Below are 52756 nucleotides of genomic sequence, written 5' to 3'. Positions count from 1 at the left end.
CCGGGTTTCCGCCAATTGCCGGTCGATGTCCTCCAACAGAGCCGTAAACAGCTCGGCGAAGGCGTTTTGCAAGGCTCGAAACAAATCAAGTTCGATCTCTTTCCATGACAACGAATTTGTGGTAAGATGTTGTTGAATATTCATGGGACTCTCTCCTCCTGTTTGATGGTTTGGCAATGATCATCTTACCAGGGAGAGAGTCCTTTTTTCATGTTTCCTGCTTGGGATCCTACCGCGCTTCGCTTGGTGGCCCCGATGAGGGGGGATTGCGAACCTACGTTCCCAACCCCCTCATCGGGGAACTTCTAAGAATTTTTCCCACAAACATTTTACTCACACTAAAAAAGCTCGGCCATTTACTGCCGAGCGTGGTCTTTTTGCCGATATCCAAGTCTTTTCGATATTTGTCTGCCAATGGACTGAATGCGTTCCTGCAGTTTTTCTATCCGTTCGTCCGTCATGCGAATCGTCGGACCGGAAATGCTGACCGCGGCGACGACGCTGCCGGTATAATCGAAAATCGGGACAGCGATACAGCGAATTCCGTACTCGTTTTCTTCCAAATCAAGCGCGTATCCTTTTTGTTTTACTTTCTCTAATTCTTTTAAAAATACATCGCGGTCTGTAATCGTAAAATCCGTATGCTTTGGCAATCCTTTTCGCTCGATGATCTCCAGCGTCACATTGACAGGCAAATGGGCAAGAATGGCCTTCCCGACCGCCGTACAATGCATTGGCGCCCGTTTTCCTACTTTCGAATGCATGCGCAACGTTTCTGTTCCTTCCAACTTTTCGATATAAATGACTTCCCCTTGGTCGTAAACGACAAGATGAATGACTTCGTTCGTTTCTTTCTCTAACTGCCGCAAATACGGCTTCGCTTCTTTTCGCAAATCAATCGATTCGAGCAATTTAGAACTCATTTCCAAAAATTTATAACCAAGTTTATATCGTTCCGTTTCCTTATCTTGCTCGACATATCCGTGTTGCACAAGCGTCGACAAAATGCGATAAACAGAACTTTTGTTGATATCCATTTGTTTTGCGATTTCTGTTACGCCTAATCCATCTTTTTTGGAACTGACAATATCAATAATATGTAATGCCCGGCTTACTGATTTCACTAAATTTTCTCTTTCCATTTTATTCACCTCGAAACATTCCTTCGTCCATTGACATTATACACTTATTGCCGGGCATTTCCCATACCATTGCCACACACATCCATTCGTAGCGCAGCGCCTTTAACATGTTTTCGCCCGCTCTTTGGCCGCCACGAACGTATTTCGCAACGTTCCGATTTCAGCGATTTCACATTCAATCACATCGCCGGCTCCTACCAGCTCAGCGCCGACCGGACTTCCTGTCAAAATCACGTCTCCCGGCTTCAATGTCATCACATTCGTCAAATAAGAAATCATCTTGCTGATTGGGATAATCATCAATTCCGTCGGACTGTTTTGCTTTTCGATTCCGTTTAGTCTAGCTTTCACGTAAACGGAAGACGGGTCAAGCTCCGTTTCGATCACAGGACCTAACGGAGTAAACGTATCGAACGATTTTCCAATCGTCCAATGTCCGTCCGGATGGAAAAATTGCGGTGCCGTCACATCGTTCGCAACCGTATAGCCAAAGACGTATTGCCATACATCCGATTCCGGCACGTTTTTTGCTTCTTTTCCGATAATAACAGCTAATTCCGATTCAAATTTTACTTTGTCAACTCCTGCCGGTATGACGATTTCTTCTTCCGGCCCAATGACCGACGAAGTTGGTTTAAAGAAAAAGACCGGAATTTCCGGTAACTCATTTGGCAATTGTTCCCGTTTCGCCACATAGTTGGCGCCGATGCCGATGATCTCGTTCGGAATAAGCGGTGCAAGCAAAGTAACTTCTTTTATGTGAAAAGTATTTCCTGTATATTCCCAATTGGTGAATAAGTCGCCGGTAATCTCACGAATGATATCGTCTGCTACAACTCCCGTATGCGTTTTCCCGCCTGCAGCAAATCTAGCAAATTTCATCGCACTACCCCTTTCAAATGATGTTTTCCTTCTCTTTTGCAACAGTTGTTCTGGCGACTCCCGTTCGTATCGCCGCGCGCGCAACCGCGTCTGCCACCGCTTCGACAACACGCCTATCAAACGGATTCGGGATGACGTAATCGTTCGTTAATTCCTCCGGGCTGATCAAATTGGCAATCGCGTTGACAGCAGCGAATTTCATTTCTTCATTAATGTCAGACGCCCTCACTCGCAACGCTCCTTTAAAAACGCCCGGGAAGGCGAGGACGTTGTTCACTTGGTTTGGAAGGTCGGATCTTCCCGTTGCCACAACTGCAGCTCCAGCAGCTTTCGCGTCGTCCGGCATAATTTCCGGAACAGGGTTAGCAAGCGCAAAAACGATGGCATTGTCGTTCATGGAACGAACCATTTCCGGCGTTAACGCTCCGGCAACTGAAACGCCAATAAATATATCAGCTCCTTTAATCACGTCTTTTAAAGCACCTTGCACGCGGTTTCGGTTCGTTAATTTTGCCAACGATTCTTTTATGTCATTCATTCCGTACGGGCGGCCTTCATAAATCGCCCCTTTTGAATCGCATAAAATGAGATCGCCTACTCCCATGTAAAGAAGCAGCTTCGTAATGGCGATTCCGGCAGCGCCGGCCCCGTTGACAACTACTTTGCAATCTCTTAAGTTCTTTTTCACGACCTTTAATGCATTCATCAATCCGGCGGCGGTGACAATCGCTGTACCGTGCTGATCATCATGAAATACCGGTATCGATAGTTCTTGCTTTAGTCGTTCCTCGATCAAAAAACAGTTTGGCGCAGCGATGTCTTCCAAATTAATTCCGCCAAACGTCGGCTCCAACCATTTCACCGTTTGAATAATTTGTTCCGGATCGTTTGTATTAATGCAAAGTGGCACTGCATCAATGCCGGCAAACGCTTTAAATAAGGCGGCTTTTCCTTCCATGACAGGCATGGATGCGCTTGCTCCAATATTCCCCAATCCCAGCACCGCAGACCCATCGGAAACAACCGCCACAAAGTTTCCTTTCATCGTATAATCATAAATCGATTCCGGATTTGCATAAATCGCTTTGCATGGTTCCGCCACTCCCGGAGAATAGATGATGCTTAAATCTTCTGCGTTTTGCACCGGAACTTTTACGTCTACACGCAATTTTCCTTTTGCATGCTGATGAACAAACAGCGATTTTTCCCGAAGGTTCCGCATCTTGACCACCTAGCTACTCACCTTTTTCATCGATTTCGCCGCCTTGCTGCTGCTTTTCGTTCGGCAACGCTTGTGTAGTAACTAGGATTCGCACCTCCTTTATTTCTAATATTCAGAAAATATAGACACTATTGTGAACAAGGGCATCCATCTAGAATGCCCTTGTTCAATCGGTTTTTTATCGTTGCACGGCTGCATATTTTGCTTTCGCTTCTAAGCGGCGGCGGTGCAAAATCGGTTCAGTGTAGCCATTCGGCTGTTCATAACCTTTAAAGATTAAGTCGCACGCTGCTTGGAACGCAACCGAATTATCATAGTCAGGAGCCATTGGGCGATAGTTCGGATCGCCAGCATTTTGTTCGTCAACAACTTTCGCCATCCGTTTTAACGTTTCCATTACTTGTTCTTTCGTACAAATGCCGTGATGGAGCCAGTTTGCAATATGCTGGCTGGAGATCCGCAATGTTGCGCGGTCTTCCATTAGACCGATATTATTAATATCCGGCACTTTCGAGCATCCGATTCCTTGATCGATCCAGCGAACGACGTAACCGAGTATGCCTTGGCAGTTGTTATCAAGCTCTTCTTGAATTTCTTCCGGCGTCCATTGCGGGTTCACGGCAACTGGTATTTGTAAAATTTCATCGCGGTAATCTTTCCGTTCTTTTCGCAATTCCTCTTGCACTTCAGCGACGTTAATTTGATGGTAATGAAGCGCGTGAAGCGTCGCGGCTGTCGGCGAAGGCACCCATGCTGTGTTTGCGCCTGCTTTTAGCTGGCCGCCTTTTTGTTTGAGCATTTCCGCCATCATATCCGGCATCGCCCACATTCCTTTGCCGATTTGGGCGCGTCCTTGGAATCCAGCAGCCAAGCCAACGCTGACGTTCGACTTTTCATAACCTTGCAGCCATGTCGACGTTTTCATATCATTTTTGCGAATCATCGGCCCAGCTTCCATGGACGTATGGATTTCATCGCCAGTCCGATCCAAAAAGCCTGTATTAATGAAGACAATGCGATCTTTTACTTGATAAATGCAGTTTTTCAAGTTCAATGTCGTGCGACGTTCTTCGTCCATTACACCGATTTTAATCGTGTTGCGTTTCAACCCAAGCATATCTTCGACGCGGTCGAACAGTTCATTGGCGAAAGCGACTTCTTCAGAACCATGCATTTTCGGTTTTACGATATAAATCGAACCTTTGCGCGAATTTGTGTAACGAGTGTTGCCAAGAAGCGAATGTTTCATAATTAAGCTTGTCACGACCGCATCCATGATTCCTTCGTATACTTCTTCGCCGTTCGCATCTAAAATCGCGTTGTTTGTCATCAAATGGCCAACGTTGCGGACAAACATCAGCGAACGGCCTGGCAGTGTAAGTTCTTTTCCATCCGGTGTTTGATAAACGCGATCCGGTTTCAGCTTGCGCGTAATCATTTTTCCGCCTTTTTCAAACGTTGACGTCAAATCTCCTTTGACAAGGCCGAGCAAATTACGGTATACGAGCACTTTATCTTCCGCGTCTACCGCTGCTACCGAGTCTTCGCAGTCCATGATCGTCGTAACCGCCGCTTCTAAATATACATCTTTGACGCCCGCTTTATCCGTTTTTCCAACAGGATGGTTGCGGTCGATTTGAATTTCAATGTGAAGGCCGTTATTTTTTAGCAAAATCGCTGTTGGATTTTCCGGGCTTCCTTGGAAACCGACAAATTTTTCTTCCTCTTTTAACGTTGTCGTATTGCCGCCTTCAACGGATACTACCAGTCTTCCGTCAACTACCGCATATTGAACGGCGTCTTTGTGCGAATATTCTTTCAACGGCACCGCTTGATCGAGAAACTCGCGCGCGTAAGCGATTACTTTCGCCCCACGAACTGGGTTGTAAGAATCGCCTCGTTCCGCCCCGCCTTCTTCGCTGATCGCGTCCGTTCCATATAAGGCGTCATAAAGGCTTCCCCAGCGGGCGTTCGCCGCGTTTAGCGCATAACGGGCGTTCGTGACCGGCACGACTAATTGCGGACCAGCTTGAATGGCAACTTCATCGTCTACTCCTTCTGTAGTAATCTCAAAATCTTCCACCTCTGGCTCTAAATAACCGATATCCGTTAAAAACGCTTTATATTCTTCCATGTCAAAATTGCCGCGATGCTCTCTATGCCATTGATTTAATTTTTCTTGAATTTCATCACGGCGCGCAAGAAGCGCTTTGTTTTTCGGCGTTAAATCAGCAATCAATGTTTCAAAGTCTTTCCAAAACTTTTCTTTGTTCACTTCACTTCCCGGAAGCACTTCATCGTTCATAAACTCATAAAACAGTTTTGCGACTTGGAGATTTCCTACTTTTACGTATTCTCCCATTTTCCTCTCCTCCATTGTTTTTTGTTTCTTATTGCGAAACGATGTTTTGTAATTGTTTAAAAAAATCATAGCATGGAGTGAAATATATTTCAACCATTTTCTTTATAACGATTGTCTTTGTTTTTTCTCACGTTTTACCTCAACGCAGCGCCCCGGCGTCGGGAATAGCTTTCCTGCGTTCAACAAGTTTTTTGGATTAAACACATCACGAATGTCGATTTGCGCGGCGATCTCTTCATCGCTGAAAATAAAGCGCATTTCTTCTTTTTTCTCAATGCCAACCCCGTGTTCTCCTGTAATCGATCCACCGACAGCTGCGCACGCTTGCAAACATTCACTTCCCGCGGCAAGCGCTTTCTCGGTTTCACCCGGTTTACTCGCGTCAAATAAAACGAGCGGATGAAGATTTCCATCGCCAGCGTGGAAAATGTTTGCGATGCGGAGCCCGTACTTTTTGCTAATTTGTTGAATATTTTTTAGCACTTCCGGCAGTTTGCTGCGCGGAATGACTCCGTCTTGCACTAAATAATCAGGTGAGATCGCGCCCATCGCGCCAAACCCAGTTTTTCGGTTCGCCCACCAGCGCGCCCGTTCTTCTTCTGTTTGCGCCACTTTCACTTCCCGGACGTTCCGGTTTCGGCAAATGCGCAAAATCTCTTCGATTTGCTCGGAAATCCCCGCGGAAATGCCATCCACTTCGATCAAAAGAAGCGCCTCAATGTCCTTCGGATGCCCGACCGGAAAAGCGGCAGCTTCGACTCCTTCAATCGCCGTTTGATCCATCATCTCCAGCGCCGCCGGAACCATCCCCTCAGAGATGATATCGGAAACGGCTTGGCTTGCATCTTCCACGCGGTCAAAATAGGCGAGCACCGTCTGTTTCGCTTCTGGATTTTTTAAAATGCGCACCGTAATTTTTGTGACAATCCCCAACGTTCCTTCTGAACCTGTCAACAATCCGATCAAATCGTATCCCGGCGGGTCAGGGATGCCGTTTTTGCCGATTTCGATAATTTCCCCGTTTGGAAGCACGACTTCAAGCCCTAAAATATGATTCGTCGTGACGCCATATTTCAGACAATGCGCGCCGCCGGCGTTTTCCGCGACATTTCCGCCAATCGTGCAACAATATTGACTCGATGGGTCAGGAGCGTAATAATACCCTCTGTCAGAAATGGAGTTCGTCAGCTTTAAGTTGACAAACCCCGGCTCGACAACCGCGCGGCGGTTTTCTAAATCGACGCTAATGAGCCGTTTCATCCGGACTAAACTGATGATCACTTCGCCGTTTAACGGAATCGCACCGCCGCTTAATCCCGTCCCCGCCCCGCGGGCAAGAAACGGCAAATCATGCTCATGACAATATTTCACAATCGCAGCGACTTCTTCCGTATTTTTCGGAAACACTACCGCTTTCGGCAAATGGCGGTGAACGGTAAAGCCGTCGCAGTCATAAGCGATCAAATCTTCTTTTTTATACAAAATCGATTTTTCGCCGCCGACAATGCGAGCTAGCGCTTGAATATGCGGGTCGTTTGTTTGTATGCCTTTTTTTCTCATACGCGTACCTCCTTTCCGTCTTCTTTTTGATACGCCCAGTCTAGCAGCTGTACAGTATGGACGACTTTTTGATTTCGGCCGTATTTCAAAACGCCCATCGCCATTTGCAGCATGCAGCCAGGGTTTCCCATTGAAATAAGCTCCACATCTTCCGGAACATTTTGCATTTTGCTTTCCAATACTTTGTTTGCCATTTCCGGATGGGTCAGGTTATAAATCCCGGCGCTTCCGCAGCAACGGTCGGCGTTTGGCATCGAAACCATCTCCACTCCCGGAATGCTCGATAAAATCGCGCGCGGTTCTTGGCGGATTCCTTGGCCGTGCGCCAAATGGCAAGCGTCATGATACGTAATGCGCACGTTTAATTCCGCTTTCGGTTTTTCATAGCCTGTATCGTGCAAATATTTCGAAATATCTTCGACTTTTTGCGAAAATCGTTCTGCCTTCTCGCGCCATTCCGGATCATCGCGGAACAATTCTGGATATTCCTTTAGCATGCAGCCGCAGCCCGCGGCGTTTACGATAACACGGTCGACATGTTGAAACGCTTCGATATTTTGTTTGGCTAGCATCCGTCCCGTTTCGCGGTCTCCCGCATGCACATGAAGCGCGCCGCAGCACGTTTGATTTTGTGGAATGACGACATCGTTTCCGTTGCGTGTCAACACGCGAATTGTCGCTTCATTAATATCGCTGAACACGACGTCCATGACGCATCCTGTCAAAAGCGCAACTGTATGTTTCGTTTCCCCTTTTGCTTTAATGACGTTCATATGTTTGTATTTTTTCCGCACCGGCACGCCCACTTCCGGCAAAATCGCTTCCATTTCCACGAGATGTTCTGGCATGATGTGAAGCAGTTTCGTTTTGCGCGCGATCGTCCGCAGACCGCTTTTTTGATATAATTTCAGCAAGCTTCCGAGCAGGTGAAGACGGGATGGATGCGGAAATATTCCTTTTAAGAAGAAATCGTTTACAAAAGCTTTCCATCCTGTCAGCGGGATCGCCTGCCGGATTTGTCCTCGTACTTCTTCAATCAATCCGCCGACGTCCACATCAGCAGGGCACGCCGTCGTGCACGCCCGGCAGTCTAAACACATAAAAATCGGATCGATCAAATCTTCCGTAATCTCCAGCTTTCCTTCTCCCACCGATTTCATCAAATGCACACGCCCGCGCGGCGAGTGTTGTTCTTGACCGGTTTGTTCGTATGTCGGGCACGATTCCAAACACATGCCGCAATGAACACAGTCAGCCCATTTACTTGGATCAGGCGGATCGCTAAAGCGATAGTTGCCAAGACTAATCGTTGTACATGCAGGTCCGCTTTTTATTTCACTTTCTCGCAAACTCATCTTATATCCCTCCGATAAACCGTTGGTTGTTCAATATGCGATTTGGATCGATTTTTCGCTTAATTCCATCGAGCAGGAAAAAATACGATGGGTTTTCTCCCCATACATCGATGCGCTTCCGTAATGAAAACGGCAAATGCTTCACAACGGCATATCCGCCCAAGCCTGACGCCGCCGTTCGCAGCCGTTCAATCGCTGTAGCGACCGACTCGCTTTCTCCTTTGATATATACTTGGCACAAACCGTGCCCTAATCCGCCATGCGCCTCGATATGAACATGGCAGCTCTCTTGCAGCAAATCGCTTTCACGAACGATATGAAGAACATCGAGATTCACGACGCCGATTTTCACCGCCGCTTCGATTTCCTGTCCTAATGGATCAGGAGCTGCTCCGTTCGGGCCGATCGTATAAAACGTTTGCCAAAACGATTTTGCTTCTTCTTGTGGCAAAATGCGGATTGTCGTATTAGGCGGTTGCAAGCGCTTTACAAATTCCTCTTGGTAATGCACGGCGCTTTCGACATCTTCAAATCCTATCGCTAGCGTATAAGCGCGCTGGCCGATGAGCCGTTCCGACAATGATGGGCTCAACAATTCGAAGCAGACCGGCTCCATCATCGAATCAAGAAATTGGACAGCAAACGAACGAACTTCTTCTAAATTCCCTGACGGAAATGATAGCAATACGAGACTTTCATATTTCGGAAGCGGGCGAAGTTTCAACGTTATTTCCGATATCACGCCAAGCGTTCCCATCGCCCCGATAAACAGCTTGTTCATATCATAGCCCGCAACATTTTTCACGACCTTCCCTCCGGAACGGATGACCGTCCCATCCGGGTATACGATGCGCAAGCCAATGACGCTATCGCGCGCTGAACCGTATCCAAGGCGCTTCGGACCGCTATCATTAGCGGAAATCACTCCACCGATTGTCGCATATTGCGGCCACACAGGGTCAAGCGCAACCTTTTGGCGATACTCCGCCAAATAATCTTGCAATTGTTGAAACACCGTCCCGGACTTCACCGTTACCGTCATATCCGCGGCCGCATGTTCGACAATGCCGCTATAGTTCGCCAAAGATAGCAAAATATCGGCACATTCCAGCTGCCCGCCAAACCCTCGCTTCGTCCCCCCGCCAACGATGCACACTCTTTTTCCATGGGTGTTCGCATAGCGCAAAATGTTCGAAATTTCTTCTTCCGATTGCGGATACACGGTCACATGGCCGCTGTTGCCGAGCGGATGCGATCCATGCTCTTCTATTTGTACTTGCTTTTCTGATAAAATCGCTGTTAACTCGTCTTTCCATTCCAAAGACAGCACGCGTTGCACCTCCTGTTGTTTTGTAATAAGAAACGTTGTTTCTTTTAATAAGTAAAAATAAACGCACAAAATGATGGATAACGAATAAAAAGTTTGTGCGCGTTTCTATTATTTTCATTAATTATTAAACCATCTATTTTCGAATTTTTCAACGAATTTTTCTAATTTAGAATTTATTCATAATTATGCGTCTGTTTCTTTCTTTTTTACTATCACATTGCATCGTTTTTCTAACGGCTGGATAACCGCGGACATATCCAAATCCGCTAACCCTTGTTTCATCGCGTCCGCAAACGTCTCTTCAGCAATTTGTCCTAAAAATTGTTTCACCCCCATTTCGTCCATCAACCGATTCGCCAAACGAACATCTTTATGTACATACTTGACCGCTCCGCCTGGTTCAAACTTGCGCGGAAAAACGTATTGCTCCATATGCCTGCGAAGCATGCGGCTGTCTCCGTAACTCGCTTTCAAAATTCGGTAAAGCTGCTTGGCATCCAGCCCAAGCGCCACCCCAGCGACCATTGCTTCTGCGGCAGCAACAGAATGTACTGCGACAAGATATTGATTGATTAGTTTTGCCGCGCTTCCCGAGCCGCTCGGACCCAAATACTCCACCGTTTCGCCAAGGACGTTCAGTAACGGCAACACCCTCTCCCATGCTGATTTCACTCCGCCGACCATTATCGTTAACGTGCCTTGTTCCGCTCCTTCCGGCCCACCGCTTACCGGAGCGTCCAAAAAATCAATTTTTTTCTCTTCCGCTTTCTTCGCGACGGCTCTGCTCGTATCCGGCCCCACTGTCGTAAAATCAAGGCAAATCGTACCAGGCTTCGCGCTTTCGATCACACCGTCTTTCCGCAAATAAACGTCGATAACATCGTCCGGCATCGATAAACAAGTACAAATGACATGCGAATGACGGGCTAGCTCCGCGATCGTGCCGGTTCTGTTTGCCCCCAGCCGCACTAACGGTTCTGTTTTTTCGAGCGAACGATTGTATACGATAACGTGATAGCCTGCAGCAAGCAGCCGTTTAGCCATTCTTGCTCCCATCACGCCTGTGCCAATAAATCCGATATTCATTTGTTTGCGCTTCGCCATCTGGATATGGCGAAGCTTCCTCCTTTCTATTTTATTCTAAATATTCTAAAATCGATGATCGATGAATAACTTGCGCCAATGAAAGCTATGTTCGCTTTTTCCCGCCGGAACGTATTCCAATCCGATGAACCCTTTGTAACCGCACTGCTGCAATCGTTGAAAAATGTACTCATAACGAATTTCTCCTGTTCCCGGCTCATGTCTTCCCGGAACGTCCGCAATTTGTACATGTTTAATCCAATCAAAATACGTTTCAAATGTCGTCATTAAATTTCCATTCATTCGTTGCATATGGTAAAAATCGTATTGAAGCTTGATGTTTGTCAATCCAATTTCTTTAATCATCGAAACAGCTTCATGAATGTTTGTCAAAAAATAGTTAGGCATATCAAAAGGATTAATCGGCTCGATTAAAAGCGTTAACGAGTGATTCGCCATTTGCTTTGCCGCGTCATAAAGATGGCGCATGTACGTTTCTTTCGCTTTTTGCCGGTCTAAATCAGCTGGAAGCACTCCCGCCATACAATGAATATACGGAACGTTCAATTCGGTCGCATACCGAATTCCTTCTTCTACGGAACGCTGAAACTCGTCCGTTCGATTTGGAAAAATCGCTATCCCTCGATCCCCTTTTTCCCAATTTCCTGGCGGCAAATTAATTAGCACAAGGGATAATTGATGTTGATGAAGCTCGTCGCGAATACGTTCGACAGGATATTTGTACGGAAACTGGCATTCCACGAGCGAAAAGCCGCACTCTCTTGCTTTTTGAAATCGCTCTAGAAACGGCACTTCCGTAAAAATAGTCGATACGTTAACAGCAAACTGATTCATTCTTTTTCTTCCCCCTTTTCTTTGTGTTGAGGACAAACAGCCTATGTAGCGGCCATTCTCACCATTTCGAAGCGCAATTCAGCAGTGTGACCGTTTACATTTGTTTGTAATGAAAGAAAGACTGTTCCCTAAACTGCAAGGGAAACAGCCCTTTTTTGAATGGACGTGTTCGATCAATCTTCATCGCTAGCAAAAAAGCGCAAAATGTAAATAAACAAATTAATAAAGTCAAGATAAATGTTGACGACAATCATCGGAATGTCCGCTTCCGTAAAACCATAACGGGCGAGACGATTCATATCATAAATGGTAAAGCCGAGAAAAATAAGAATTCCTAATGCGGAAACCCCCATTTGCCCGACGCTAGAAAACGGAATAAACCATTGGATAATCAAAAGACCGAGCAGCGCAAATGCGCCTAATGTCAAAAAGCCGCCAAGAAACGAAAAATCTTCTTTCGTTTTCGCCGCATAAATGGCCACGCCGGAGAACGAAACGACCGCCAGCGCAAACGCCTTGAACACAGCTTCGGCACCAATAACCGCAATGTAGTGGCCGATAAGCGGATATAGCGTAGCGCCGGATACGAGCATAAAGCTGTACATCAGCGGATAGCTGACCGCTTTTTTGCTGCGGGCAAAGATCATCACGAGCAACAAAACAATCTCCAGCACGGCAAGCGGCAAATGCATCGCGATCGGAATCCACTGTCCGATATAAAATCCTCCCGTCGCTACCGCCAGCGCTGCCAAAAATGCGGCCGCCAATTTAGAAATGGGGCTAGATGAATACGTTGTCGAGTAATTCAACATGCATTCCTCCTTTTTTTCTTAGTTTATCATAATAGACCGTATCCGGTCATTAGCCGAATGGCATTTTCGCATAAAAAATGTCAAAAATTTGTGATTATGATGAATATGTTCCATTTTCATGGAACAGTGTCAAACGATCAATAAAATAAAAGGCTCGCCTGAGCGAGCCTTTCGTTATTCCGCAAATAAATCGGACGATAAATACCGTTCTCCCGAGTCCGGCGCCATGCAAAGAACACGCGCGCCTTTTGGAAGCTGTTTTGCAACTTCGATCGCATAATAGGCGCTGGCAGCAGAAGAAGCGCCGACAAGAATGCCTTCTTCTGCGGCAAGGCGGCGCGCCATCATTTGCGCGTCTTCATCTTTAATCAGAAAAATATCGTCGTAAATATGACGGTTTAAAATTTTCGGGATAAATCCCGGACCTGTACCCGGGATTTTATGCGGTCCTGGCTTCCCTCCCGACAATACAGGGGAGCCATATGGCTCTACGACATAAATGCGCAAATTCGGGATATGTTTTTTCAATTCTTCTCCAGTGCCGGTCACCGTTCCGCCAGTACCAGCAGTTAACACAAACGCATCGAGTTTGCCGTCGAACGCTTCTAAAATTTCGCGGGCCGTGCTATGGCGATGCGCATCCGGATTCGCCGGATTTTCAAACTGCATCGGGATAAAGCTGTCTGGAATTTGCGCGGCGAGCCGGTTCGCCTCATCAATCGCTCCTTGCATCCGTTTTTCTGCCGGTGTTAAATGCACTTGTGCACCGTACGCTTTCAAAATTTTTACGCGTTCGACCGTCGCGTTATCCGGCATCGTGATAATGCAGCGATAACCTTTGGCCGCACAAACCATCGCCAAGCCGATACCGGTATTTCCGGAAGTCGGTTCAATAATCGTGCTTTTCCCCGGAACAATCTTTCCTTCTTGTTCCGCACGCCGAATCATTTCAAACGCGGCCCGGTCTTTTACGCTTCCACCCGGGTTAAACGATTCTAATTTCATATATACGTCCGCGCCATGCGGATCAGGAATCCGGTTTAATTTGACAATTGGTGTGTTGCCGATTAAGTCTAAAACCGAGTTGTATAGTTTCATCGCAAGTCCCCAACCTTTATGAAAATTATTCTTATCTGATTATAAGACTTTTTTTATCTTCTTTCAATGATTACTACTCAGGGTATATCGGAAGCTGAATGACCACTTCCATTCCTTTTCCTTCTTCGCTAAAAAATGAAATCGTGCCATCGTGCAGGGAAATAATTTGTTTGACAATCGCCAAACCTAATCCCGTACCGCCTTCTTTTCTCGTCCGTGCCTGATCCGCACGGAAAAATCGCTGCCCAAGAAACGCCAGCTTTTCTTTTGGAACTCCTTTTCCTGAATCACGAATGATAAGCTGACAATTCGCGGCATCTACTTTTCTTAATTGTATCTTGATCTTTCCAGCAGTTGGCGTATAACGAACAGCATTATCTAAAAGGTTTTGCACGACTTGTTCAAGCCGGTCAGCATCCCCTTCCAAAATAATATCGTGATCTAATTTCACGTCAAGTGTAATTTGTTTTTTTCGTAAAAACGGTTCGTATTTTGCGACCGTATCTTCAATCACTTGCGCAAATGCAAGCGGGACTTTTTGCAGCGGCACACTATTTCCTTCTAATTGGGCTAAATCAAGCAAATCACGGACGAGCCGCTCCATTCGGCCCGCTTCCCGATGAATCAGCTGCACATGCTTTCTTTGTTCTTCTTTCGTCTTCACCAACCCTTGCAATATCGCTTCGCTATACCCCTTCACATAGCTCAATGGCGTCCGCAATTCGTGGGAAACGTTTGCTAAAAACTCGCGCTTTCGCATATCTTCTTCAGCAACTGCCTTCGCCATGACATTGAACGCTTTGGCCAGCTTGCCGATTTCATCGTTCGTCCGTACTGGAATTTGCGCTTCATAGTTTCCTTGCGACATATGATAAGCAACTTTCTCCATCTCCTTTAGCGGACCGGTGATATGGCGAACGAGCTGCTTTCCAGCAAAGAGAAGAACAAAGACAAACAGCGCCGCAAGCGGAAGCCAAATCATTGCGACATCTTTCGTTAACTCTTGAATGCTTGCGAGCGGAATGTAAAGGTAGATCACCCCTTGCAGGCGATGGCCATCCAATAGCGGGATGATCACTCCCATAATTTTGCGGTGAAATCGCTTTTCGTAGCCGATTTTCGTCACTGTTTCGCCGTTAAGCAGCTTCGCGCGATCCTTACCGCTAATTAACGATTGATAGTGAATGTCAAACGGCAGGCAAGCGCTTAGTTCACGCGGGTTATTCACTAACATTACTTCTGCTGTTGATTTTTTATCATACCATTCAATTTGCTTGCGGAACGTCTCGCTAACCGCACCGCCGTGATAATCGGATGCCAGCGCTTTTCCCTCTTGGCGCAGCGTCTGTTCTACTTTATCTACATACAATTTTTGGTAGAAATAGTCTAACAAAAAAGAGGAAAACGATACGGTCAAAATAACACCGAAGCTAATCATCAACCATATTTTTTGCTCTAATGTCAACGTATTTCGCCGCATTCACGACACCTCAAATTTATATCCAATTCCCCACACTGTATGAATGAACGCGCTCGCCTGCTTTAGCTTCATGCGCAACGTTTTAATATGGGTATCGACCGTTCGCGCATTTCCTGTATAATCATATCCCCATACTTTTGCGAGCAGCTCTTCGCGACTAAACACTTGCCCGCGATGTTTTGCCAAAAATAAAAGCAAATCGAATTCCTTTAAAGTGAGAATGACCGGCTCCCCGTTTACCGTTACTTTTCTTCCTCTCTCATCAATTATAAGCGAGCCAAACGAAAGGCCGCGATTGCCGGCGTGATAAGCGCGGCGCATCACCGCTTCAATGCGGGCGGTCAATTCGCCCGGACTAAACGGCTTCACAATATAGTCGTCGCCACCAAGCTTCAAGCCTCTTACTTTATCCCATTCTTCTCCCCTTGCTGTTAAAAACAAAATCGGAACGTCCGATTGTTCGCGAATTCGCTCACACAAGGTAAAGCCATCCATCTTCGGCATCATAATGTCAATTAAAACGGCATCTACTTTCGCGTCTGCGAAAACTTTCAGCGCTCTGTCGCCATCTTCGGCTTCCAAACAAGAAAAACCAGCGTTTTCTAAATACATTCTGACTAAAAACCGCATATCTTCTTCATCATCTACAATTAACACCGTTTTCTTTTCCACCGTCATCCCCCTTTTGCCATCAACAATTGAAACGGACCTTTTCCTGTTTTCCAACGATCGACGACTTTCATCGTCCGCTCGTCGACGACATATATTTCATCGCTATCATAACTAGCAATATATAGCCGTCCGTTTTCCGCAATCATGGCAAACGGATTCGCCCCTGCGATAACAGATGATTCCAATTCCCCTGAATCATTCCATTTCCATAGCGTGCTTGAGCCATGGCTTAAAACATAAATTCCTCCTTTTGTTTCTGCAAAATCTACTGGCATCACGGGCGCTTTCACCGTTTTGACGAACGCTCCTGTTCTGGCTGAGTAAATATGAATATTCGTTTCCACAGTGCTGCCGCTTCCGTGGCCGCCAATCCATAATTCCCCTTCTTTCTCGCGCAGCAAGCCGCTAACGGCAAATTTCGGAACCGAAAACGTGTGAATGACCCGCCGTTTGCCAACTTGGACGATATACGCCTTCATGTTGCGAAAGTCAATGACATACAGAAGCGTCCCTGCATCGTTTTGCAATAATGTCAGCGGCTTGTCACCCACCGCGATTTTCCCTGCTTCCTGTCCATTTTCTTTAAAGATGCGGATCATGTTTTGCTGCTCGTCTGCCAAAAAAACGGCATCTCCTTTATTCGATACGAGCGCCCGAACAATTCCTTTGCCCGTCCGCCACTCCTGTGCTTCTTTTCCAGTATGGATATCATATAGGTAAACACGATCCAGCTCATTGCCGTATAGCAATAATGTTCGCTGATCGCGAAGCAGCGCGGCTCCTTGAATCGGTTTTTTCACTTTCCATTCCGCCAAGGTTGCCCCTGTTTTTGCGTCGAAAAATGCGACACTTTCCCCTTTGACGTTGACGCTGACTAATATTTGCGGCCGCTTTGGAACGGCCGGAAATGCTGCTTTTTCACATCCATACACCAAATACAGTCCCAAAATAAAAAGAAATAGGCATACCCTCCTCACCACGCCTCCTCCTTTCACCAACAAGTCCATTATAAACGAATATTGTGAAAGATTTGTGAAATATTGTTCACATTTAGCGATCAATGAATGGTATTTTCCATCTATTCTACTTGCACATTCCCCTTTATAATAAAAAGTAAATGGATAAAAATGGGGTGACATCGTTTGACATCCGCGGCGCAAAAATTAATCGCGCATTTAGATGCGCACTTTTCCGACTTTCTTTCTTATTGGCAACGCCATATGTATATCGCTGATAACGATAAATATATCGATCACATCATGCATAACGGAATAGCCGTGTTTCAGCTCGTCAAAGAGACGCTGCTTCATGCATCCAACCGAGAAAACATCGAGCAGCTTGCCTACAAAATCGCGAAAGAACGAGCAGAAACAAATATGAATATCGGCGAGTTTGTTTACAATACAAATCTCGGACGAAGGCTGGTGGTAAAGTATGCACTTCAATCCACATTGTCGAGCGAAGAATTGCTCCCATTGATCGATGAACTCAATTGCTTGTTTGATCAATTTTTATTTTACGCCGTTACGAAATACAGCGAACTAAAAGATGCGGAATTGCGGGAAAAAAACTTGTTTATTACCCAATCCCATAAAGACCGCTTAACCTTGCTTGGGCAAATGTCATCGAGTTTCGTGCACGAATTTCGCAATCCGTTGACAGCAATTATCGGATTTGTTCAATTATTAAAATTGGAACACCCGAATTTGCCGTATCTTGATATTATTGACCATGAACTGCAGCAGCTGAAATTCCGCATTTCCCAATTTCTTCATGCTTCCAAAAAAGAAATAATAGAAAGCGAAAAAGAAACTTTTTCGCTTTTGCAGTTATTTGAGGAAATTATCGAATTTTTATACGCGAGCATTGTTGACGGAGATGTGGAAATTTCGCTGTCCGTCGACCCATCGATACATATATTTGCCTATAAAGATCAGCTTCGCCAAGTGTTCATCAACATTTTGCTAAATTCCATTGAAGCGGTGAAAGAAAAAGACAAGCCCCGCAGCATTTATATCGACGCCTATCGTCAGAACGAGTCCGTTTATATTAAAATCATCAACAACGGTCCAGCAATCCCGGAAGAAATGGTCCAAACGATTTTCGAACCGTTTTTTACGACAAAAAAATTAGGGACAGGAATCGGCCTTTACATTTGCAAAAAAATCATTGAAGATCATGATGGGCAAATTACGTGCACTTCGAATGAACAAATGACTTCTTTTTCCATCAAGCTGCCCGCATCAACAAGCAAGAAGCATGAGCATACTTAAAATAAAAAAAGGTGAGAACAATGTTCGAGTCATGGAAAAATTGGATGAAGCAGACAACAAATGCGCTAATAGAGCGGCTGCAGCGGGAGAAACATTCCTTTGCCGATATCGCCCAACTGATCCGGGAGCATCCTGATACATCGGTATCTGAAAAAACGTGGCTTGGCCTAACGTATCGATTTTACTCCCTTCATTTAGACAACGCAGCCTTCACAATGGAAACAAAGAAAACGAAAGGAAACGATGAACATATTTTAGTTGTCTCTGTTTCTTTTCCTAACTCCGCTCCGATCGTTTACCGTTCTTATGACGAAAAAAGCGATCTTCACAAAATCGTCGCAACTCCGCCGCTTGCGAAAAAAACCGCACCTATATCGTAGCAAGGTGCGGTTTTATTTTTCTATCCCTTTATACCGTGAAGCCACTCCTCATAACATTGCGGGCATAACGCTCCTTCGCGTTCTTCATCCGAAACGTAAAACGATACATAATGAACTTGATCAACACATTCGCTTTGGCAGTAAAAACACGTTTCGTTCATCTCGCTCCCTCCCCTATCTGTTAATGTGGCCCGAGGAGGATTTGTTTTTGCGAGTGAACTGCTCCCAATTCGATGACGAATAGTCAAGGGAAAGCAAATAATCAATCACTGCTTCTTGTTCTTCTTTCGTAAAGCCCGCCTGTGGATCAATCCAATAACGATGTCCTTCGCCGCTGACATGCATAGCACGGAGTTGGCGATCGGAAGCGTTCGCACGGATCACTTGCTTACGCACCGTCCGATCAATTAACGCGCGAAGACTATTGCGCGCATCAGGCACAATTCCTTTTCTTAACGTTCCCGTTAAACCGAGCTCCCCGTTCGGCCCAACCGCAACACCTCCATCATGGAGATACGGAGCGCTCCAAGAAAGGTCGATTAAGCTCGGCACTTTATAGCCTCCTTTCGAATCGCCGTGCGCAAACGCCAACCGTATTTGTTGTTTATCCAACTGTTCTGTCGGCACTTTTAATACTTCAGCGTTTTTTGGAACTGGGACAGGGGTATCCGGAGCATAGAAAACCGCTTCAGCAAATACTTTTTCTGTTTTCTTCAACGCTTGCGCCCGCGATGGCTCGGTTCCGACCACTTCCGCCGCAACGATACGGTTATTGGTGAAATACGCCCCCGCATGGCAGCGTATACAGCCAGCTTGAACAAATACGCCGCGCCCCCGCGCCATTCTCCTTGCATCCATTTTCGCGTTTCGCGGTGAAGGATTAACCGTGTTTTGCCAAGCAGCGACGGCATTGTTTTGTTCATTAAAGCGATATCCCGGTTCACTAACTACTAACCCGTCCGGCGCCACGAGCGATACTTTTGGAAATTGCGGCGGGGCAACGAGCTTATTGACACCGACAACACCAGGGGTCGGGTCCACCTTTGCAAAAAACTCCGATGGCTTTTCGTTCCTGTTCGGTTTATAGCAAAATGTTGGATTAGCGGCATTTTGCAGTATCGTTCCGATATATACTTCCCTATCAATGCCAAATAACGCCTCGCTAAGCTCCGATTGCGCAAGAGAATCGGCATTTTGTGCGTGAACGTTATTGCTAAACGTCACAAGCCCGCGGAACGGCCCAGCTGCCGCGAACCCGCTCCATCCGTACGGATGATCCCCTAATGTAAATGAATCCGGTATTTGCGACGGATTTGCTTTCATATCGATAGTGGAATCGAAATTCCCCCGCTGCCAACTCGCGAAAATGCGGTCTACCTCTTTTTCAAGCAATTGCGGATCAGGGAGCGGCGACTTCTTCCCTTTGGAGTCCACCACTGTCCGATCAACAGAACGAATATATCGTTTCAGCGATTTTATATCCGCATGCGTAAAATAAGCGGCTGAATTGGTCGCTAGCGCCATAATCAATCCAGCATTTAAATCATTGTTAGGCGCTCCTTCCACCACTTTTTTCGTTTTCGGATCCACCGTCGCGTGGCACGCCGCGCAACTAATGCCAATGCGAAGTTTGCCATGGTCCCAAACAACTGGCATCCCTAACGGCAAATACGATCCTTTAGGAACATCGATGCCTGTGTCAATTTTTCCCCTTTTTTATACGTTCGTCCGCCGATCGTCACATCTTCTGCCAGCTCCACTTGTAAATTCGTCGTTCCCTTTCCTTTTAAAGAAATAACGGCCTTGGCGATGTTCATCATTGTTAACGGTCCGTTCACTATCCCCATAATATCGGTCAAAAACACTTCATTGCCAAACGTTTCTTTATAAAACACTTCCCGTCCTAATTGAAGCAGCCGTTTATCGACAACAACAGCGCCGTGTTTGGCAGAAACAGGCGTTTTTGGGCGATCGTCAAATGTTTTTCCCGTCTCTGCGCCAATCCATTTCCCCCAAATATCCGTGCCTATTTGCTGATTCGCCTCATACTTTGCTACATCATTTTTTTCAGGCATGAGAGCATATTCGGCATTGCTGTTGAAAAAAAGCCCTCCGCCGATGAACAACAAAAGGAAAAGGATCATGAGGATATACATTTTGCGCATTCCGTTTCACCTTCCATTCAAAGTTGCCGCACGCATAGTGTACCCCCCTCGGTTGGAAACAAACCATCCTAACAGCCAATTGCTCATTTTTAAATTTTATTAAAAAAATACATAAAAATATTTTGAAAAAGTATTTTTTATATATTTTTCATAAAAATAACAATGAATCCTTTAAATAAAATTTAGAATTATATATTTATATATAATTTTATTGACATATAAATATTTTGTTAATTAAAATAAACAATATCATTATACGAACAAGGAGGAAATACAATGAGTGCACTACCGGAAACAAAGACGTTGGAAAATCGACGCCCAAAAACGAAACATCCTCCCGGGCTTTATTTATTGTTTTTTACAGAACTTTGGGAACGATTTAGCTATTATGGCATGAGGGCGATTCTTGTTCTTTATTTAACGACAGAACTTGTCAGCGGCGGATTAGGAATAAAACCGAGCGTCGCGATGACGGTTTACGGATTTTTTACTGGCGCTGTTTATTTCACTCCGCTTGTCGGTGGTTATTTATCTGACCGGTTTTTAGGAAGAAGATTGGCAATTACCATCGGCGGTATCACGATGGCGCTTGGCAACTTCGTCTTGTTTGCCGTCAACAATCAAATAGGGCTATATATCGGATTAATTTTATTAATTATTGGTAACGGCTTTTTTAAACCAAATATTTCCACGCTTGTCGGAGAACTTTACGCCCCTAACGATAAACGAAAAGACGCCGCATTTACCATTTTCTATATGGGAATTAACATTGGAGCATTATTTGCGCCGCTTGTATGCGGATTTTTAGCGGAAAAATATTTCGCAACCAACATCAATGGTGTCATCCATTATGGATTTAAGTACGGATTTTTGGCCGCAGCGATCGGTATGATTATTGGACAATTCATTTTCAATCTATTTGGCAATCGCTATTTAGGGGATATCGGCAAAAAACCTACCGGTGCGCCAGTTAAACGAAACAAAGAAACAGAAACAAAAGCAAAAACTCCTTTAACGAAACAAGAAAAACAAAACGTCGCCGTTATTTTTATTTTAACGTGCTTTGTTATTTTCTTCTGGGCTGGATTTGAACAAGCAGGAAGTTCATTAACGTTATATACAGACAAATTCGTAGATAAATCGATCGGCGGCTGGACAATGCCTACTTCTTGGTTCCAATCGCTAAATCCATTCTTTATCATCGTGTTGGCACCGATCGTTTCGTTAATCTGGACAAAACTTTCGCATTCGAAACGCGGCGACTTGCCAATTCCGGCAAAAATGGGGCTTGGGATGATTTTGCTTGGCCTTGGCTTTGCTGTATTGATTCCGGCTGTATTGCAAACAGGAAGTGACGAACAACATATCGCCGCAAAAGCGAATTTATTGTTCATTATTTTCACTTATTTTCTGCATACGCTTGGCGAACTTTGCTTATCGCCGGTTGGATTGTCGATGGTAAGTAAACTTGCTCCTGCTCGGCTAGCATCGGTGCTCATGGGCGTATGGCTAGCGGGAACAGGCGTCGCTCAGCTGCTGGCTGGTCAATTAGCAGCATTTACACAATCTTTAGGCTATTTAGAAATTTTCAGTATTATTAGCGGCGTGACGATCGGATTAGGCCTTATTTTGCTGCTGTTTACGAAAAAATTGGTGCGAATGATGAACTAAAAGCTGGATTCCTTTGACGGGCCAGCTTTTTTATAATAATGGAATGCAGCCGCCAAGGCCAATCTCATTTTCCCCTTCTCCCGCTGTTTATGCGCCACATAATTGCCGATTAGTGATAATAAAATCGGCAATGTGGATATTACACGATATGGTGCCTCCATCCGTTTGTTTTTGTTCACACCGTCGTCACGATTCCGACTACCGTTACGACGATAAACGAATAAAGAAACGAAGTCGAATCAATGACGAAACTCCCAATGGCAATAATAATGGCATCCATCATAAAAATAATAATCCCGACGTTCCAGTTCGTCATTCTCGCAATAAATTGCGCCAATAAATCCGTTCCACCCGTGCTCGTCTCTTCGCGCAGCATCATGCCGATTCCGATCCCGACAAAAACTCCGCCAATAACGGAGCTCATGATGGGATTGAGCGTAATGACGCCGCGCAGATCGGAAAAAATATCGATCATCAAAGAAGAAAACAACAAACCATGAAGGCTATTGTAAAAAAATGACCGATAATAAAACCAAGCAATAATGTAAAGAGGAACGCTTAATAAAATAATTGTCAGCCCTGCTTTTACATGCCAAATATATTTGACGATCAAACCAATTCCGATGATTCCACCATCCAACAAATGGTGGGGAACTAAAAAAACGTTAATCCCTATCGCAAGGAACATACTGCCGATTATAATAATGGTGATTTTTTTTAACATGAGCGGCACCTCGTTTTTTGGCAAAACTTTTTTCCACAAAAAAGCATCGATATTCTATATATATGGCGCCGCTTTAAAAGACTTGTCTTTTACGCACGAGAAACTTGAACGTCACGCTTCTTAAAGAATAGCCGCTTTTTTGGATGCTTCCGCTTTATGTGCAACATACGAATAAAAAAGGGAAAAGAGGGGCAATCGATCAATTCCGCGGAATTGTGTAAAAACAAAACGGTAAAAAGCGATTTTATTTTCCCATAATCCAAATCTACTGTACTGGTAATGGAATTTTACACAATAATTTGGACTTGACCGGACAATCAAGTCACATTATGCATTTTCTATTGCTATTATTGGAATAATAGATTAATATATTAACATAATAGAATAAGCCGCTCATTCGACCAATGAAGTAGAGGCCGCGGCTTTTATGAGTACGGCAAACGAGGCGCAGAGCACGTCAAAGACTTTGCCGGAAAGGAAAAGCCGCCGAAGCTTGGGCATTGCTCTGAATGCCTAGGCTGGGGTTGTCGCCGAACAGGGGCAACACTGTCATGCCTGCGCTGATTGCGGGTATGGAGCGCTATCTTCATGGGAGAGTTGATGTCCGCAGGTATCGCTGCCGTCGAATCTCCTTCGACGGCGTTTTTGTTACTTTTCATAAATTTTTTATTTCCCGTTGAATATTTATATAGCAAAAAGGAGTTGATATATAAAATGAAAACATCTGCAAAAACGGCATCCCGCGCCGTCTCCGTTTCTGAGGATGGGCTGCGGAGAAAGTTAAAAACGCGGCATTTAACGATGATTTCTCTCGGTGGAACGATCGGCACCGGCTTGTTTTTAGCAAGCGGCGGAGCGGTGCATACAGCGGGCCCGGGCGGAGCGCTTGTCGCGTATATCGCCATCGGCGTTATGGTGTATTTTTTAATGACGAGCCTTGCGGAAATGGCTGCGTACATGCCAGTCTCCGGATCGTTCAGCACATATGCAACAAAATTTGTCGATCCTGCATTAGGGTTCGCGTTAGGGTGGAATTATTGGTATAACTGGGCGATCACCATCGCCGCAGAACTATCTGCCGTAACGATGATCATGAAATTTTGGTTTCCGCATAGCCCGTCGCTGTTATGGAGCGCGCTTTGTTTAGCGATTATGTTTCTGTTAAACTACTTGTCCGTGAAAGGGTTTGGAGAAGCGGAATATTGGTTTTCCCTTATTAAAGTCGCCACCGTCATCGTGTTTTTAATTGTCAGTTTTCTTATGATTTTCGGTATTATGGGCGGCGAAGCGGTCGGCTTTAAAAACTTTACCATCGGGGATGCCCCGTTTCACGGCGGTTTTATGGCAATGCTAGGCATTTTTATGGCAGCTGGCTTTTCCTTTCAAGGAACGGAATTGCTAGGGGTCGCCGCTGGGGAAACGGAAGATCCAAAGCGCAGCATTCCCCGCGCCATTCGCCGAGTGTTTTGGCGCATTTTGCTATTCTATGTATTAGCGATTCTCGCAATCGGATTATTGATCCCTTATACCGACGAAAAGCTCGCCAATGATGACGTCACTGTCAGTCCGTTTACGCTCGTGTTCGATAAAGCAGGAATCGCCTTTGCCGCTTCGGTAATGAATGCGGTCATTTTAACCGCCGTATTATCGGCAGGCAACTCCGGTATGTACGCATCCACCCGCATGCTTTGGGATTTAGCCCGTGAAGGAAAAGCGCCAAAATTTCTGGCGAAACTGGATAAACGCGGCGTTCCAGTCAATGCGCTGATTGTCACTTCCTCATTAGGGACGCTTGCCTTTTTGGCGTCTCTCTTTGGAGACGGCGTTGTTTATACATGGTTGTTAAACGCTTCCGGAATGTCAGGGTTCATTGCATGGCTCGGCATCGCCATCAGTCATTATCGGTTCCGCAAAGCATATATCGCCCAAGGGAAAAAGTTAAGCGATTTACCATATAAAGCAAAATGGTTCCCATTCGGCCCTATTTTTGCATTGATTGTTTGCTTTATTGTCATTTTAGGGCAAAACTACCAGGCGTTTATTGGCGGAACGATTGATTGGTATGGCGTTCTCGTTTCGTATATCGGCCTGCCGCTCTTTATTATCGTCTGGCTTGGATATAAGTTTGTGAAAAAAACGAAAATCGTTCCATTGCATGAGTGCGATCTGGAACAAAAATAAGGACTTGGTGCACAATAGCCAAGTCCTTATTTTTGCGCTTTTTGTTCTTCGTCGTCGATGATTCCTCTTGTCGCATTTTTAAATTCCCGCAGCGTTTTTCCAGCAGCTTGTCCCAACTCCGGCAGCTTCTTCGGACCAAAAATAAGCAACGCGAAAAAGACGATAAGCGCGATTTCTCCAAATCCGATGTTCATATGATTCACTCCATATGTTTATTCGTTCTTTTGTTATTATATCATATGTGAACCGAAAGTGCCATCGCATGCGACTATTCTTCTTGCAGAAGGCGAACCGGTACTTCCATTTCTTTCTCCGGGTGATTTTTTATATAAATGCGCGCCATTTCCCGCGCCTCGTCCACGTGTTGAATCATTACTTGCTTCCCCTCATAGGTAACCGGCACGATTTTTCCCGATTCAGCAATTTGTTTCGCGCGTATCACTTCCATGATGGGTATTCTCCTCCTTTCTCGTCAGCGTTGCCTCCATCTTTCGCTAACGCGCGCTTTCCTTCCGAAAACATTTCATCTTGCCACACAAGTTCCACTATTTGTTCAAGTTCTCCCTCATCCCCTTTCGCATTGATGATTTCTAATAATTGGGTCATATCGGCCGTTTCCAATTCTTTTTTGTTAATCATCGGAAATTTCGCACCTTTCCAAAAAATGATATGCTATTGACCCCTCGAAAAAGAAGAAGTATCATTCGAATTGGTATAGATAAAAAGGAGGAAACACTATGAGCGAGCGCGATTACTACTTTGACAACGCGAAATTCGTGTTGGTGCTCCTCGTTGTGTTTGGCCACTTTCTTCGCCCGTATATCGATGAGGTGCTATGGGTGCATAGCTTATATATTTGGATTTTCTTTTTCCATATGCCGGCGTTTATTTTTATTTCAGGATATTTTGCAAAAAACTTTCATCAACGAGGATATTTCAAAAAAATAACTAAAAAATTATTGCTTCCTTATCTTATTTTTCAACTGTTGTATTCCGTTTACTATTACTTTTTATACCAAAAAGATTCCATTGAATTTGATCTGTTCACCCCGCAATGGAGTTTATGGTTTTTGATTAGCTTATTCAGCTGGAATTTGCTATTATGGATCTTTGCGAAAATTCCAAAACACGTTTCGCTATCGCTTTCTCTTCTCTTAGGCGTGGGAGCGGGCATGCTCGATGCGGAAAAATGGCTAAGCATATCGCGCACTTTTACGTTTTTCCCATTTTTTTTATTAGGTTATTTTCTGCATAAACATGATATCGAACGGTTATTTACATGGCGCCTGCGCTCGTTTTCACTTTTTATATTAGCTGGAATGTTCATGATGATCCATTTTGGTTTTCCTGATTTGCCGCAAGAATGGCTATATGGCTCCAAATCGTACGATACGCTCGGCGTGCCAGAAGAAAAAGGGATTGTTGGACGGCTCGTTATTTATGGCGCAAGCACGTTAATGATGCTCTGTTTTCTTGCACTTGTTCCAAACCGGCGCTTCTCTTTTTCAGTATTAGGCGCAAGAACCTTTTATATTTATATTTTGCATGGATTTATTTTAAAATACTTGCATGAAACAAAATTCCCAGATTTTATTATGAGTATTCACGGTTACCCGTTATTGTTAGGATTATCTGTCATTGTCGTGCTTGTGCTTGGAAGCGCGCCGATTGCACGCATCATGCGTCCGCTTTTGGAATGGCAATTCCCGAAAAGAAAACAGGCTGTTTCTTAATGGCAAAAAAAGAAGGTGCCCAACATTTGGGGCACCTTTTATTCATTATTGAACACCGCTTGCGCGAGCTGTTTTGTTGCTAGCAACGGCGAAGAGGCGGAAGCGATCGCGCTGATGACGGAAACGCCGTCCGCGCCAGCGCTCATCACTTCGCCGGCATTTTCCGCGGTAATGCCGCCAATTCCCACGATCGGAATAGCGATTCCATGGTCGCGAAGAAGACGAATGATCCCGGGGCCTTGCGCCTGCTTCGCATCTGCTTTCGATTTCGTCGGGTAAATCGGCCCTACCCCGATATAATCGGCGCCAGCAGCGACCGCCGCTTGCGCTTCTTCCAAATTATGCGCCGACACTCCGAGAATTTTGTCACCGATTTTTTCACGGACAATACGCGCATCTTCATCGTCCTGTCCGATATGCACCCCATCGGCATCAATGGCAAGCGCTAGTTCGACATCGTCGTTGACGATAAACGGTATGCCGCGCTTTTGGCAAATAGCTTGCAGCTGTTTGGCAAGCTCGTATTTTTGCTCGCCGACAAGCGCACCGCTCCCTTTTTCCCGAAATTGAAATAGCGTGATTCCGCCATCGATCGCTTCTGTCAATGCTTCTAATGGCGGCTTTTTACAGTTGACACTTCCCATAATAAAATACACTTTCAACCGTTGTTTCATCTCTTCGCTTGCGATTCGCGCCAATTTTCCTCACCTACCGCGTTTGGCTGTCCCGATACGCCCAATGGTTTGTCGGGCCGTGGCCGTGGCCGATGCCTAATTCATGTTCAATAGCGGCTTGAATGAATGATTTTGCTGTCTGCACCGCTTCTTGCACCGTTTTTCCTTTGGCAAGCTCCGCAGTGATCGCCGCGGAAAACGTACAGCCCGTTCCGTGCGTATGTTTTGTATTAATGCGCTTGCTTGTGAAATCGAAAAATTCGCTGCCATCGTATAATATATCGACCGTTTCCTCTCCGTCATCGTCGTGGCCGCCTTTAATGACGACATACTTCACTCCCTGTTCATGCAGGCGCTTCGCCGCTTCTTTTCGGTCATCGATCGTTCGAATCTCTAGGCCAGTTAGCGCTTCCGCCTCCGGAATGTTCGGAGTCGCCACCATCGCAAGCGGAAGCAAATATGTTTTCAACGCGCTTACTGCCTCTTCTTGCAACAGCGGAGCGCCGCCTTTAGCAATCATGACCGGATCGACGACGAGGCGGTCCCATCCGAATTGTTTCACTTTCGCAGCAACCGCTTTAATAATTTCCGCACTAAACAACATTCCTGTTTTTACCGCATCCGCACCTAAATCGGTGCCGACGGATTCGATTTGCTGTGCAACCGCCTCTGGAGACAGCGGATACACTCCTTGCACGCCGAGCGTATTTTGCGCCGTTACCGCCGTTAGCGCGGACATTCCGAATACATGCAATTCTTGAAATGTCTTTAAATCGGCTTGAATCCCAGCACCGCCGCCGCTATCCGAACCGGCAATCGTTAGCGCTTTATATACCATGATGTTTCTCTCCCTTCATTTTCCTTGTTCGATGCGTCCGTATTGTCCGATTTCCTCCGCCCCTATGCGAGAAAGCGCGTTTAAAAAGGCGATTTGAAAGCTGCCAGGCCCTTCTTCCGCTTCTTTCGCCGCGATTTCCGCGGCAACCCCGTAGCTGACGAGCGCCGCCGCCGCTGCTTTTAGCACATTCCGCTCCACCGCGGCAAAAGCGCCGATCACGGATGTCAACAAACAGCCGGTCCCGGTTACTTTCGTTAACAACGGATGTCCGTTATGAATGATATACGTCGTCTCTCCATCTGTCGCGACATCGTCTTTTCCGGTAATGACGACTACTGTTTTCAGCTGCTTCGCCGCTTTTTTCGCCAAAGCAACGACATCGCCGCTTCCTTCTCCGGCGTCAACCCCTTTAATCTCCCACGTTTCTCCAATAACATTGGCGATTTCCGCCGCATTGCCGCGAATGGCCGATACTGCCACGTCGCGGACGATGTTTCGCGCCGTTTCCGTTCGATACGGCGTCGCGCCGGCGCCGACAGGATCAAAAATAACCGGAACGCCCGCTTCATTTGCTGCCTTTCCGGCGATCACCATCGCTTCTACTTCCGTTTGATTCAATGTTCCGATGTTTAAAACGAGCGCTCCGGCGATTTTGGCCATATCGGCGACTTCCTCTTTCGCATACGCCATCACCGGCGAAGCGCCTAACGCAAGCAAACCGTTCGCTGTAAAATTCGTTACGACAACGTTCGTAATGTTATGTACGAGCGGGTTGGCTTTTCTCACCATTTGCAACACGTTTGCCGCTTCTTGATTATTCATGTCCCATCCTCTCCCGTTTTTGCAAAATAAAAAAACACTTTGCGCGCAAGCAAAGTGCATATCACCCTACCATCACTTTCCCTGCGCTGGCATTACCCAAACAGGTTCGAGCGGTCAACGGCGGAATATAGCCGTACTCTCAGCCTGCTTCCGCAAGCTCCCGCAAACAACATATATCATTTTTCACAAAAAAGTCTACTCTTTCTTTTCCCATATTGCAAGTAAAATTATTACGAACGAGGCTTTCGCATTTCCGTCATCGCTGATCTTTCGGTGAGCGAAGAAAGATGATGCTGCGGCTTCCACAAATTAAATAAATCAAGATCGACAATGTATCGAGGACGGCGTTTCGTTTCTTTATAAATTTTTCCAATATATTCCCCGATCAAGCCAAGGGCAATCAGCTGCAAACCGCCGAGAAGCCAAATCGATATAATGAGCGATGTCCATCCTGTCTGCGTATGGCCGGTAAATTTTAAAAACAGAAAATATCCGCCGAATAATAGGCTGATAAAAAAGAAAGCAAACCCAATGAGCGAAATCAGGCGAATCGGCGTAACACTAAACGAAGTGATTCCATCCAAAGCAAACGCGATCATTTTTTTGAGCGGATATTTCGTTTTTCCTGCAAGCCGCTCTTTTCGATCATAATGGACGGTTGTAGAACGGAAGCCAAGCAGCGGCACGATCCCGCGCAAAAACAAATTCACCTCTTCAAACCGCTCAAGCTCCTCGACCGCACGCCGGCTTAGCAAACGATAATCAGCGTGATTATAAACAAGATCGACCCCCATCGCCTTCATCAGCTTATAAAACCATTGGGCGGTGTGGCGTTTAAAAAACGTATCGGCATCACGCTTATTCCGCACCCCATATACAATTTCATATCCTTCGTGAAATTTTTTGACAAAATCGCGAATAACGAAAATATCATCTTGCAAATCGGCATCGATCGAAACGATGCAATCAGAACGAGTTTTCGCGGCAAACAGCCCTGCCAGCAGCGCGTTTTGATGTCCGGCGTTGCGCGCAAGTTTCAGCCCTTTTACTTCCGGATAACGCAAGCTCGCTTTATAAATAATGTCCCACGTCCCGTCACCGCTTCCATCATCGACAAACAACAACGCGCTTTCAGGGGAAATAAGCCGCTCATCAATCAGCTTCTTACGCAGGTCGCGGAGCTTATCGATCGTTTTCGGCAATACCTCCTCTTCGTTGTAACACGGCACGACAATCGTCAGCATCGGTTCGTTCATGGCTGTTCCCTCCTTACGGCATCACCTTGTATAAATAAATCGTCCATGCCGATTGTTTAGAACGAAACACTTTCTCAAGCGCCAGCTGATTTTGTTTTGCATTTTCAATCGGCAGCGCCGAAAAGATGTAACGGCCGCCCATTTCACGAAACACAGCGGTATTTAGCTGTAAACGTTTAATCGTTCGTTTCGAATGCTTTTTAAACATATAATGTTTTCCTAATTCGTCGACAAAAATGTAACAGCGCCCTCCCCATTCATCGAAATATTCGCGCAGCTTTTTGTCCTTTGCCAACTCTTTCGCGATAATTTGGCGAAACTTATGCTTATACGAAAGCGGATAAAAATTGTTATACGTATCCAACGTATAGAAGCCGTTATATTGCGCGATCGCCGGATGAATGCCGATGCTGGCAACACGGTATGTATGAACAGGACGTCCAATATATTCTTTTATTTCTTGAAACTGCTTTTCCGCGTAAAACTCGCGAAATGACGGCTTATTGCGGTGCGCAATTTCCTCATTAAAAGCGGCGAGAACGACGAACTGAGCGGTAAGCGCCGCAAAACATACATTTTTCCACAAAATCCCTTGCTGCCATAAAATTTTGAGCGAAACGGCAAACAGCACGTAAATGACCATCGGCCGCAAAAAGTGAAAGCGGGCAAAATTAAATTTATCGAGAATGTCGAAACGCTCCGTTAACGGAACCCATCCTTTGTAAAACCAAAACGCGTACCATGCCGACAGCGCGACATTCAACACATGTAAAAATATAAACAGTTTTTCCCGCTGCCATAACTTTTTCTTCCAAACAATGTACAATGCCATTAACGTCACCGGCAAAATGACAAGTCCGTGCACCGTCATCACATGCGTATGGCCAAGAACGTAGTTTTTCACAATTAAACGGATGACGCGCCACAGCGGCAGGCGAGCATGAAAATATTCATCACGGCTTGTCGGTTCATCGGAAAATAACAACGAATGGACAAAGCGGTAATCCATCGCCAAATAAATGGCGGCCATGTAGGCAATCGCGAAGAAAAAACGCCAATTCCATCCTTTGCCGCGGATGACATCCACGAGCCACCATATTCCCAGCGCGCTTAAGAAAAAGAAGAAACCAAGCACAAAACTTGAATAGAATGGCAATAATGTAAGCACAATGTAGTTGGCCCATGAACGCTCGCCAGCGCGGATGTTTAAAAACGCCCACAGCGCAAGCGGCATTCCAAGCGTGCTAAGCATCCCCGACGGCCAAAACGGCGTCAGGGCAAAAGCAAGGGACGTGCCAACGCGGATCCACATCCATTTTCGCTCGGGAATGACATATTTCCTTAACAGTAAATACATGCCAATAAACGCAAACACGCGAGTAATCGTTTGGTTTAATCCATATGCGTAAATCGATGGAAATAACGCGTGAAGCCAGACGATTCCGCTGAATTCCGTACCGAATGCGTTTCGCGGCAGCCCGTTTGCAATTTGCGGGATGACGGCATCGATCGGACCAAACAGCTCCCCGCTTCTTGTGATGACTTTATACCAAGCAATATTGGAATCCAAATTATCATGCACCCGCATATGTGCATCTTCGCCAAGCAAAAAATACGGCGAGACAAACAAAGCGATCGCGGCAAACGAGAAGGACAGAAGCCGTTTTTCCGTAACCGTCACCTCTTCCCCTCCTTTTTTTAAAATATCTTCCTTTATTTTTAAACAAAAAAGGAAAAATATTCATTTTATACATCATCAAAAAGACCGCTTCCAAAAAGCAGATCGTCTTCGCTTTTCGGAAGCGGCCTTGTGCCTCGGATTACGCAACCCAATTTGCAGGATTTTGGACGAGCATTTGCTCTAACTGTTCTTCTGTCACTCCCTCTTTCTTCAGCGTCGGAATGATCGCCTCAAATAAATGTCCGACATGCCAATTGCTCATTAGCGAAGCAAGCGGTTCAGGCATTTGCGGCGGACGCCCAAGCCAAACATTGACGGTATCATGGGAAAGCATTATTTGTTCATGAAATCCTTCACGAAGCAACGGTAACAATGTGCGAATCCGCTCTTGGTCGGTTGGAGCGCCGACCATTCCTTGAAGGCCGAAGCGATCAAAAGCGATGTACACCCCGTGTTGTAGCGTCTTTTTCTGGTATTCTGGATCAGTGTTTCCACACATGTGGCCAATGACGATTTTTTGCGGATCCGCACCGTGTTCGAGTAAATATGCGGCTTGCTCCGGCCCCATCGTACCTTCTTGAGTATGGGTGATAATAGCAATTCCTGTTTCTTTTTGGACGCGCGCAGCAGCACGGAAAAACATTTTTTCATATTCGGTCATTTCGTTTTTGCTCGATGCTAGCTTAATCACCCCAGGTTTGATTCCTGTACGAGCGATTCCTTTTGTAATTTCGGTCATAAACATTTCATATATTTCTTCTTCTGCTGTGCCAAGCAGCTGGCGGAACTTAAAATACGATGTCGCTCCTTCCCCTTCATAATAATACCCTGTTGCGCAAATGATGTGGAGCCCGGTCGCTTCGGAAATGCGGCGGAGCAGCTCCGGATTGCGGCCGCAATCGTTTGGCGTCGGGTCGACAACCGTTTTCACGCCATGCTCCATCATTTTTCGCGCGACGGCGATCCCCGTCTTAAGCACTTCCTCAAAATGAAACGGTCCGAGCGTCACATCTCCTTGAAACCCGGGATACCCAAAAACAAAGTGCTCATGGATCAGCGCCTTGCCAAGTTCACTCGCCGGCACCGGCCCGCAAACGGTTTCGACCGTTCCTTTCACGCTTTCGCTCCCCCTTTTTCTAATTTTTGATACTCTTCTTCCTGCAATTTCCGCCACAATAATTTTCCGCTCGATGTCATCGGCAGCGACGAACGGAATTCAACGAGACGCGGATATTTATACGCGGCCATTTGCGTTTTCGCCCATTCAATAATGTCTTGTTCCGTTATTTTTCCAACATAATCGTCTTGAAGCACGATAAACGCCTTTACCGTCTCGCCGCGGCGCGGATCAGGAACGCCGACAACGCACGCTTGCTGGACAGCTGGATGCTTATATAGGAGCGACTCCACTTCCGTCGGCCATACTTTATATCCAGCGGCGTTGATCATTCGTTTGACGCGGTCGACAATGAAGAAATATCCTTCTTCATCCATTCGCCCGATGTCGCCGGTGCGGAAAAACCGCTTCCCATCGATTTCGATAAATGCTTCCTCTGTTTCTTTTTCGCGCCGGTAATATCCTTTAAATACTTGCGGACCGTGCACAACGATTTCCCCGACTTCTCCAACTCCAAGCTCTTTTCCCGTCGCCGGGTCAATGATGCGGGCATCGACATCAAACGAAGGAATGCCTAAACATTGTAATTTTGGACGATCCGGCGGGTTAAAATGCGTATGCGAAATCGTTTCAGAAAGACCGTATCCTTCAACATATTGCAAGCCTGTCAGCTGAAACAATTTTTCTCCTACCGCCGCCGGAAGCGATGCGCCTCCCCCAGAGATGCTGGCAAGTGAAGAAATATCATACTTGGATAGCGACGGATTTGCCAAAAAGTCAATAAGCATCGTGCTAATATTGACCCAGTGTGTACAGCGATACATTTCAATGAAGCGCGCGGCATGATCCCGATTCCATCGGGTCATCATCACCATCGTCGCGCCCGCAAAAATCGGAACATGCATGCTGTGGATCATTCCGGTAACGTGAAAAAGCGGCAATGTGACGAGGCAAACAGCGTCGCTTGTCACGTTCGACCAATGGTATGCGCTGACAATGTTGGCGTTTACCGTTCGATGTGTATGAACGCAGCCTTTTGGTATTCCCGTCGTCCCCGATGTATACGGCAGCACAGCGATATCGTCAACACGGCCGTTGTACTCTTTCGGAAGAAGATTCGCTTCTAAGCAATCGGTCCAGTAATGCACGCGGCCATTCGCATACGTCTGCCGCGGCAGCGCCACTTCGTCAGGAAGAGAAACATCGCCAAGTTCGCCAATATAATCGGAATAAGCGGCGACAATCACGCGGTCTAACGCGGTAGACGAGAGCAGCGGCTCCACTTTGGCAAACAGTTCTTGGCCGACGATTCCCACTTTCGTTTCGCAATCTTGAATATAGAAAGAAAGTTCGTCACTTGTATTCATCGGGTTAATCGGAACGACAATCGCTTCGGCGCGCAAAATCGCATAATAGGAAATCACGAATTGCGGGGAATTTTGCATGTATAAAAGCACTCTGTCGCCTCGCTGAACGGAAAGCTTTCGCTGAAGGTAGCCAGCAAGCGCGTTGACTTGCTCAAATAGCTGCTTGTAAGAATAAGAAGATCCGTAGTAGTGGAAAGCGGTTTTCTGAGGGTAGCGTTTCGCTGTTGTTTCTAAATGATCGACGATCGTCGTTTCCGGCACTGTCAGCGTTTTGCTCAGCCGCTTCGGCCAATACGGAAAATGACGATGGTTCATCACATCTCTCCTCCCTCATCCATCTATTTTTTGAAAGCGGTCACAAAACAGGTTAATAAAAAATACGTTTTTGTCTTCCTTCTTATTCCCTCTTTCTTTTGTACACATATAATTGACTGACTGGTTAGTATGTAGTTTTTTCTTTTATCATATAACATTCTTTTTGTTATTTCAATAATTTTTTGAATTTTCGTATATTTATTGTTTTTCTCCGCCGTTTAAATATCGGAACGCCGATCCCCGACCATCACTGCGCTTTCGATCTGGTAATCATTTAACAATTATTTGACTAACGCCGATTTCGACGATAAGGAAAACCGGTCAAGGCTGTAAAAATCGATAAAATAGCGCTCAAGCTGGAAGGCGGCTCGAATCGCGGCGAGATAGCGGGAACGCCCGTTGCTTGCGACAAAAAGCGGGATTCCTTGATCGGCAAGGGACGAAAGCGTCGTAAGCATGTCTGGGTATGACAAACGCGTATTTTTAAACAGAGCGAACTGGTAATGAATAAAGCGCCGTTCGCGAATAAACACAAACGGCGCTCTTTTATTCTTTTATTCAAATAATTGCGGAAGCTGATGAATGATCGTATATATTCCCATATATGCCATCAAGATGACGACAATTCCCCCAAATATCGTCAGCCATAGCGGATGTTTGTAATCGCCGACAATCGTCCGCTTATACGCCGCGACAAGCATAACACCTAACGAAATCGGCAGCACAAGGCCGTTTAATGCACCGACTAAAATCAGCGTCTTTACCGGACGGCCAATAAAGACGAAGACAAAAGTAGACACGATAATAAACAACACAATGAAAAGACGATGGTATTTTTCGATGAATGGATGAAAAGTGCGGATAAATGTCATGGATGTATACGCGGAACCAACGACAGAGGTGATCGCGGCCGCCCACATGACAATTCCAAAAAGCTTATAGCCAACTTCGCCAGCAGCAAGGCGAAATACCGACGCTGGAGGGTTCGCTTCATCTAGGGCTAACCCTTGAGCAACAACGCCTAATGCGGCAAGAAACAGCAAAATCCGCATCAACGACGCTACACCAATTGCTGAAATCGCACTTTTCGTCACTTCTGGCAAGCTGTTTTTCCCTTTTATTCCCGCGTCTAACAGACGATGTCCGCCGGAGAACGTAATATAGCCGCCAACCGTTCCGCCGACAAGCGTCACAATTGCCAAAAAGTCTATTTTCTCTGGCACTATCGTTCTTACAGCCGCTTCCCCAAGCGGCGGATGGGCCGTCCAAACGACATAGAGCGTTAGTCCAATCATCACAATCCCTAACATTTGCGTAAAACGGTCCATCATTTTCCCCGCTTCTTTGACAAGGAAAATGATGATGGCAATCACCGCGCTGACAATCGCTCCCATTTCCGTTGACATTCCAAAAAGCACGTTGATTCCCAGCCCGGCGCCGCCAATATTGCCGACATTAAACGCCAATCCACCGAGCACAATCAATCCCGCTATCACATAACCTAATCCCGGCAATACTTCATTCGCAATATCTTGCGCCCGTTTTTCGGAAACCGCAATAATGCGCCATATATTCGCTTGTGCGCCAATATCAAGAAGAATCGAAATTAAAATGACAAACCCAAAGCTAGCGACAAGCTGCTGGGTAAACACTGTTGTTTGCGTCAAAAATCCCGGCCCAATCGCCGATGTCGCCATTAAAAATACAGCACCAACTAGCACGCGCAATTTGTTGTCTTTTTTCTCCATCGTTTTCCTCCATTCATTTAGTCATCGGGCAAACTTTTACGCCTTCTTTTTGCAACGCTTCATATAAGCGTTTGGCAAACAGCACCGCTTTTTGTCCGTCCCCGTGAATGCAAATCGTCTCCGCTTCAATCGGAACGTCATTGCCTTGCAGCGAACGGACGCGTTTTTCTTTCACCATCGTGAGCACTTGCTGCACCGCTTCCTGTTCATCGACAATCAACGCGCGCGGGTCGCTTCTTGGCGTCAATGAACCGTCTTGTTGATATGTGCGGTCAGCGAATACTTCGCTCGCCGTCTGAAGGCCAATTTTCTTTCCGGCGTTAATCAGTTCGCTGCCAGCCAATCCGTATAAGATTAAATTGGCATCCACATCATAAACCGCCCGCGCGATCGCTTCCGCCAACGCCGCGTCTTTTGCCGCCATATTGTAAAGCGCGCCATGCGGCTTGACGTGCGAAAGCATTCCGCCTTCCGCTTTCACAAACGCCGACAGTGCCCCAATTTGATAGACGACATACGCATACGCTTCGTCTGGGGTTACCGCCATGTTGCGGCGGCCAAATCCGAGCAAATCCGGAAACCCCGGGTGAGCGCCGATCGCAACGTTTCGCTCTAACGCCATTTGCACCGTTTTCCGCATGACAAGCGGATCCCCGGCATGAAAGCCGCAAGCAATGTTGACGGAAGTGACGTATTGCAAAATTTCTTTTTCTTCGCCAAGGCGGTATATTCCAAAGCTTTCGCCAAAATCACAATTCAAATCAACGCGCATCATCCATTTCCCTCCATTTTTGCTGAATGATCGTCTTCCATTTTTTGATCTGCCGCTCCCGTTCCACATATAGCCGCTGCGCTTCTTGCCACGATACTTTTTGAAATTGAATGAAATCACCCGGCCGCGCCTGTGCCAAAATCGGCAAGTCCGCCGCAATGACTTGGGCGATGCGCGGATAGCCGCCTGTCGTTTGGCAATCGGCCATCAATACGATCGGCTGGCCGGATGCAGGCACTTGAATCGTTCCAAACGTAACGGCTTCCGAAATCATTTCTTGATTCGTCGTGCGTTCAAGCGCTTGTCCTTGCAGGCGATAACCCATGCGGTCCGACTGCGTCGTCACTTCATACAGCGAAGAGAAAAATCGTTCTTGGCTTTGGTTTGTAAACATGCGATATTCCGGACCTTCCGCGACACGAACTATCTTTTTCTTCCCGTTTATGTAGTTTCTTTCTGAAAATGCAATCCCCCAACGAATCGGGCTTTCCCGAACCGTGATCGCATTTGCCCGCAATGACAGCACATCACCCGGCCGCAGCGCTCTGCCGTGAAAACCGCCAATGCGCGCTTGCACGTATGTAGAACGGCTGTTCATGACAAGCGGAACGTTCAGGCCGCCCGCAAACGCCACATATGCGCGATAACCGCTTTGGCACGCCCCGATCGCCAACACATCGCCTTTCCGGACGAAAAGCGGCTTCCACATTGATACCGGTTTGTTGTTTAATGTGCAGCGAAACGAGCCGCCGCAAATCGCAATGAGCGCATCCGTTTCAAAGCGGAGCGTCGGACCGTTCATCGTAATTTCCAATGTCGCTTCATCGGCGTCGTTCCCGACAAGCAAATTGGCAATCCGGCTCGCAAACGAATCCATTGCTCCGCCAACGGATACGCCAGCTTTTTGATATCCGTATCTTCCTTTTCCTTGCACAGTTGTGAAAAATCCACTATGTGTTACTTGAATTGTGCTCATCATCCCACATCCTGTACTCTTCTTCCGTAATCGGACGAAATTTTACGATATCCCCTGCGCGCAATAAACTCGGTTCTGGATCATGCGGCCGGAACAAAGCAAGCGGCGTTCTCCCAATAATTTGCCACCCGCCCGGAGTCGCTAGCGGATAGATGCCCGTCTGGCTGCCGGCAATGCCGACTGAACCTGCCGGCACATGCGTTCTCGGTGTGGAGCGGCGCGGAGTCGCGATTTCGGGGGACAAGCCGCCTAAATAAGCAAAACCGGGGGAAAATCCAATCATATATACGCGGTAACTTCCCCGGCAATGGATGGAAATCACTTCTTCCTCGCTTATCCCATGAAAACGGGCGACTTCTTGTAAATCCGGGCCAAACTCTCCACCGTAACAAACGGGAATGACAACCGTCCGCGCGGGCGTCTTTTTTATGCGTTCCACCCGTTTGAGTTCCGTTCGCAGCCACTTGCACATTTCTTCGTAGCCACCAATGACGAGCGGGTCATAATACACCGTCACGGACGAAAACGTTGGAACAATATCCAAAATCCCTTCCTTTTTCTGCTGTTCGAAAAAAGCGGCGACGCGATGAACACGATCGTTCACCGCTTCACTGACTTCCGTGGAAAAACGAATCGTCACAGCGCATTCACTTAAAGGAAACATTGTGTAGTCCATTTTTTATCCCTTCCTTGAAAAACCAAGCTGTTCGGAAATTTGCCAAGCGGCTTGCTGCAGCATCGGAACCATTCGTTCCACCGCCTCCGGAGAAAAGCGATGTTCCGGACCAGCAACGCTCAATCCCGCCACCACTTTTCCTTCATGGTTGAAAATCGGCACCGCAACTGCGGCAGAATAATCTTCCAATTCCGAGTAGCTGACTGTATATTGCCGTTTTCGGTCTTTCTCAATAATGTCCCGCAACATGTCCCGCCGGACAATCGTATTTTTTGCAATTTTCACCATTTTAACATTGTCAATGTAACGCTGTTGTTCCTCGCGCTCCATAAACGTCAGCAACACACGCGGGCACGCCCCGGCATACAACGGAGCGCGCCGCCCGACCTTCGTATACACGCGCACCGGTTCCGACGTATCGACCTTTTCAATATAAATCGCTTCATCGCCATCACGAATGACTAAATTGACCGCTTCTTTCGTATCTTCTTTCAGCCGCTTCATAATCGGAAGCGCGATTTTCCGGAGATCTAGCCGCTCGGCAACGAGCATGCCAAACGACAAAAATGCCAAGCCAAGCTGATAATAGTCGTCCGTTTTTTGCAAAAAACCGAGCTTGACTAATGATTGCGCCATCCGATAAACCGACGTTTTCGGCATTCGCAATAATTCGACCATTTCCTGCAACGTCAGCCGCTCGCGATCGATGAACAACTTTAGCATTTCCATCGTTTTAACGACTGTTTTATTCATCACGTTCTTCCCTTATTCCATATATTGAAACGTTTATTTCATAAAATGATTTTTGGTATTCATTATAATAAAAATACATAAAATTTTCTATTTATTTTTTATCAAAAAAATAGATCAAGCCCCAGAATTGGCGTAAAAAGAAACAGCAAAGGCAGTTTGCCTTTCCCGAAACATCGATCCGGCTCAACCAAGAACGAATTTTTACACAATAACCAAGATTTGTTCGCAAAATATCAAAAAAGCATGGCTTAAAACAACAAAGAGAGTGTCCCAAACGTAAATGGGACACCCTTCTGTGCTACCGGGGATATATGACAAAGAGAAAACTATATATGGGTCGGATGAAAGCCATTTTATAATAATCCAATCCATTTCCAATAAGTAGCGCTAAATAAAAGAATGAGCAAATAACCGATAATGGTCAAAGGAACGCCTGACTTCAAGAGATCTTTTACCTTAAAAGCTCCTGTTCCATACGCCAACATATTTTGCGGTGCGCTCACCGGCAGTAAAAATCCAAAACTAACAACAAACTGTTGGATTAGAACAAAACCAATGCTGTTCACGTTTAAATCAGTGGTTGATGTAAACGCAATTAATATAGGGATTAACGCAGATGACAAACTTGTTGCACTGGCAAACCCTAAATGAATAAGTATATTAAATAGTGAAATGATTGCGATGATGATAAGAATCGGCATTTTTTCTAATCCCATTATTTCAAAAACTTTATTTGACAGCCATTGAGCCCCTTTCGTATCCAATAAAATCGTGCCAAGCGCAATACCGACCGCAAACACCATAATCGTTCCCCATGGAATAAGCTTTTCAACAGATTTCCAATCAAAGACGCCAATCTTAGGAGTTAACAAAATCGCCACAGCTATAAGTGTCACTGTTGTAGTATCAAAAGGATGAAGCCTTTCTTCTGTCGCCCAAAACAAAAGGAGGATCACGGAAATGATGATAAGACGTTTCTCAGCTGGTTTCAACGGCCCTAAATCTTTTAGCTGCGAAGATATCAATGCTTGGCCCTTTTCTATCACTTTCGTTTCAGGTTTTATCAAATGTATCATGACGAAATAAAGAACAATGGACATGAAAACAGACCAAGGAGCTGCATACACAAACCAAGAACTCCACGAAATCGATGCACCGAATTCTTTCTCGATAAATCCTAAAGCAACCATATTTTGTGCAGCTGCTGTCTTAATGCCTACATTCCAAATTGAAACCGCTTGCACCGCTGTAATAACAAGAAGCGCGCTTAATCGGCTATCTTTGGGCAATCCGAATGCCGCTACCATTCCCAGCAACATCGGAATCACTGCACCCGCCCGTGCTGTTGCGCTTGGAACGAAAAAGGCTAAAACAATCGATACGACAATCGTGCCTATCACAATATTTCTTGTTTTCGTTCCAACACGAGATAAAATCCATAGTGCAAGCCGTTTGTCAAGAGAAGTAGATTGCATCGCTGCCGCAAGAAAAAGCGCCGCCGCTACTAATGCCACTGCTGGATTACTAAATCCCGATAACGCCATTTTCAGCGCCTCGCTTGTCCCCATGTTGACGGAAGGATGGTCAATACTAGGGGCCATACCAAGCAATAAACCTACAAGGCCGATAATCATCACTGCACTTACCGGATAAGACACCGCTTCTGTCACCCATAAAATAACCGCAAATGCTAAAATGGCTAAAGCTCTTTGGCCAGCCACAGGCAAATCGGCTGGATTCGGCAGCAAAATAATAACGATTAGTACTATCAAAGCGAGGAGGAACCAAACCATTTTCAACTTGCTTTTTTCCAATTTTTTCACTTTTCCTCACCCTTTTTTATCATAAAATTTCCATATCCCTCCTACTTTTATTATAAGGAATGATTTTCTAGCAAAACGATGATACATTTGTACATATTTTGAAAACTTGTCTGCCGAAGTTGAACTTGTGAAGTCAGCTTTATGCTGCATAAAAAAACTGCACTAGAATGCCGTCGATCTTTATCAAAGAATAAAACATCCGCGGGCAAGCTTTTGCTCGCCGCCCAAGCATGAAAATAACCGCTCATGGATTCGTTATTTTCCATTTTTGCTCTCCGTCCGGCATGAAAATGGCATTCCAAGCGCTCATTTCCATAGAAAAGTTCCATGAGCAATTTTTGCTCTCCACCCGGGATGAAAATGGCCGCTCCAAGCGCGCATTTTCTTGGTTGTAAAAAAATAACGACCGAACAACCCTTTAACAGCAAACAGCATTGCCTGCTTGAAATAGGTTGTTCGGCCATGGTTCTTGGATTTATCCGCTAAAACACTTATTATTGTTGTTTCTGAAGGTGAGAAAGCACAGATGAAATTCCATCGATCAAATCGCCAGCGAGCACATCCCATTGCGAATGTCCGCTTTCCACAAGCATATCCGCAGCTTTTCCATGAATCCAGACAGCGTTGCTAATCGCTTCTTGCGCGGAGTGATGCTGCATGAGAAACGCGGCAATCATTCCTGTCAGCACATCGCCGCTTCCGCCTTTCGCCAAAGCGGGATTCCCCGTCGTATTGACATATTGCGCGCCGTCCGGCGTTGTGACGATCGTATAAGGGCCTTTCAACACGACATAAATGCCGTACTCGGTTGCCAGCCGTTTGGATGTGCCAAACCGATCGCGTTCAATGTCACCGATCGATAAACGAAGCATGCGCGCCATTTCCCCGGGATGCGGAGTCACAACGGTGACCTCTTTCCGTTCGCGAACGAGTGAGGCGCATTCGTTCCAAAAAAACAACGCATCCGCGTCCATTACGATCGGCACCGGCTGCTGCAACAAAGCGCAAACAATCTGGCGGGCGCCATCCGTTCTTCCCATCCCTGGGCCAACCGCGATCGCATCGATATCCAATGCCGATACATCGATTACACCGGAAAACGAACCGCTACACGCTGGGCACGGATAGTACATCGCTTCCGGAACGCGGTTGGCGACAACGGAATAAATGTCATCCGGAACCGCCATCGTCAACAACCCTGCACCGCTTCGCAGCGCGGCTTTCGCCGTTAACGTAATCGCTCCTGTCATTTGTCGGGAACCGCCGACAACCAGCAATTTCCCATATGTTCCTTTATGGGACGATCGCTTTCGCTTCGGCAAAGTCCGTACGACATCTCCTTCCTCCCATGTCGAACGGACCGCGGCATTTCGCTCCACCACAAGCGGCGGAATGCCAATGTCGACAATGAGAAGCTCCCCGTAATAATCAGCCGCCGGAAACGTGTACGCCCCAAGTTTCGGGCAATGAATCGTGATCGTCACATCAGCGCGGACCGCTGTTTCCACTTCTCCCCCATCGGCTGGCGTTCCGCTCGGTATATCCACCGCGTAAACGACCGCATTCGTGCGGTTTACCATCTCGATAATCTCTTTATATGGGGAGCGCACCGCTCCTTGCACGCCGATGCCAAGCAGCGCGTCAATAATCACGTCATAATGGAGAATTTGCTCGGCAAAAAGGCGTTCGTTTCCGGCATATTCTTTCATATCATATCCCGACCGCTCATACACGTTCAGCGCTGCCTTTGCCGCACCTTTTATCTTTTCTTTCGGCGGGATAAGCCATAAATCAGCGTCATACCCGTAGCTTTTCAACATTCTTGCGACAACAAATCCATCGCCGCCGTTGTTTCCTGCTCCTGAAAGCACCGCTACACGCGCCGAACGCGGAATCCGCTCTTTCAACACATGGAACAGCGCTTGCCCGGCGTTTTCCATTAATGAATCATCGCGAATGCCAATGTTTTCGATCGTATCGCGATCGATGGCGTACATTTCCGCTGCCGTCACCACTCTCATCATCTCTTCCCCCATTCCTTCTGTTTCGAATAATACTATCCTTTCTTGTACTATGTTAGCAAACCCTTATGATTCATTTCACCTTACTATCCAAAAAATGTACTGCCGTTTTCCAACGAGGTGCAAAAAAATTTTTCAAGTAAGATCAACAATGTAAACGTTTGCTATCATTTGCATCATAAAGACGCATATTGACAACCTCCTTTTGAATGATTATGACTTTTTAGTTACGAAAACAGAATAGCGGAAACCGCTTATCGAGAGCGACCGAGGGAACAGGCCCAATGACGTCCGGCAACCTCCTTTTTAGGGAACGGTGCCAAATCCTGCAGAATGATCTTTCATTCTGAAAGATAAGTCGGTGTTTACATACATGCCGATGCCTCTTTCTGAATGAAAGGGGCATTTTTGTTTTTCATTTCAGATAGCCGCATCAAAAGGCAACCGAGGAGGCGAGATGGCTTAATTGGTAAGCTGAATAAAACAAAAGAGGTGGAGAAGGCAATGATTGAGATAAAAAACTTAACGAAAATATATTCTGGAAAAATGTTGCAAACACGCCGTCCGATGCGGCGTGTTTGTTTTCTTGGTTTTCGATGGCATTTCGGGACATGGACGCCTTCCGTCCAAAAGAGTTATAGTAATAATATAACCATAAACAAAATAAAAAAGAGGCGAGAACATTGACGTACATCGAAAAAGGCAGCACCGAATACATAAAAGCAAGTTTGGCGCTATTTTTCGGCGGGTTTGTCACCTTTGCGATTTTATACACGACACAGCCGCTGTTGCCGATTTTCGCGAAAGAATTTCATGTTTCCGCCGCTTCCGCCAGTTTAACAGTATCAGTATCCACCGGAATTTTATCCTTTATGATGCTAATTGCCGCCGCTTTATCGGACCGCATCGGCAAAAAGAACATCATGGTATTATCGATGATTTTTACTTCCGGATTAGGGATGGTCATCGCCTTCAGCCCTAATTTTATTTCGCTCGTGCTTTTGCGCGCCTGCCTTGGCGTGTTTGCTGCAGGCGTTCCGTCGATTGCAATGGCGTACGTGGCAGAGGAGTTTCATCCGAGCGGAATCGGCAAAATTATGGGTTTGTATATTAGCGGAACAAGCATCGGCGGAATGGCAGGCCGGATTTTGACAAGCCTTCTTACCGACTTTTTTTCTTGGCGAGCCGCCATCTTTGCGATAGGTGCCGTATCCTTTATTTTAAGTGTCATTTTTTGGTTTATACTCCCGGCACCAAGACATTTTGTGAAAAAACCGTTGAATGGAAAAGCGGCATTGCAAGCGTACTCGATTCATTTTCGAAATAAGCCGTTAATATCGTTAATCTTTTTAGGGTTTCTTTTCATGGGAGGGTTTGTTACTTTATACAACTATATCGGATTTTTGTTGACTGAACCTCCTTACTCGTTCAGCCAATCGATTATCGGCTTTATTTTCATCGTCTATTTATTTGGCAGTTTCAGTTCCGTCTATATGGGAAGAAAAGCGGATCAGTACGGACATGCTTCCGTTTTAAAAATTTCCGTTGCGCTAACGGTGTTTGGCGCCATTTTCACATTAGCTCCGCCAATTTTGGTGAAAATCATCGGCATTGCCGTATTTACTTTTGGATTTTTCGGCTGCCATTCGATCGCAAGCGCTTGGATTGGAGAGCAAGCGCAAATCAATAAAGCCCAAGCGTCTTCTCTTTACCTTTTGCTTTATTATTTAGGGTCCAGCCTTGCCGGAACGATGGGCGGATACTTTTGGACACATTTCCATTGGCTTGGCGTCATCGCATTTATCGTCACTTTGTTGCTATTAAGCTATCCGATGATCAGCTATGCTCAAAAGCGGTTCGAGTAATTGCCGCAGACCACTATAATAAAAATAAAAGAGAATAGAAGAGAGAAGACGCTTATTTCTTTCTCTCTTTTCTTGTTTTGTAAAAGTAATGGACGCGGTGAAAATAGATTTTCAGATTAGCGGCTGTCCCAGCAAGCCGCTGCCTTGCTTCGGCAACGGACAGGGATCCGCTCCACGTCAATCCCCCCGATAAACATTTCCTTGTTTATTTGCTGTTGACTGGTTCAATACATTCCATTACGTCGTTTTTCGGCGAATTGACAATCGTTGACACTTCGTACATTTTCATATCCTCAGCGGGGTACGGCTGCAACAGCGACTTGACATAGCCGGCATCTTCGAGCTTCGCGTCCAGCCATGCGTCATGCATGTCTTGCGGCAAAATCACCGGCATGCGGTCGTGGACCGCGCTTACTAATTCGTTTGCCGTTGTCGTAATAATCGTGCATGTATATAGCGGTTCACCTTGTTTGTCCCATCTCTCCCACAGCCCGGCAAATGCAAATGGCTCTCCGTTTTGCAATGTAAAACGATACGGAATTTTTTTCGTCCCTTCCTTTTTCCATTCATAAAAACCGTCTGCCAAAATCAAACAGCGTCTCCGTTTGAGCGCCCGGCGAAAACTCGCTTTTTCGTCGACCGTTTCCGCCCTTGCATTAATCATCTTCCAGCCGATTTTTGGATCGTTTGCCCAAGATGGCACAAGCCCCCACCTCATCATCTTCCCAATTCTTTTCCCTTCCGCTTCGAACACGGTCAGCACCTCTTGATTTGGCGCAATATTGAACCGAGGCGCGATGTCTCCAGCGTAGACAAAACGAAAAAGCGATCGCAGTTGGTCGATTCCAACCGTTAATGAAAATCGTCCGCACATCGTCAAAGTCCCTCCCTTTATATAGACGGATAAAAAAGGAATTTGCTTCATATAAGTAGAAGTATCATGCAAAAAAGGGGTTAATATGCGTGGAACTTGTTGCGCTTGGATACTTTGGCATTGTGCTGTTATTGCTGTGGGGAGCTGCGCCGGCGCAAAAGCGGTGGATTGGCGGCACGTTCGCATTGTTGGTCGCCATTTTTGTTATTGGTTCGTTATGGATTCGCCATCAAACGGGATTTTTTCGCTTGGATCATTGGGAATGGCAAAAAGCGGGCGGTTCGATTTCATTAGGAAAATGGGCCGTTCCGTCATATCTCGTGTTCGCTTTTTTGTTGTTTCTGCTTATTTTAATTTCGCTTTATTCAGAAAACGATGGCGGCTCCTGCGGAAGCGCTGGTATGGCTGTTTATTTTCGCCATTTTCTTTTTGCTCATTTACGCCGCCGCTTACCTTGCGTTATTTTTCATCATGTTTTCTTTTTCCGTTTGCGCCGCGATGCAGTTGGCAATGCACAAGAAAAAACTCCTTGGACATGACCTTCGCGCATGCCAAGGAGAATGAATGCCTTAAAGCGCATTTTTGCTTCGTTTTTTGCCATCTTTAGTAACAATATATCCCTTTGTCATTTTCTCCAAACTTTCCGCCATTTTTTGCAGCGTGTTGGATGATGCGTCTAAATTTTGCGCGGTATGTACTTGTTTTTCCACCGCCGCATTCAATTCTTGCGTGCCGGCCGAAAGTTGTTGCGCAGCGCTTGCGATCGACTCGATGGCGCGGTTTAATTGTTCTATCGCCGATGCTTGTTGGTCGACGGCATTGGCGATGTTGGTGGAATTTTCGTTAATTTTTTCTGTGACAGACATGATTACGGAAAGCGCGGTCTTTGCTTTATCGGCTAAGTGCTGGCTTTCTATCACTTCCTCTCTAACCTTATCCACTTCGGATACGGCTTCATCCGTGCTCTTCTTATTTCGATGGACAATCTCAATAATATTTTTTGCCGCGTTGGCGCTCTCTTCTGCCAATTTTCTCACTTCTTCAGCTACAATGGTAAAGCCTTTCCCATGCTCGCCGGCGCGGGCGGCTTCAATGGCAGCGTTTAACGCAAGCAAATTCGTTTGATCACTAATATTCGTAATGATATGGACAAGCTGGGCAATTTCATTTGATTCGCTGCTTAGCCGCGAAATCGTATTTTTTAATGTTTCCGAAGCAGACGCCACTAACGTTAATCGTTGGACGACGTGGTCAACCGCATCAACGCCTTCTTTGGAAGTATTTAAAGATTCTTTTGTGACAGCGTTCGCTTGTTGGGTTGAAGCATTGATTTCCTCAACAGAAGCGTTAATCTCTTCAATAGCAGCCTGAACTTCTTCGATATTCGCGCTTTGTTCTTGGATACTGGCGGAATTTTGCTGGATCGCTGCCGATAATTGTTCCATCGCTTTCATCGATGAATTTACCGATTCGGATAGCGAACTAGAAAACTGGACTAATTCATTGGAATCGTTTTGCAGCTTTATCATTAAATTGCGCAAACTTTCCGTCATATTGTTCATGGTTCGAGACAGTATCTCCAGTTCACCTTTTGCTTCGACTTGAACAGTCTGGCTTACGTCGCCATCCATAATGGCTTGGGCCCGTTCCGTCAGTTCAGAAATTGGCTTTACTAAAAAATAATGAAGAATGCCAAAAGCAACAATCACTAACACCGTGGACATTGCAAGCGAAACAACCATGCCATTCAGCACGTTTTCAAGAAGATAGCTCATGAGATAATGCGCTAGTTCAAAACCGATGAGGGTGAACAAAATAACGCGGCTTAAGTATGACATTTTCCATCTCATGGAGCTGTCCTTCCTTTCCTGCGTTTGTCATTCATTTTCCACACGTACCGCTGATTTTTTGTCACAAAAAAATGTTTAACACTTATAAGAAATCGCGAATATACATCGAGTGCGCCATTTTTCCTTTTTCACTCCCGTTTCATTGATTTATTTGAACAATCTTTTTTGCTCATCACCGCTTACTATATTATGGAAGCATAATGTTAAAATAGTTCTTTATTCCTAACTTTTACTGGCATTCCATTTCATTATTTATAAAAACATTTTCCATTCCTCTTTTGCCGCTATTTCCGAAATTCTTCCTCTAAATTATCACGCAATAAGAAAACGATAACCCGTTCCCCCGTGCGAGTGCTAATGTCTGTATACATGCTGATGACATCTTTTCCCGTTATTCGCAAAATGATTTCCTTTAACTGCTCGCTGCCCGATTCGATTAAGTCCGAGCGAATTCGCTTGACCGACAGCAATCCTTCTTTTGTCATCGCTAAATTTTTCTCCGCTGGCGTTAAAATCCCTTTTAATTGAACAAGAATAATATTGCGGATAATATCTGTCTTGACGGCAATGGACCCCCGTCCTAAATATTCTTTTTCCCATTGCGTAAGCGCACGGCTAATTTGGTCTTCCATTTCTCCTTTTGATACAGCCATCTTTTCTCCTCCTTTTCCATTGAGCTTTTCCTGCTAGTCCGCTTTGCCCGTTGAAGCGGGATCCTTCTCCATATTTTTTGGACAAAAAAACGGCATGTCCACTATTTTTCAGTGAAACATCCCGATCGATGCGCCAAACTGCATACTTATTAATTGCGTTGTTTTCCATCGAGCAATTTGGCTATCTAGCAATGAACGGCATTGTTTATTTACTATTATCATCATGCATGTCGTTTTTTCTGTCAAGAAAAAGCTTTGTTCACATTCGCGCTTTTTTGTATTTTTTGCAAAAACATCAATACTTTCTTGATATATTCGTCCTCGTACATCGAAAAGCTTTTCACATGTTCCGCCTTTTCCGTAAGCCACAATTCAAAGATGTCTCGATGGGCGTTATACATTTTAACGCTTTCTTCATATGGAATGGATGAGTCTCCTTTGCTATGGATAAACAAAATTGGCCGTGGCGCAACATGACGCACCGCCTTTATCGGCGATGATTCACTCAAGTCTAAGTCCGCCAGCGCCGGAATAATGGTTAAAATCAAATACGTAAACGGCACATTCGGCAAATGTGTCCATACTGGCATGTTTTTTCGCAAATACGCTTCTAAATCGCTAAACGGGCTATCAGCGATCACTCCCTTGACATCTTGATCCATCCCCGCCGCCAAAATGGCCGTCGCCGCTCCCATCGACACCCCATATAAAGCGATTGGTTCCGGGAAATGACGTTTCGCATACGCAATGGCACCAAGCAAATCATATTTCTCTTTTACGCCAAGGGTAATCATGTCGCCTTCCGATTCCCCGCTCGCGCGAAAATCAAACATCATGACGCGATATCCCTCATCGACGAGCCGTTTTGCCAGTGGAAGAAACGGGACGTTCGGCTCGTAGCGGTTTCCGCCGTATCCATGTGAAAAAATGACCGTCATTTTCGCTTTCGTCTTCGGCTCTATCGTCCATCCTTTTAACTTTGTTTTTCCGTCTTTGCTCATAAACGCAACATCTTTATAACTCATGCCGTAATCGCGCGGCGTCTCTACAATCGGCTTGCGCTCTTTATGGGTCAGCTGCCAGCCGACATAGACGGAAATGCCGACACAAGCCAATATCGCTAAAACAAGCAGGCTAATCAGCGCCGGAACCCACCATCTTCGGACTTTTCGTTGCCGCTCGAACTGCAGTTCCATTCTTTTCCCTCCTTTTTTCTACCATTATACGACAATGAATAGGAAAAATATTACCCGTGGTACTAGTGGTCAAGTCCTGATTATTATGTAAAAATTCACTCTTGGTCTAGCGAATTTAAGTCTTGGAAAAATCAAGCTGCTTTCTGCCGCTTCTTTCTGCACAAAATTTTGGACTTAATCGTACTAGATGAAGTCTAAAGATTTGTGTAAAAAGAAGCAGGGCGCAAAGCGGTTCTATTTTCCGGGGACTTAAGTTCGCTGGATGGAAGTCGGATTTTACACAAACATTAGGACTTGATCCGGCTCTTTGATGGAATGGTCAATAATATATTTTATTTTGATGGTCCGTTGAGAAGTACGAAAAATAAAAGAGCACCCAAAGCGCCAATTTAGAAGCTTGGGTGCAAATTAAGAAAGGCAAGAAAGCGCCAATCAGTCAAATTAGATTGATAGTGACTGCTTGTCTTTTCCATATATATTTATAAAATCGTATTTCTTTTCCATATATACTTGATGCCAAATCATAAAAGCAAGGACCGTCCAAATTTTTCGGCTGTGGTCTGCTTTATTTCTGCAATGTTCGTCTAGTAAACGATACAATACATCTTTATGAAATAAATGATCGGTTTCGCTTTCCTTTATGATATTTTTCGCCCAATCATACATCTCATTTTTCAACCAATGACGAATTGGCACCGGAAATCCTAGTTTTTTCCGATTTGAAACATGATCTGGAACAATTCCTTCTGCAGCTTTTCGCAAAATATATTTCGTCGTTCCGTTGGCTGTTTTCATTTCCGGAGCGATTTTCGCCGCTACTTCAAATACCTTTTTATCCAAAAATGGAACCCGCAACTCTAATGAATGTGCCATCGTCATTTTGTCTGCTTTTAATAAAATATCACCTCTCAGCCATGTATGAATATCAATATATTGCATCCGGTTCACAGGAGGATAATGGATGGTTTCTTTATAAAAAGGAGCTGTAATATTTGTATATTCTAATTCTCTTTTATATCCCTTTAGCAGCACTTGTTTTTCTGTCTCGCTATACATTTTCGCATTGCCGATATATCGTTCTTCCAATGGCGTTGTCCCGCGCTCAATAAAGCTTTTTCCTTTTATTCCTTTCGGAAGCAGCCCAGCAATTACTTTCAACGCTGATTTCACCGCATTTGGCATTCTTTCAAAAATCTCCAATGACTGCGGCTCACGATAAATGTTGTAACCGCCAAACAATTCGTCAGCTCCTTCACCGGAAAGAACCACCGTTACATGCTTTCTTGCTTCCCGGGCAACAAAATAAAGCGGCACTGCCGCAGGATCAGCAAGCGGATCATCCATATGCCACATAATTTTCGGCAATTCCGCCATATATTCCTCTGGTGAAATGATATAGCTAATATTCTCCACACCCAGCTTTTCCGCTGTTTCCTTTGCCACATCGATTTCACTGAAGCCTTCCCGCTCAAAACCGACAGAAAACGTCTTAATATGCGGATTGAATTGTTTTGCGATCGCTGCAATGAATGATGAATCAATCCCCCCTGATAAAAACGACCCGACTGGCACATCGCTGCGCATATGCACTTTCACGGAATCGAACAGCGCATCGCGAATTTCTTTGACAAGTTCATCTTCTGATTGGATGACAGGCTGGAATTGGGCTTTCCAGTAGCGATGAATGGTTAATTTTTCACCGACTTTTTTCTTTATATAGTGCCCTGGTTCCAACTTCCGAATGCCAACAGACATCGTCATCGGTTCAGGCACATATTGGAATGTTAAATAATGTTGCAGCGAATCATAGTCTAGTAAATCATTCTCAAGCGCAAGCAAAATGCTTTTCTTTTCCGAAGCAAAAAACGTGCGATCTTCCTGTTCCATATAGAAAAATGGTTTTATGCCAAACGGATCGCGCGCCGCAAAAATCGTTTTTTCTTGCTTGTCCCAGATAACGAAAGCAAACATGCCCCGAAGTTTTTCTACCGCTTTTTCTTTTTCTGCGCTATAAAGAGCAATAATGACTTCCGTATCAGAATGAGTGGCAAATTCATATCCTTTTGCAAGCAATTCTTCACGCAACTCTACATAGTTGTAGATTTCTCCATTAAATATGATCCAATACCGCTCATCTTCATAAGACAACGGCTGGTGCCCTGATTCAAAGTTAAGTCCATATAATTGTGTAAAAAGGGAAATAGAAAAAGAGCCATGTTGCTTCCCCTTTGGTAGAATAAACAGTGGACCAAAAACACCAAACATAAGGAGGAATGCAACCATGGCTCAATATCATATTACCCTAAATGATGAACTTTTGCACGGGTTATTCACCAGAGATGAAGGATTAGCGAAGCTACTGGAACAAGTCCTCAATCAAATCCTCGAGGCACAAGTAGAAGAACAGCTGGGGGCTCGCCGTTATGAACGAACGGAAGAACGAAAAGGATATCGCAACGGTTCGTATCCACGCCAGCTGACAACCCGGGTGGGACGGTT

General features: G+C 45.6%; 47 protein-coding genes, 2 pseudogenes and 3 riboswitches. Of the genes and pseudogenes, 8 read left to right on the top strand and 41 right to left on the bottom strand.

The window, feature by feature from the left end; translation table 11 throughout:
- From BM278_RS18365 to BM278_RS10830, 15 genes are all read right to left on the bottom strand, one after another.
- The coding region (locus tag BM278_RS18365; RefSeq protein WP_208601799.1) for a UPF0236 family transposase-like protein at window positions 1-144 on the bottom strand (144 nt) is incomplete at its 3' end.
- A gap of 212 nt (window positions 145-356) precedes the next feature.
- Complete coding sequence (locus tag BM278_RS10895) at window positions 357-1142, bottom strand: IclR family transcriptional regulator (RefSeq protein ID WP_090949666.1); 786 nt, start codon at window positions 1140-1142, stop codon at window positions 357-359.
- Window positions 1143-1244: 102 nt separating this feature from the next.
- Window positions 1245-2024, bottom strand: a complete 780-nt coding sequence (locus BM278_RS10890; protein ID WP_090949665.1) for a fumarylacetoacetate hydrolase family protein — start codon at window positions 2022-2024, stop codon at window positions 1245-1247.
- Between the two features lie 13 nt (window positions 2025-2037).
- Window positions 2038-3246: an NAD(P)-dependent malic enzyme gene (locus tag BM278_RS10885; protein WP_090949662.1), complete on the bottom strand. Its 1209-nt coding sequence runs from the start codon at window positions 3244-3246 to the stop codon at window positions 2038-2040.
- Window positions 3247-3424: 178 nt separating this feature from the next.
- A complete protein-coding gene (locus BM278_RS10880; protein ID WP_090949660.1) occupies window positions 3425-5608 on the bottom strand; it encodes a malate synthase G in 2184 nt (727 codons plus the stop codon).
- A 102-nt stretch (window positions 5609-5710) separates the two neighbouring features.
- Entirely contained in the window at window positions 5711-7168 is a 1458-nt protein-coding gene (locus tag BM278_RS10875) for an FAD-binding oxidoreductase (RefSeq protein ID WP_090949659.1), read from the bottom strand.
- Window positions 7165-8523, bottom strand: a complete 1359-nt coding sequence (locus BM278_RS10870) for a (Fe-S)-binding protein (RefSeq protein WP_090949657.1) — start codon at window positions 8521-8523, stop codon at window positions 7165-7167. The genes BM278_RS10875 and BM278_RS10870 overlap by 4 nt, the downstream gene beginning before the upstream one ends.
- A 1-nt stretch (window position 8524) precedes the next feature.
- Complete coding sequence (locus BM278_RS10865; protein ID WP_090949655.1) at window positions 8525-9853, bottom strand: FAD-binding oxidoreductase; 1329 nt, start codon at window positions 9851-9853, stop codon at window positions 8525-8527.
- Between the two features lie 183 nt (window positions 9854-10036).
- Window positions 10037-10957 carry an NAD(P)-dependent oxidoreductase gene (locus BM278_RS10860; RefSeq protein WP_090949653.1) on the bottom strand — a complete coding sequence of 307 codons (921 nt, stop codon included), beginning with the start codon at window positions 10955-10957 and terminating at the stop codon, window positions 10037-10039.
- Between the two features lie 45 nt (window positions 10958-11002).
- Entirely contained in the window at window positions 11003-11791 is a 789-nt protein-coding gene (hyi, locus tag BM278_RS10855; RefSeq protein WP_090949652.1) for a hydroxypyruvate isomerase, read from the bottom strand.
- Window positions 11792-11964: 173 nt separating this feature from the next.
- Window positions 11965-12600 (bottom strand): Bax inhibitor-1/YccA family protein, encoded by a 636-nt coding sequence (locus BM278_RS10850; protein ID WP_167359624.1) that lies wholly within the window; start codon window positions 12598-12600, stop codon window positions 11965-11967.
- A gap of 177 nt (window positions 12601-12777) precedes the next feature.
- Window positions 12778-13701: a cysteine synthase A gene (gene cysK / locus BM278_RS10845; RefSeq protein ID WP_090949648.1), complete on the bottom strand. Its 924-nt coding sequence runs from the start codon at window positions 13699-13701 to the stop codon at window positions 12778-12780.
- A 73-nt stretch (window positions 13702-13774) separates the two neighbouring features.
- Entirely contained in the window at window positions 13775-15181 is a 1407-nt protein-coding gene (locus tag BM278_RS10840; RefSeq protein ID WP_090949647.1) for a sensor histidine kinase, read from the bottom strand.
- A complete protein-coding gene (locus BM278_RS10835; protein ID WP_208601797.1) occupies window positions 15182-15853 on the bottom strand; it encodes a response regulator transcription factor in 672 nt (223 codons plus the stop codon).
- 2 nt (window positions 15854-15855) lie between these two features.
- Window positions 15856-16830, bottom strand: coding sequence for a YncE family protein (locus tag BM278_RS10830; RefSeq protein ID WP_090949643.1), 975 nt, complete (start codon window positions 16828-16830; stop codon window positions 15856-15858).
- Between the two features lie 165 nt (window positions 16831-16995).
- Here BM278_RS10830 and BM278_RS10825 point away from each other — a divergent pair, with 165 nt between their 5' ends.
- Window positions 16996-18126 (top strand): sensor histidine kinase, encoded by a 1131-nt coding sequence (locus tag BM278_RS10825; protein ID WP_090949642.1) that lies wholly within the window; start codon window positions 16996-16998, stop codon window positions 18124-18126.
- A 20-nt stretch (window positions 18127-18146) separates the two neighbouring features.
- Window positions 18147-18506: a hypothetical protein gene (locus BM278_RS10820; RefSeq protein ID WP_090949640.1), complete on the top strand. Its 360-nt coding sequence runs from the start codon at window positions 18147-18149 to the stop codon at window positions 18504-18506.
- Window positions 18507-18526: 20 nt separating this feature from the next.
- Here BM278_RS10820 and BM278_RS18780 read toward each other — a convergent pair whose 3' ends face one another.
- Together BM278_RS18780 and BM278_RS10815 are read right to left on the bottom strand one after the other, a co-directional pair.
- Complete coding sequence (locus tag BM278_RS18780; RefSeq protein WP_167359623.1) at window positions 18527-18667, bottom strand: hypothetical protein; 141 nt, start codon at window positions 18665-18667, stop codon at window positions 18527-18529.
- Between the two features lie 13 nt (window positions 18668-18680).
- Window positions 18681-20671, bottom strand: a pseudogene (locus tag BM278_RS10815) (electron transport protein).
- Window positions 20672-20947: 276 nt separating this feature from the next.
- On the opposite strand from BM278_RS10815, the gene BM278_RS10810 reads away from it, so the two are divergent.
- On the top strand, window positions 20948-22342 hold the full coding sequence (locus BM278_RS10810) for a peptide MFS transporter (RefSeq protein ID WP_090949637.1): 1395 nt from the start codon (window positions 20948-20950) through the stop codon (window positions 22340-22342).
- Window positions 22343-22517: 175 nt separating this feature from the next.
- Here BM278_RS10810 and BM278_RS10805 read toward each other — a convergent pair whose 3' ends face one another.
- Window positions 22518-23066 carry a YitT family protein gene (locus tag BM278_RS10805; RefSeq protein WP_090949635.1) on the bottom strand — a complete coding sequence of 183 codons (549 nt, stop codon included), beginning with the start codon at window positions 23064-23066 and terminating at the stop codon, window positions 22518-22520.
- Between the two features lie 402 nt (window positions 23067-23468).
- A riboswitch (Lysine riboswitch) is annotated at window positions 23469-23657 on the top strand.
- Window positions 23658-23780: 123 nt separating this feature from the next.
- Here BM278_RS10805 and BM278_RS10800 point away from each other — a divergent pair.
- Window positions 23781-25247 carry an amino acid permease gene (locus BM278_RS10800; RefSeq protein WP_090949670.1) on the top strand — a complete coding sequence of 489 codons (1467 nt, stop codon included), beginning with the start codon at window positions 23781-23783 and terminating at the stop codon, window positions 25245-25247.
- Window positions 25248-25273: 26 nt separating this feature from the next.
- Here the strand turns inward: BM278_RS10800 and BM278_RS10795 are convergent, their stop codons facing one another.
- The 3 genes from BM278_RS10795 to BM278_RS10785 all read right to left on the bottom strand — a co-directional run bounded on the left by BM278_RS10795 (window position 25274) and on the right by BM278_RS10785 (window position 25886).
- A complete protein-coding gene (locus BM278_RS10795; protein WP_013876817.1) occupies window positions 25274-25441 on the bottom strand; it encodes a twin-arginine translocase TatA/TatE family subunit in 168 nt (55 codons plus the stop codon).
- Window positions 25442-25515: 74 nt separating this feature from the next.
- Complete coding sequence (locus BM278_RS10790) at window positions 25516-25695, bottom strand: H-type small acid-soluble spore protein (protein ID WP_167359622.1); 180 nt, start codon at window positions 25693-25695, stop codon at window positions 25516-25518.
- Window positions 25686-25886: a hypothetical protein gene (locus BM278_RS10785; RefSeq protein ID WP_090949631.1), complete on the bottom strand. Its 201-nt coding sequence runs from the start codon at window positions 25884-25886 to the stop codon at window positions 25686-25688. The genes BM278_RS10790 and BM278_RS10785 overlap by 10 nt, the downstream gene beginning before the upstream one ends.
- A 98-nt stretch (window positions 25887-25984) precedes the next feature.
- Here BM278_RS10785 and BM278_RS10780 point away from each other — a divergent pair, with 98 nt between their 5' ends.
- Window positions 25985-26980: an acyltransferase family protein gene (locus BM278_RS10780; protein ID WP_090949629.1), complete on the top strand. Its 996-nt coding sequence runs from the start codon at window positions 25985-25987 to the stop codon at window positions 26978-26980.
- Between the two features lie 38 nt (window positions 26981-27018).
- Here BM278_RS10780 and thiE read toward each other — a convergent pair whose 3' ends face one another.
- The 15 genes from thiE to BM278_RS10700 form a co-directional block, all read right to left on the bottom strand.
- Window positions 27019-27678, bottom strand: a complete 660-nt coding sequence (gene thiE / locus BM278_RS10775; RefSeq protein WP_090949627.1) for a thiamine phosphate synthase — start codon at window positions 27676-27678, stop codon at window positions 27019-27021.
- Window positions 27679-27688: 10 nt separating this feature from the next.
- A complete protein-coding gene (thiD, locus tag BM278_RS10770) occupies window positions 27689-28492 on the bottom strand; it encodes a bifunctional hydroxymethylpyrimidine kinase/phosphomethylpyrimidine kinase (RefSeq protein ID WP_090949624.1) in 804 nt (267 codons plus the stop codon).
- Window positions 28493-28507: 15 nt separating this feature from the next.
- On the bottom strand, window positions 28508-29314 hold the full coding sequence (gene thiM / locus BM278_RS10765; protein WP_090949622.1) for a hydroxyethylthiazole kinase: 807 nt from the start codon (window positions 29312-29314) through the stop codon (window positions 28508-28510).
- A 61-nt stretch (window positions 29315-29375) separates the two neighbouring features.
- Window positions 29376-29488: riboswitch (TPP riboswitch) on the bottom strand.
- A 56-nt stretch (window positions 29489-29544) separates the two neighbouring features.
- On the bottom strand, window positions 29545-30570 hold the full coding sequence (locus BM278_RS10760) for a glycosyltransferase family 2 protein (RefSeq protein ID WP_090949620.1): 1026 nt from the start codon (window positions 30568-30570) through the stop codon (window positions 29545-29547).
- Window positions 30571-30583: 13 nt separating this feature from the next.
- The gene (locus BM278_RS10755; RefSeq protein WP_090949618.1) at window positions 30584-32251 is read right to left on the bottom strand and encodes a DUF6044 family protein; all 1668 of its coding nucleotides are present in this window, start codon (window positions 32249-32251) and stop codon (window positions 30584-30586) included.
- Window positions 32252-32390: 139 nt separating this feature from the next.
- Window positions 32391-33368 carry a phosphotriesterase family protein gene (locus BM278_RS10750; protein ID WP_090949616.1) on the bottom strand — a complete coding sequence of 326 codons (978 nt, stop codon included), beginning with the start codon at window positions 33366-33368 and terminating at the stop codon, window positions 32391-32393.
- Complete coding sequence (locus BM278_RS10745; RefSeq protein ID WP_090949615.1) at window positions 33365-35050, bottom strand: long-chain fatty acid--CoA ligase; 1686 nt, start codon at window positions 35048-35050, stop codon at window positions 33365-33367. The genes BM278_RS10750 and BM278_RS10745 overlap by 4 nt, the downstream gene beginning before the upstream one ends.
- A 281-nt stretch (window positions 35051-35331) precedes the next feature.
- Complete coding sequence (locus tag BM278_RS19260; protein ID WP_244151143.1) at window positions 35332-35583, bottom strand: HAD family hydrolase; 252 nt, start codon at window positions 35581-35583, stop codon at window positions 35332-35334.
- Between the two features lie 21 nt (window positions 35584-35604).
- Window positions 35605-36798 carry an NRAMP family divalent metal transporter gene (locus tag BM278_RS10735; RefSeq protein WP_090949613.1) on the bottom strand — a complete coding sequence of 398 codons (1194 nt, stop codon included), beginning with the start codon at window positions 36796-36798 and terminating at the stop codon, window positions 35605-35607.
- Between the two features lie 13 nt (window positions 36799-36811).
- The gene (locus BM278_RS10730) at window positions 36812-37573 is read right to left on the bottom strand and encodes a LamB/YcsF family protein (RefSeq protein ID WP_090949611.1); all 762 of its coding nucleotides are present in this window, start codon (window positions 37571-37573) and stop codon (window positions 36812-36814) included.
- A complete protein-coding gene (locus BM278_RS10725; RefSeq protein ID WP_090949610.1) occupies window positions 37560-38549 on the bottom strand; it encodes a 5-oxoprolinase subunit C family protein in 990 nt (329 codons plus the stop codon). The genes BM278_RS10730 and BM278_RS10725 overlap by 14 nt, the downstream gene beginning before the upstream one ends.
- Window positions 38521-39222, bottom strand: coding sequence for a 5-oxoprolinase subunit PxpB (pxpB, locus tag BM278_RS10720; RefSeq protein ID WP_090949608.1), 702 nt, complete (start codon window positions 39220-39222; stop codon window positions 38521-38523). The genes BM278_RS10725 and pxpB overlap by 29 nt, the downstream gene beginning before the upstream one ends.
- Before the next feature lie 3 nt (window positions 39223-39225).
- A complete protein-coding gene (locus tag BM278_RS10715) occupies window positions 39226-39975 on the bottom strand; it encodes an IclR family transcriptional regulator (protein WP_090949607.1) in 750 nt (249 codons plus the stop codon).
- A gap of 353 nt (window positions 39976-40328) precedes the next feature.
- Window positions 40329-41768 carry a DASS family sodium-coupled anion symporter gene (locus BM278_RS10710; protein ID WP_208601798.1) on the bottom strand — a complete coding sequence of 480 codons (1440 nt, stop codon included), beginning with the start codon at window positions 41766-41768 and terminating at the stop codon, window positions 40329-40331.
- Between the two features lie 524 nt (window positions 41769-42292).
- Window positions 42293-43819, bottom strand: coding sequence for an NAD(P)H-hydrate dehydratase (locus BM278_RS10700; RefSeq protein WP_090949604.1), 1527 nt, complete (start codon window positions 43817-43819; stop codon window positions 42293-42295).
- Between the two features lie 251 nt (window positions 43820-44070).
- Window positions 44071-44179: riboswitch (SAM riboswitch) on the top strand.
- 323 nt (window positions 44180-44502) lie between these two features.
- Here BM278_RS10700 and BM278_RS10690 point away from each other — a divergent pair.
- Entirely contained in the window at window positions 44503-45684 is a 1182-nt protein-coding gene (locus BM278_RS10690) for an MFS transporter (RefSeq protein ID WP_090949600.1), read from the top strand.
- Between the two features lie 205 nt (window positions 45685-45889).
- Here BM278_RS10690 and BM278_RS10685 read toward each other — a convergent pair whose 3' ends face one another.
- Window positions 45890-46558, bottom strand: a complete 669-nt coding sequence (locus BM278_RS10685) for an SOS response-associated peptidase (RefSeq protein ID WP_090949598.1) — start codon at window positions 46556-46558, stop codon at window positions 45890-45892.
- Between the two features lie 89 nt (window positions 46559-46647).
- On the opposite strand from BM278_RS10685, the gene BM278_RS10680 reads away from it, so the two are divergent.
- A complete protein-coding gene (locus BM278_RS10680) occupies window positions 46648-47097 on the top strand; it encodes a hypothetical protein (protein ID WP_090949596.1) in 450 nt (149 codons plus the stop codon).
- Window positions 47098-47127: 30 nt separating this feature from the next.
- Here the strand turns inward: BM278_RS10680 and BM278_RS10675 are convergent, their stop codons facing one another.
- From BM278_RS10675 to asnB, 4 genes and pseudogenes are all read right to left on the bottom strand, one after another.
- Window positions 47128-48408, bottom strand: coding sequence for a methyl-accepting chemotaxis protein (locus BM278_RS10675; protein WP_090949595.1), 1281 nt, complete (start codon window positions 48406-48408; stop codon window positions 47128-47130).
- A gap of 284 nt (window positions 48409-48692) precedes the next feature.
- Window positions 48693-49061: a Na-translocating system protein MpsC family protein gene (locus BM278_RS10670; RefSeq protein ID WP_090949593.1), complete on the bottom strand. Its 369-nt coding sequence runs from the start codon at window positions 49059-49061 to the stop codon at window positions 48693-48695.
- A gap of 242 nt (window positions 49062-49303) precedes the next feature.
- A complete protein-coding gene (locus BM278_RS10665; protein ID WP_090949592.1) occupies window positions 49304-50257 on the bottom strand; it encodes an alpha/beta hydrolase in 954 nt (317 codons plus the stop codon).
- A gap of 441 nt (window positions 50258-50698) precedes the next feature.
- Window positions 50699-52423: pseudogene (asnB, locus tag BM278_RS10660) on the bottom strand (asparagine synthase (glutamine-hydrolyzing)); the annotation flags it as partial.
- A 115-nt stretch (window positions 52424-52538) separates the two neighbouring features.
- Here asnB and BM278_RS10655 point away from each other — a divergent pair.
- A partial coding sequence (locus BM278_RS10655; protein WP_208601745.1) for a transposase occupies window positions 52539-52756 on the top strand: 218 nt, incomplete at its 3' end.

Origin of the sequence: Parageobacillus thermantarcticus (assembly GCF_900111865.1) — a bacterium.
In the GTDB taxonomy this organism is placed as follows: domain Bacteria; phylum Bacillota; class Bacilli; order Bacillales; family Anoxybacillaceae; genus Parageobacillus; species Parageobacillus thermantarcticus.
Note: the sequence above shows the minus strand (reverse complement) of the source record. Positions and strands in the feature narration are given on the sequence as shown.

Excerpts from the sequence above, each read along its gene's own strand:
- BM278_RS10745 (WP_090949615.1), bottom strand. The coding sequence starts at position 35,050 with ATGAACCATCGTCATTTTCCGTATTGGCCGAAGCGGCTGAGCAAAACG.
- BM278_RS10895 (WP_090949666.1), bottom strand. The coding sequence starts at position 1,142 with ATGGAAAGAGAAAATTTAGTGAAATCAGTAAGCCGGGCATTACATATT.
- BM278_RS10785 (WP_090949631.1), bottom strand. The coding sequence starts at position 25,886 with ATGATTAACAAAAAAGAATTGGAAACGGCCGATATGACCCAATTATTA.
- thiM (WP_090949622.1), bottom strand. The coding sequence starts at position 29,314 with ATGAATAATCAAGAAGCGGCAAACGTGTTGCAAATGGTGAGAAAAGCC.
- cysK (WP_090949648.1), bottom strand. The coding sequence starts at position 13,701 with ATGAAACTATACAACTCGGTTTTAGACTTAATCGGCAACACACCAATT.
- BM278_RS10735 (WP_090949613.1), bottom strand. The coding sequence starts at position 36,798 with ATGGAGAAAAAAGACAACAAATTGCGCGTGCTAGTTGGTGCTGTATTT.
- BM278_RS10870 (WP_090949657.1), bottom strand. The coding sequence starts at position 8,523 with ATGAGTTTGCGAGAAAGTGAAATAAAAAGCGGACCTGCATGTACAACG.
- BM278_RS10805 (WP_090949635.1), bottom strand. The coding sequence starts at position 23,066 with ATGTTAAAAAAAATCACCATTATTATAATCGGCAGTATGTTCCTTGCG.
- BM278_RS10675 (WP_090949595.1), bottom strand. The coding sequence starts at position 48,408 with ATGAGATGGAAAATGTCATACTTAAGCCGCGTTATTTTGTTCACCCTC.
- BM278_RS10780 (WP_090949629.1), top strand. The coding sequence starts at position 25,985 with ATGAGCGAGCGCGATTACTACTTTGACAACGCGAAATTCGTGTTGGTG.
- BM278_RS10700 (WP_090949604.1), bottom strand. The coding sequence starts at position 43,819 with ATGAGAGTGGTGACGGCAGCGGAAATGTACGCCATCGATCGCGATACG.
- BM278_RS10665 (WP_090949592.1), bottom strand. The coding sequence starts at position 50,257 with ATGGAACTGCAGTTCGAGCGGCAACGAAAAGTCCGAAGATGGTGGGTT.
- BM278_RS10890 (WP_090949665.1), bottom strand. The coding sequence starts at position 2,024 with ATGAAATTTGCTAGATTTGCTGCAGGCGGGAAAACGCATACGGGAGTT.
- pxpB (WP_090949608.1), bottom strand. The coding sequence starts at position 39,222 with ATGGACTACACAATGTTTCCTTTAAGTGAATGCGCTGTGACGATTCGT.
- BM278_RS10875 (WP_090949659.1), bottom strand. The coding sequence starts at position 7,168 with ATGAGAAAAAAAGGCATACAAACAAACGACCCGCATATTCAAGCGCTA.
- BM278_RS10820 (WP_090949640.1), top strand. The coding sequence starts at position 18,147 with ATGTTCGAGTCATGGAAAAATTGGATGAAGCAGACAACAAATGCGCTA.
- BM278_RS10860 (WP_090949653.1), bottom strand. The coding sequence starts at position 10,957 with ATGGCGAAGCGCAAACAAATGAATATCGGATTTATTGGCACAGGCGTG.
- BM278_RS10760 (WP_090949620.1), bottom strand. The coding sequence starts at position 30,570 with ATGAACGAACCGATGCTGACGATTGTCGTGCCGTGTTACAACGAAGAG.
- BM278_RS10800 (WP_090949670.1), top strand. The coding sequence starts at position 23,781 with ATGAAAACATCTGCAAAAACGGCATCCCGCGCCGTCTCCGTTTCTGAG.
- BM278_RS10885 (WP_090949662.1), bottom strand. The coding sequence starts at position 3,246 with ATGCGGAACCTTCGGGAAAAATCGCTGTTTGTTCATCAGCATGCAAAA.
- BM278_RS18780 (WP_167359623.1), bottom strand. The coding sequence starts at position 18,667 with ATGAACGAAACGTGTTTTTACTGCCAAAGCGAATGTGTTGATCAAGTT.
- BM278_RS10725 (WP_090949610.1), bottom strand. The coding sequence starts at position 38,549 with ATGATGAGCACAATTCAAGTAACACATAGTGGATTTTTCACAACTGTG.
- BM278_RS10715 (WP_090949607.1), bottom strand. The coding sequence starts at position 39,975 with ATGAATAAAACAGTCGTTAAAACGATGGAAATGCTAAAGTTGTTCATC.
- BM278_RS10810 (WP_090949637.1), top strand. The coding sequence starts at position 20,948 with ATGAGTGCACTACCGGAAACAAAGACGTTGGAAAATCGACGCCCAAAA.
- BM278_RS10710 (WP_208601798.1), bottom strand. The coding sequence starts at position 41,768 with ATGGTTTGGTTCCTCCTCGCTTTGATAGTACTAATCGTTATTATTTTG.
- BM278_RS10880 (WP_090949660.1), bottom strand. The coding sequence starts at position 5,608 with ATGGGAGAATACGTAAAAGTAGGAAATCTCCAAGTCGCAAAACTGTTT.
- BM278_RS10670 (WP_090949593.1), bottom strand. The coding sequence starts at position 49,061 with ATGGCTGTATCAAAAGGAGAAATGGAAGACCAAATTAGCCGTGCGCTT.
- BM278_RS10685 (WP_090949598.1), bottom strand. The coding sequence starts at position 46,558 with ATGTGCGGACGATTTTCATTAACGGTTGGAATCGACCAACTGCGATCG.
- BM278_RS10730 (WP_090949611.1), bottom strand. The coding sequence starts at position 37,573 with ATGATGCGCGTTGATTTGAATTGTGATTTTGGCGAAAGCTTTGGAATA.
- BM278_RS10840 (WP_090949647.1), bottom strand. The coding sequence starts at position 15,181 with ATGCGGCGAAATACGTTGACATTAGAGCAAAAAATATGGTTGATGATT.
- hyi (WP_090949652.1), bottom strand. The coding sequence starts at position 11,791 with ATGAATCAGTTTGCTGTTAACGTATCGACTATTTTTACGGAAGTGCCG.
- BM278_RS10790 (WP_167359622.1), bottom strand. The coding sequence starts at position 25,695 with ATGGAAGTGATACGCGCGAAACAAATTGCTGAATCGGGAAAAATCGTG.
- thiD (WP_090949624.1), bottom strand. The coding sequence starts at position 28,492 with ATGGTATATAAAGCGCTAACGATTGCCGGTTCGGATAGCGGCGGCGGT.
- BM278_RS10795 (WP_013876817.1), bottom strand. The coding sequence starts at position 25,441 with ATGAACATCGGATTTGGAGAAATCGCGCTTATCGTCTTTTTCGCGTTG.